This window comes from Bradyrhizobium sp. JR4.3 (assembly GCF_040547695.1).
Classification (GTDB): domain Bacteria; phylum Pseudomonadota; class Alphaproteobacteria; order Rhizobiales; family Xanthobacteraceae; genus Bradyrhizobium; species Bradyrhizobium canariense.
Map to the genome: position 1 here is coordinate 1 of NZ_JBEPQF010000021.1, position 56674 is coordinate 56674.

Here is a 56674-nt window from a genome sequence, read left to right on the forward strand (position 1 = left end):
GTTCGCGCGCCATCCGAGGCCGCACAAAAAAATACCCCATATCGAGCCTCACTCCCGCTCGGCCAATTAAGCAAAGCCCTCGCAAGCGGGAGAGGTTGCACCGAACCTGCCGCGTGAGTGATTGATTCTCGCTCGAGCGTGCCTGGCTGCGCCACCTCGCCGCACCCGCCGGGTTCCCCAAAAATCGAGCCAGGACAGCCATTTACCGCAGTCCTGTTTTGACTTTTGGATGGGTTGACCCGCCCCCCTCATCCGGCCAACTTCCCGGCCGGTTTGGGGAGTAGAAAGATCATGAAACGAACGATTTTCGGCGTGGCCGCGGCTGTTGCTCTGGCGGCGTCGGCGCCTTGCGCGCAGGCGCAATCCTTCATCAACGTGCTGACCGGCGGCACCTCCGGCGTCTACTATCCGCTCGGGGTCGCGATCGGAAAGATCTACGGTGACAAGATTCCGAACGTGAAGACGCAGGTGCAGGCCACCAAGGCGTCAGTCGAGAATCTGATCCTGCTCCAGCAGGGCCGCGGCGAGCTGGCGTTCACGCTGGGCGACTCGCTGAAAGCGGCCTGGGACGGCGAGGAGGAGGCGGGCTTCAAGTCCAAGCTCGACAAGCTCAGGACCATCGGCGCGATCTATCCGAACTACATCCAGATCGTCGCGACCGCCGAGAGCGGCATCAAGACGCTGGCGGACCTCAAAGGCAAGAGCCTGTCGGTCGGTGCGCCGAAATCGGGCACGGAGCTGAATTCGCGCGCGATCCTGGCAGCGGCGGGTATGAGCTACAAGGATCTCGGCAAGGTCGAGTATCTGCCGTTTGCCGAATCCGTCGATCTCATGAAGAACCGACAGCTCGGCGCGACCCTGCAATCGGCCGGGCTCGGCGTGGCCTCGTTGAAGGATCTGTCGACCTCGAGCCCGATCACGGTGGTGTCGGTACCGAAGGAGACCGTCGACAAGATCGGCCTGCCCTTCATCGCGGCGACCATTCCCGCCAACACCTACACCGGGCAGGACAAGGACGTGCCGACCGCGGCCGTGGTCAACTATCTCGTCACCAGCTCGGCCGTGTCGGACGATCTTGCCTACCAGATGACAAAACTGGTCTACGAGTCGCTGCCCGAGCTCGCCAACGCGCATGCGGCCGGCAAGGAGATCAAGCTCGAGACGGCCGCCAGCGGCAGCCCGGTTCCGCTGCACCCCGGCGCGATCCGCTATTACAAGGAAAAGGGGCTGATCAAGTAAGGTCGGCCGTCACTATCGGACGTCATGGCCGGGCTTGTCCCGGCCATCCACGTTCTAAGGCCAGGCGAGAAAGATCGTGGATGCCCGGGACAAGCCCGGGCATGACGGTCTGAATACGCGTCGCCAATGCTATAAGCGCTGGACGGTTGGGGACATATCGATGTTGCAGGCAGAGGGCAGCGAAGCGCCCATCAAGGTCGAGTTCGACAATTTCGAACACGGTTTTCCGGAAGGCTTTGGCCCGGGCTGGTGGGGCACGCTCGCGTACTGGATCGGCATCGCCTTCGCGACCTTCCAGCTTTATGTCGCGGCCTTCAACTATCTGCCGAGCCAGGTGGTGCGCGGCGTCCATGTCGGATTCCTCATCCTCCTCACCTTCGGTCTGATCGGCAATTTCACCGCCAAAAGCGATTTCGGCCGCGCGATCGGCTGGCTGATCGGCAGCGCGGGCTTTCTGTGCGGGCTCTATCAATGGATCTTCTATGCGGATCTGATCGCACGTGACGGCGATCCGACGCGCCTCGATCTTGTGGTCGGCACGCTGCTCGCCGTCCTGATCTTCGAGGGCACGCGGCGGCTGATGGGCGCGGCGCTCCCGCTGATGTGCGGCGCCTGTCTCGTCTACTGGTTCTTCGGCCAGTATCTGCCGTCACCGCTGAACCATCGCGGCTATGATTTCGACCAGATCGTCACTCATCTCTCCTTCGGCACCGAGGGCTTTTACGGCGTGCCGATCTACGTCTCGGCGACCTACATTTTCCTGTTCATCCTGTTCGGCTCGTTCCTGGAGCGCGCCGGCATGATCCAGCTCTTCACCGACGTTTCTCTTGGGTTGTTCGGCAGGACCCGCGGCGGCCCGGCCAAGGTCGCGGTGTTCGCCTCGGGCATGATGGGCACGATCTCGGGCTCGGGCGTCGCCAACGTCGTCACTGTTGGCCAGTTCACGATTCCGCTGATGATCAGGTTCGGCTATCGCCGCGCGTTCGCGGCCGGCGTCGAGGCGACGGCCTCGATGGGCGGGCAGATCATGCCGCCGGTGATGGGCGCGGTTGCCTTCATCATGGCGGAGACGCTCGGCGTCCAATATTCGGAGATCGTGAAAGCGGCGGCGATTCCCGCGATGCTCTATTTCGCCTCCGCCTTCTGGATGGTGCATCTGGAGGCCGGCAAGCACGGGCTCACCGGGATGAAGAAGTCGGAGACCCCGAGCGCCTGGAAGGCGCTGGTGACGCGCTGGTACCTCGTGCTGCCGCTCGCAGCGCTCGTCTACATGCTGTTCGAAGGCTTTACGCCACTCTATGCCGGCAGCATGGGCCTCGCGCTCACAGTGGGGCTGATCCTCGGCACCGCCATCACGACGGGCGCACCTTCGATGGCTATCCGCTATATCTTCTGGATCGGGCTTGCGCTCGTGGTCGCGGCGCTCTCGCGCGACGGCCTTCAGATCGTGCCGGTCGCAGGCGTCGTCGTCGCGTTGATCGTGATCACTGCGTTCGTGCGCGGCGGATTTTCCGCCCTGCGCGCCTGCCGCGATGCGCTGGCTGAAAGCGCGAAATCCGCCATCACCGTCGGCATGGCTTGCGCCATTGTCGGCGTCATCATCGGCATGATGTCGCAGACCGGCGTCGGCACCATCTTCGGCGGTTGGGTGATCGGCCTCGGCGAGAAGAGCCTGTTCCTGGCGCTGATCATGACCATGCTGCTGTCGATCCTGCTCGGCACCGGGATCCCGACCATCCCGACCTACATCATCACGGCGGCGCTCGCGGCGCCCGCGCTGGCGAAACTCGGCGTACCGCTGATCGCGAGCCACATGTTCGCGTTCTATTACGGCATCATGGCCGACCTCTCGCCGCCGGTGGCGCTGGCTGCGTTAGCCGCGGCACCGATCGCGAAGGAGAATCCTGACAAGATCGGCTGGGAGGCGATGCGTATCGCGCTGGCCGGCTACGTCATCCCCTTCATCTTCGTCTATTCGCCGGCGCTGATGCTGCAGGCCGGCGATCCCATGGCAGCCAAGCTCGGCTTCTACGGCGCGGTGGCGTTGGCGACCTTGAAGGCCCTGGTGGCGATCGCCCTGTTCGGCATGGTCGCCATCGGCTTCCTGTTCACGCGCCTGACGTTCCTTGAACGTTTGGTCGCGCTCGGTGCCGCGATCTGCCTGCTCGGCGATTTCCCCTTCAGCGACACCGCCGGCTTCCTGCTCGCCGCGGCAATCGTGCTGTGGCAGTGGCGGCGGCGTCCGCCGGCGCCGGTCGAGGCGGTGTGAGCCTCTGCTTCGTCACAGCCTCAGGCGTGAAGGCGCTGGCGCTGTCCGCGTTCACGCTGGTGTGGACGCATTCCATCGCGAAGGTCGACTGGCAGGAAGACTGGCGCGTCACCCCCGCCGGGCTCGAACTGACGCAGGCACGCGTGAAGGGCACCGGCCCCGGCATGGAGCCGCCGCCCGAGGCGCGCCTCGTCGACGGCTGGTTTCAGTGGAGGCCTGCGCGTGCGCCGATGCCGGAGGTGGTGCTCGGCAATTCGGGCGCGGCTGGCGAATGGCGGCTATGCCATGACGGCAAGTGCCGGACGTTGTCCGAGATTGTCGGTCATCCCATTGGTGCTAACGTCACCACGATGAAGATTTGCGACGATCCGTAGCCCGGATGAGCGAAGCGACATCCGGGAGCGGCGGCCCCGGATATCGCTACGCTCATCCGGGCTACAAGAACAACAATAAGGGAGACACGCGATGGATCGGCTCAAGGGCAAGGTTGCGATGGTGGTGGGCGCCGGCTCGATCGGACCCGGTTGGGGCAACGGCAAGGCCACCGCGGTCACCTTTGCGCGCGAGGGCGCGCAGGTGTTTTGCGTCGATCGCAACGGCGCGGCCGCCGAGGAGACCGTGAAGATCATCACGGACGAAGGCGGCCAGGCGATCGCGTTCACGGCCGAGGTCTCGCGTGCGCACGAGGTCGAGGCGATGGTCGCAGCGTGCCTGCAGGCCTACGGCCGCATCGACGTGCTCGACAACAATGTCGGCATCGCCGAGATGGGCAGCGTGGTCGAAGTGACCGAGGAGAGCTGGGACCGGGTCTTCAGCGTCAACCTCAAGAGTGCCTATTTCGCCATGAAGCACGTCATCCCGGTCATGGTGAAACAGGGCGGCGGCTCCATCATCAACATCTCCTCGATCGCCTCGATCCGCCACATGGGTATCTCCTACGTCACTTACGGCACTTCAAAAGCGGCGATGAACCAGATGACGCGCACCACCGCGATCGAGTTTGCGCGCCACCATGTCCGCGTCAACGCGATCCTGCCCGGCCTGATGAAGACGCCGATGGTGGAACATTCCGCAGGTCTTGCGAACAGCTATGCCAAGGGCGACGTCGAGGCGATGTGGCGCGCGCGCGATGCGCAAGTGCCGATGGGCCACATGGGCGACGCCTTCGACGTCGCCAACGCCGCGCTGTTCCTGGCCTCGGACGAAGCGAAATATGTGACGGGGATCGAGCTCGTGGTGGACGGCGGCATCACGTGCAAGGCGGGGGCGTAGCTCCTTGCTCGTCGCCCTGGCGAAAGCCAGGGCCCATTACCACAAGGCTCGGTTTGGGCGAAGACTGCCGACTCCAGCTTTCTTCAACAATTCGCATTCGGGGTAATGGGTCCTGGCTTTCGCCAGGACGACATTACTGCGCCAGTGCCAGAATCCCGCCGGCGAATGAATGCCATGCCGCCGTTTCGCTGATCGGCCAGTTCAGTACCTTCACCGCCAGCATCGCGAGCGTGCCGGTGATGTAGACCGGGTGCACGCGGCCTTCGGTGCGCCAGTCGCGTACCATGGCGACGACGAGCAGCAGCGAAGCGACCATCGCGGGTGCGATGGTGACGGGCACCGGCGGCGGCCCGGGCGGTCCCGGAGGCGCGAGGAAAGTGAGAAACCAGCGCGCGATCGCGGCATCGAGGATGGAGATCGCGGCGAGCAGCATCAGGCGTTTGTGAATCTCCGGCTTTCGCGTGTTCATGATCGCGAGCACGAACACCATTGCAAAGAACGCAATCCCGCTCATCGGTACGATCGAGAAGGCGATGCCGGCCTCTTTCTGTCCGAGCGCCGCGGAATGCTGCATCACATGGACGGAGGCGAGGAAGCCGAAGGTCGTCATCGCGGTCGCGAGCGAAACGCCGGCGATGCCGAGCGCACGGTGATTGACCACGCGGCCTGAGGCGGCGAGCCAGGTCTGGATCACGAAATAGAGAGACCAGGTGAAGAACAAGAGACCATGGAAATGAATGACGGGGCTTGCGGACAAGGTCCGTTGCGCGAGCGGCACAAAATAGGTCGGTGCGAAGCCGAGAAAGGCGGTGGCCGCGCAGGCCAGCGCCATGTGGAGATAGAAATATCGTGCGGGCGACGCATCTCGCGCGCGCACACGACGGTCGTCGATCAGGGTCGTCATGAGGGATGAGTCTGGAGAGGCGGCGTTTGGTTCAAAGCAAACCGTCCCTGCACCGTCGTCCCGAGGCGCGCACAGCGCGAGCCCGGGACCCATAATCACAGGGCGCGGTTTGGTGCGAAGCTGGTAACTCCGAATCTTCGCAAAACACTTGCTGCGGCGTATGGGTCCCGGATCTGCGCTTCGCTTGTCCGGGACGACAGCGGTGTTTGCGGATCTAACCCCCCGCGCTCAATTCCGCGCGATCGAGTTCCTCCTCGATTCTGTGAAACGCGTCGTCGCCGATCACCTCGGTGGCGCGGAGTTCGAAGATCGACTTTCGCGCGGCCGCGATGCCACGGCGGCGCAGCGGATCGGCCGGCAATTCGCCGTTGGTGATGCCGCCATGGGGATCGTCGTCGGCCTGCATCAGGATGGCGCGATATTCGAGCCGCAGGATTTCCGCTTCCTCCGACGGATCGTCCTCGATCGCGTCGAGCGCCGCGCGATAGGCGACGGCCCGGGCGCGCGCGACCTCGATGCCGACGGGATCGTCGTCCTTGAGGCCGAACGCCAGGATCAGCGGCCGCAATGTCAGGCCCTGGACGACCAGCGTGCCGAGTACGACCGCAAACGCCGAGAAGACGATGAAGTCACGATGCGGGAAGTTTTCCGGCAAGGCAAAGGCGGTGGCGAGCGTAACCAGGCCGCGCATGCCGCACCAGGAGATGATGAGGCCGCCCTTGGCCGAGGCGACCTGCTTTGGATCCTTGGGGTGATAGATGCCGTGCGCCACCAGCGTGCGCAGCGTCGTGCGATAGAACGTGATCCAGGCCAGCCGCACCAGGACCACGGTGAGCAGGATCCAGGCGGCCGCCACGCTATATTCCCAGCGCACGTCCGCATCGAGGCGCGTCCAGATCGGCCGCATCTGCATGCCGATCAGCATGAAGGCGAGCACGTTGAGCACGAACACCATGGTTTCCCACACCGCATAGGAAGGTACTCGCAGCCGCGCCGGCATGCGTGTCCCAGCCGTGCGGGCGATGGTGATGCCGTAGACTACTATGGTGAGGATGCCAGAGAGACCGAGATGCTCGGCGGCAATCCAGACCATGAAGGTCGTGGCGAATTGGATTATGATCGAGCTGGGGGCCTCCTTCACGCGTTCCATGAACAGCGGAATGATGCGGCCTGCGACCAGGCCCGCGACGACGCTGCCGACCAGGGCCAGCGCCATGGTCGGCGCGACCTGGCTCCATGCCAGATGCTCGGTTGCGATCGCTCCGACCGCGATGCGATAGATCAAGAGCGCGGTCGCGTCGTTGAGCAGGCTCTCGCCTTCCAGGACCTTGACCATGCGGTGAGGCAGCTTCACCTGGCTCAGGATCGCGACCGCAGCGGCCGCGTCCGGCGGGGCCACGATGGCGCCGAGCGCAACCGCGGCGGCCCAGGGCATGTCAGGCATCAGCCGGTGGGCGACGTAGGCCACAGCGGCCGTGGTCAGGCCGACGGCGGCGACGACCAGAGTGGAGACCGGAACCCAATTGTTGCGGAGATCGCGCAGCGAGGTGTCGAAGGCGGCATCGAGCAGGACCGGTGCGACAAAAAGAGCCAACGCCAGGTCGGGCTCCAGCGTCCAGGACGGGCTCGACGGCACAAACGCGATCAGCGCGCCCCCGATCGCGAGAAAGGTCGGATAGGGGACCTTGATCCGCCGCGCCAGCGCCGATAATCCAACGGCGCCGAGCAGAAGCACGATGATCCATTCGAATGTCGACACGTTGATCCCCGAAACCGATTTGAGCGGCGCCACAAGCTAGCACCAATCCGGCCGTATGATGGATAGTGCGGCCCCCAGGCAAGACCTCAACCCGGACCTTAACCCAAGATTTTCCGACTGTGACGAGCATGCGTTTTCTCATTCAATGGTCCGGCGCCGGGGTGCTCTTCGCGCTCTCGTTCGTCGTGGCTCATGCCGCGACCGGCGGCGAACCGGCCGCGGTCCCGCAGGTCGACATCGCGCCGTGCCTCGCGGCTGCCGCGGCCGACGACATCGACAAGGCCGCCACGGCCTGCGCCGCCGTGATCGACAACGAGAAGACGGCGAAAGGCGATCTGATCAAGGCGCTGATCGCGCGCGGCGGGCTTTATGCGCGGCACGACCAAGTCGACCGCGCGATCGCCGACGACAGCCGCGCTCTGGAGCTCGATTCCGGTCTCGCCGATATCTTCAACGCGCGGGGCGAGCTCTGGCTGAGGAAGGGCGACAAGCCCAAGGCGGTGCAGGATTTCGGCGCGGCATTGAAGATCGATCCGAACCACGAGCAGGCCAAGGCCAATCACAAGGCGATGGCGCGCGAGATCGAGCGGATCGGCGCGCAGATGGCGGTCGCGGGCAAGCCCAGCTTCATTTGCAAGGGTGCGCGCCGCCCCGTCGAGAAGGCGATCTGCGTCAACCGCGAGCTCGCTGATCTCGACCGTGAGGTCTTTGCCGCCAACGCGCGCGTGTTGCGTGAAGCCCGCAATGCAGGCGAAGCGAAGGCGCTTCAGCGCGAGCAGGACGATTTCATCGCCCGCCGCAACGCGGGGTTCGGCCGGCCGGGGTACGATTTGAAGAAGGCGATGCAGGAGCGGCTGCAGCGGCTGAACGGGGTGGACGGGTATTGAGGCTGCTCATCTCGCCCGTAAGAGCGGGTCGAAAAAGGGAAGGATCGGTGCGCCGCTGGCACGCCTCGATTTGAACCGATTCTTTGGCCGCCGCGACAATGGTGAAAGCCTGATGTCCCGGAGCTCTATGCCATGTGCGGCACGCATCCTTCCGCGCAAATGCTCTCGTTTGCAAAAATCTCGTTTCGCTCGCTCCTGCTCAGCGCGGCAATGAGCGTCGTCCTCGTCGCTCCTGCCTTGGCCGGCGTCGATTGCGTGATGGAGAGCAAAGCCGCTCCGGCTGAGCTGATCCCGGCCTGCAGCGCCACCATTGACCAGGCCTCAATTCCATCCTCCGATCGCGCCGCGGCGTTGCTGGTGCGCGCCGACGCCAATGCGCGGACCTCGGGCGGCCTCACGCAGGCGCTGCGGGACATCGACCGCGCCATTGCGCTCGATGGCAAGAACGCAAAAGCCTGGCGCCTGCGCGGCGATCTCCTCCGCGAGGCCGGCGGCGATCTCAACCGCGCCGCGGCGGACCTCAGCAAGGCCATCGAACTCAATCCGCAGGATTCGGAATCTTACGAGCTGCGCGGCGTGGTCTACACCAACCAGCGCCGGCTCGACCGCGCGCTTGCCGATTACGACCAGGCGATCAAGCTGAAGCCTGACAATGCACAGGCCTGGTCAGACCGCGGCGTGACCTATTATCTCGGCGGCGACAACGAGAACGCGATCCGCGATCTCAGCGAGGCGTTGCGGCTCGATCCGAATCGGCCGCGCAGCTACACCAATCGTGGCGCCGCCTACAAGAAGCTCGGCCAGCTCGAGAGGTCGGTTGCCGACGACGGCGAGGCGATCAGGCTCGATCCGAAGGTGCCCGAATATTACGACAATCGCGGGCTGTCCCTGGCCGCGATGGGCGAGTACGACAAGGCGATTGCCGATTACGATCAGGCGCTGCGGCTGGCACCGCGCCCGAACTTCTTCGCTAACCGCGGCGACTCCTACCACCTCAAGGGCGAGCTTGGCGCGGCGCTGAGCGATTACGAGGCCGCGCTGAAACTCGAGCCGAATTTCGCGCAGACCTACAATAACCGCGCCGTGCTCTACAAGAAGATGGGCGAGCGCAAGAAGGCGCTGGCCGACTACGAGACCGCGCTGCGGCTCGATCCCGGCAACGACAACGCTGCCGCCGGCCGCCGCGCCATGATCGCGGAGATCGTGAAATTCGGCGGCGAGCCGCTGCGGCCGCTCGCGGCGAATTCCGGCAAGGGCCCGTCGTTCGATTGTGCCACTGCGAAGCGCGAGGTCGAGAAGGTGATCTGTGCCGATCCGCAGCTGGGTGTGCTCGATCGCCAGATCGCCGAGACTTATGAGCGCGTGCTGAAATCGGCCGGGTCCCGCTCGGCCGGCGACCTCCGTCGCACCCAGCGCGACTTCCTCGCCACCCGCAATACGAGCTTCGGCCGCGCCGGCTATGATCTGAGGAAGGTCATGCAGGATCGCCTGCAGCGGCTGAACGCGATGGATAGCTGAGCACTGTTCTTTTCAGCTTGAACCGCGGCCCATTCCCGGGAAAATAGCCCTCAAACATGGCCGGTACTTGATCCCTGTCATGGCGGGACGTTTGTCCTGCCACAAGGTCAAGGCCAGGCGAATAAAAGGGAACGGGAGCGCGGGAATGAACGTCCGAGGAAACGTCCAAGGAAACATCGACGGAAAGAGCCTCTATCACGAGGTTTATGCGCGCTCGCTGGCCGACCCTGAGGGCTTTTGGGCCGAGGCGGCCAAGGAGATCGACTGGATCGAGCCACCAAAAAAGATCTTCGATCCCTCGCCGGGCGTCTACGGCCGCTGGTTCAGCGGTGGCATTGTGAACACCTGCTACAACGCGCTCGACCGCCACGTCGAACGCGGCCGCGCCGACCAGATCGCGCTAATCCATGATTCGCCGCTGGCAAATAGCGTCACCAGATTCACCTACGCCGAACTGCTGGCCGAAGTGCAGGCGCTCGCCGCCATCATGCAGGACTTTGGTGTCGCCAAGGGCGATCGCGTCGTCCTCTATATGCCGATGGTCCCGGAGGCCGTCGTTGCGATGCTCGCCTGCGCGCGCATTGGCGCGGTGCACTCCGTGGTGTTCGGCGGCTTTGCCGCGAAAGAGCTCGCCACCCGCATCGACGATGCGCAGCCAAAGTTGATCCTGTCGGCGAGCTGCGGCATCGAGCCCGGCCGCATCGTGCAGTACAAGCCGCTGCTCGACGAGGCGATCAGGCTTGCGGGCGCAAAGCCGAAGGCCTGCATCGTGCTGCAACGTCCGCAGCTCGTCTGCGCCCTCACGCCCGGCCGTGACTATGACTGGGCGGGCCTGCGCCGCAAGGCGATGAACGACGGCAAGCAGGCGCCTTGCGTGCCCGTCGCCGCCACCGATCCGCTCTACATCCTCTATACGTCAGGCACGACCGGCATTCCCAAGGGCGTCGTGCGGGACAATGGCGGCCATCTCGTCGCAGTGAAATGGTCCATGTTCAACCTCTATGGCGTCAAGCCGGGCGAGGTCTGGTGGTGCGGCTCCGACATCGGCTGGGTGGTCGGCCACAGTTACATCGTCTACGGCCCGCTGCTGCACGGCGCGACCTCGATCATGTATGAGGGGAAGCCGGTCGGCACGCCCGATGCCGGCGCGTTCTGGCGCGTGATCAGCGAGCACAAAGCTGTCGCCTTCTTCACTGCGCCGACCGCGTTCCGCGCGCTCCGGAAAGAAGATCCGGAAGGAAAATTCATCCGGCAGTACGACCTCTCGACGTTCCGCACGCTGTTCCTGGCCGGCGAGCGCGCCGATCCGCCGACGGTGGAATGGGCGGAGCAGCAGTTGAAAGTGCCTGTCATCGACCATTGGTGGCAGACCGAGACCGGCTGGTGCATCGCCGGCAATCCGGTTGGCTTAGGCCAGCTGCCGGTGAAGCACGGATCGCCGACGGTGCCGATGCCGGGCTATCAGGTCGACGTGGTCGACGAAGCGGCAAAGCCGGTCGGTCCGAACACCATGGGCTCGATCGTCATCAAGCTTCCGATGCCGCCGGGCTGCCTGCCGACACTGTGGAATCAGGACGAACGGTTTAAGGAAGCCTACCTCACCGAATTCCCCGGCTACTACAAAACATCGGATGCCGGCTACAAGGACGAGGACGGCTATGTCTTCGTCATGGGCCGCACCGACGACATCATCAACGTCGCCGGCCATCGGCTCTCCACCGGCGGCATGGAGGAGATCCTGGCTTCGCATCCCGATGTCGCCGAATGCGCCGTGCTCGGCGTCAAGGACGCGATCAAAGGTGAGGTACCCTGCGGCTTCCTGGTGCTCAAGGCGGGTGTGAAGCGGGCTCCCGCCGAGATCGAGAAGGAGATCATCGCGCTGGTGCGCGACAAGCTCGGTCCCGTTGCCGCGTTCAAGCTCGCCATCACCGTCGGGCGCCTGCCCAAGACGCGCTCCGGAAAGATCTTGCGCGGCACCATCAAGAAGATCGCAGATGGTGAAGCCTGGACCATGCCGGCGACGATTGAGGACCCCAAGGTGCTCGACGAGATCGGCGATGCGCTGAAGGGGCGGGTGTGAGGTTTGCAATGGGGCTTGAATAGGCCGCATTTTTCCGCTCAATCCTCATCCTGAGGAGCGCGCCTGGCGCGCGTCTCGAAGGATGAAAGGCCCCGCTGCTCCAGCTTGGCCTGCATGGTTCGAGACGCCCGCTGCGCGGGCTCCTCACCATGAGGATGAAGGGCCTGCCATGAATTCGAAGCCGTTTCTAGCGATTGCATTTGCGGGCCTCATTCTCTCCGCCTGCTCCGCGCGCTACCAGACGCCGGTGGCGATGGGCGGCGATGATGACGACGCGGTCTGCCAGAGCCGCGGCTATGCGGCCGGCTCGCCTGAATACGTGGCCTGCCGCAAGGACCGCGACGTCCAGCGCAGCGCCGCGACCACCCGCGCCGACCGCCGCCAGCGCGACCTCGGCGAATACATGCTGAACCATCCGGACCGGCCATGATGTAAGCCGTGGCATTATCCTGCCGCGACAGATCTGCAACGCCGCAGCCAAATCGCAATCGCACTTGTCCTGATTTGATCGGCATCAAATCCTTCACCACTGCCTTTCTGCTCTGACGCTGATGTCGCGCAACGAAGCGCGCAAATGGCTGAAGGGGAATGCAATGGACGGAATAATAAGAAACGTGGCGCGGCTCGCGGCGCTAGGTGCGGCGCTGGCGGGGGCTTTTGCCTCGGCACAGGCCGCCGATTTGCCGATCTACAAAAAAGCGCCGCCGCCGGTAGAAGCCTTCAATCCCTGGATGGTACGCTTGCGGGTGCTAGGCGTGTTGCCGGATGCGGGCGGCTCGACCGTCAATGTCGCCGGCGTTCCGTCACTGTCGTCGCCGAATTCGGGCCTCTCGATCAGCGACCAGGTCGTGCCTGAGCTCGACATCAGCTATTTCTTCACCAGGAACATCGCGGCCGAGCTGATCCTGGGCGTAACCCGGCATTCGATCAGCGGCACCGGCTCGCTCGCAAATCTGCCGATCGGCAAGACTACGCTGCTGCCGCCGACGCTGACCCTGCAATATCACTTCGACAATTTCGGCGCATTCAAGCCGTATATCGGTGTCGGCGTGAACTACACAATGTTCTTCAGCAACTCCGCCGCCAATACGCCGGCCGCCATCGCAGGTCCGCCCGCGATCGTCGCCACCACCACGAGCCTGCATGTCAGCAACGCCTTCGGTGGCGCGGTGCAGTTCGGCTTCGATTACATGCTCGATCGGCACTGGGGCCTCAACGTCGACGTCAAGAAGCTCTGGTTGCGGCCGGACTATTCGGCGACGGTCAGTGGTCTGCCGGTTACCGGCACTGCGCATATCGACCCGTGGCTGGTCGGCGGTGGTGTGACGTATAAGTTCTGAAGTTGTTGTTGCCTTAGGGAGGCACACTGTCGCCCTAACGTCGTCCTGGCGAATGCCAGGACCCATACCGCGGAATCTATCGATTGGAGCGCGGTAGGAGAACCGAGCGACGAGTCTTCACCAAATTCCTCCTTGGGGTAATGGGTCCTGGCTTTCGCCAGGACGACGCCGGAGGGTATGCGTTGTCAGTCGTTTTGCAGATGCAAAATAAAAACGCGGCAGGTTTCCCTGCCGCGTTTTTATTGCGTTCACGAATGAGGAGCGGAAGGATTACTCCTCCTCCTGGTCCTGCTTCTTGCCGCCGAGTGTCTTCAGCTTGGCGAACACGGCATCGACGTTGAGATCGTCGCTGGACCTCTCCGCGGGTTCGTACTCGTCCTTCTTGGTGGTTTCGGAAGCCGGCAGCAGGGTGGCGCCGCCATAGGCCGCGTCGATCGGCTTTTCCTTGGCCGCGCGCGCGACCTCGAAATCGAGCTCGATCTGCGAGCAGAGGCCGAGAGTGACGGGATCAATCGGCGTCAGCTGGGACGTGTTCCAGTGGGTGCGATCGCGGACACTGGCGATCGTGCTCTTGGTCGTGCCGACCAGGCGCATGATCTGGGCGTCCTTGAGCTCGGGATGGTTGCGCAGCAGCCAGAGGATGGCGCTCGGGCGTTCGTGGCGGCGCGAGACCGGGGTGTAGCGCGGGCCCTTGCGCTTGGGTTGCGGCGGCAGCACCACCTTACTCTCCTGGAGTCGGAGCCGGTAGTCCGGGTTGTTCTCGCCCTTCTCGATCTCCTCGCGGGTCAGCTGGCCGTTGGAGAGGGGATCCATGCCCTTGATGCCTTGGGCGGCGTCGCCATCGGCGATCGCGCGCACCTCGAGGGGGTGCATTTTGGTGAAATCGGCGACCTGATCGAAGGTCAGCGCGGTGTTGTCGAGCAGCCAGACGGCGGTCGCCTTGGGCATCAGAGGTGCGTTGCTCATGGCAAATCTCCTTTGTGCTTCGCCCACCCCTTTGGAGGCGAAACCGGTGGTCATCAGCGATGACTGGGAATTCGCGCTATATAAGCCCGGAGGGGGTAGCCACGCAATGGTTCTGCTATAGATAGTGCCTTGACAGCGCCCGAAAGGGGGCCCAATTCCCTCTGAAGTCCCTGTAAGACCGTACCCAAGCCCTATTCATTCATCGACCGCTTCCCGCCCATTTGGCGAGGTGATTCGGTCCCGAGATCGCTCAATGTCAGCCAAACCAGACCTCAAGATCGTGCTTTGTTCTCCCCGTGGCTTCTGCGCCGGGGTGGTCCGGGCGATCGACACCGTGGAACGGGCGCTCGATAAATACGGCGCCCCCGTCTATGTTCGCCATGAGATTGTGCATAACAAATACGTCGTCGATGGGTTGAAGAAGAAGGGCGCGATCTTCGTCGAGGAACTCGCCGAGATCCCGGAAAACACCACCGCGCCGGTGGTGTTCTCGGCCCATGGCGTGCCGAAATCGGTTCCGGCCGACGCCACGTCCCGCAATTTGTTCTCGCTGGATGCGACCTGCCCCCTGGTCACCAAGGTCCACCGCGAGGCCGCGATCCATTTCAAGCGCGGCCGCGAGATCTTCCTGATCGGCCATTCCCATCATCCGGAGGTGGTGGGCACGCTCGGCCAGCTCCCGACCGGCGCCGTGACCCTGATCGAGACCGCCGAGGACGCCAAGACCATCGCCCCGAAGGACCCGAACAACCTCGCCTTCGTGACCCAGACCACGCTGTCGATCGACGACACCGCGGAGATCGTGGCGCTTCTGAAGGAGCGCTTCCCGAACATCAACGGGCCGCACAAGGAAGACATCTGCTACGCCACCACGAACCGCCAGCTTGCGGTGAAGAAGGTGGCGCCGGTGGTTGACGCCCTGATCGTGGTCGGTGCGCCGAACTCGTCGAACTCGCAGCGCCTGCGCGAAGTCGCCGAACGCGAGGGTTGCCCGATCGCCGTGCTGGCGCAGCGCGCCACCGAAATCGACTGGAAGCGGTTCGAGAACATCACCAGCCTCGGCATCACCGCTGGCGCCTCGGCACCGGAAGTGATCGTCGAGGAGATCATGGACGCGTTCGCCGAGCGCTTCACGCTGCATGTGGAGACGGTCTCGGCCGCGGAAGAGAACGAGTTCTTCCCGCTGCCGCGTCAGGTGCGCCCCGAAGCCGCCGCCGAGTAGACCTTCATGGCGGTCTACACCGACGTTGCCGCCGACGAGCTTGCGGACTTCCTCAACCAATACGATCTCGGCGAGTTGCTCTCGTACAAGGGCATCGCCGAGGGCGTCGAAAATTCCAACTTCCTGCTGCATACGACCAAGGGATCGTTCATCCTCACGCTCTATGAGAAGCGCGTGGCGAAGAACGATCTGCCGTTCTTCCTCGCGCTGATGACGCATCTGGCCGAGCACGGCGTCAACTGCCCGCTGCCGGTGAAGGGAACGGACGGCGAGGCGTTGCGCGAGCTGTCGGGCCGGCCGGCCGCGATCATCACCTTTCTCGAGGGCGTCTGGCCGCGCAAGCCGAACGCGGCCCATTGCGCCGGCGTCGGCGAGGGGCTCGCCAGGATGCATCTGGCGAGCGCGAATTTCGCGATCAGGCGTGCGAACGCGCTGTCGGTCCCGGGCTGGCGGCCGCTGTTCGATGCCGCGTCACAGCGGGCCGACGAGGTGCAGCCCGGCCTGCGCGCGTTCCTGAGCCACGAGCTCGACTACCTCGAGAGCGGGATCTGGCCGACGCAGCTGCCTGAAGGCGTGATCCACGCCGACCTCTTCAACGACAACGTCTTCTTCCTCGGCGACAAGCTCTCCGGAATCATCGACTTCACTTTCGCCTGCAATGATATGCTGGCTTATGACGTCGCGATCTGTCTCAACGCCTGGTGCTTCGAGCCGGATCATTCCTTCAACGTCACCAAGGCGCGGGCCTTCCTCAACGCCTATGGCCGTGTGCGAAAGCTGTCCGAGGCGGAAGAGGCAGCGCTGCCGCTGCTCGCGCGCGGCGCCGCGATGCGGTTCCTGCTGACGCGGCTGGTCGACTGGCTCAACGTTCCGCCCGGCGCGCTGGTTCGGCCGAAGGATCCGCTGGAATATGTCCGCAAGCTGCGCTTCCACCAGAGCGTTTCCAGCGTGCGCGACTACGGGCTGATGCCGTCGGGGCTGGTGGCGTGAGCGAGCTTCCGATTGTCACGATCTACACCGACGGCGCCTGCTCGGGAAATCCGGGGCCCGGCGGCTGGGGCGCGATCCTGAAGTTCGGCGACAAGGAAAAAGAACTGAACGGTGGTGAGCGCCACACCACCAACAACCAGATGGAATTGATGGCGGCGATCTCCGCGTTGGAAGCGCTGAAGAAGCCGTGCACGGTCGATCTCTATACCGACAGCCAATATGTCCGTCAGGGCATCACCGGCTGGATTCACGGCTGGAAGCGCAACGGCTGGCGCACCGCCGACAAGAAGCCGGTGAAGAATGTCGAGCTATGGCAGCGCCTCGATGCTGCGCTGAAGGCTCATGACGTGCGCTGGCACTGGGTCAAAGGTCACGCAGGGCATCCCGAGAACGAACGCGCCGATCAGCTCGCGCGGGACGGCATCGTGAAGGCGCGGTTGCAGGCGCGGGTGGCGGAGTAGCGCGGATCCGCGCTCCTTCCTCATGTTCCGCCGTCATCGCCCGGCTTGACCGGGCGATCCAGTACGCCGCGGCCTCTCGATTCAACAACAACTGTCTCTGGAATACTGGATGCACCGCTTTCGCGGGGCATGACAGTGTCGTTTGTGGCTGAAAGCGGTGGCCGCTTATGTGGCTGAAAGCGGTGGCCGCTTACAGCTGCCCGAGCAGCGTATCGCCGCCGGACACCTCGACCTTGCCGGGCATCGCCTCGAGGTTCAGCTTCTTGACCACGCCGTCTTCGACCAACATCGAATAGCGCTTGGAGCGGATGCCGAGACCGTTGCCGGAGGCGTCGAGCTCCATGCCGATCGCCTTGGCGAAGTCGGCATTGCCGTCGGCGAGGAAGATGGCCTCGTCGCGCTGGTCGGTGTCGCGCTTCCACGCGTTCATGACGAAGGCGTCGTTGACGGAGACGATGGCGATGGTGTCGACGCCCTTGTCCTTCATGGCGTAGGCGTTGAGGAAGATGCTCGGCAGATGCATCTTGTGGCAGGTGCCGGTATAGGCGCCGGGCACCGCGAACAGCGCCACTTTCTTGCCCTTGAAGATGTCGTCGGTGGTCTTCACCTGCGGGCCTTCGGCCGTCATCACGCGGAATTTCGCCTCGGGCAGCTTGTCGCCAGTCTGGATCGCCATCGTCAGTCTCCCTGAAAATCGGTCCCGCTTTTTAGACCGTGCGGCGGCGCTGCACAATGTTGCCGGTAGGGCAGGCGGTGAGGGCGGGACCCTTCACCATTATGTCATCAGCCGGCGAACCCGCCGCCGTCGAGGAAGGCCTGCTCGTCCGGGGTGGTGTCGCGGCCGAGCAGGCGGTTGCGGTGGGGGAAGCGGCCAAACCGCCGGATGATGTCGGCGTGCTCACGCGCGTATTTCAGGTTTTCGGCATTCTCGGTGTTTTGAAACAGCGCGACGCAGTGCAATTGGTCGGGCAGGTGCTCGGAATGCATGAAGGGCAAATAGAGGAATTCGAGCAGGACCGGATCGATCCTTTGATCTGCACCCCGCGCAATGGCGCGGCGGGCGACGTCGCGCGCGAGCGCGTCGCTGGCAAAGGCCTGCGCCTTGCCCCGGAACATGTTGCGCGGAAACTGGTCGAGCACGATGACGAGCGCGAGTGCGCCCTCGTCGGTCTCCTCCCACGACGAGAGCTCGCCGGCGACCGCCTTCTGCCACAGCGCGAGAAAGCGGCGCCTGACCTCCGCGTCGAATGCGTCGTCGCGCTCGTACCAGGCATCGCGGCCGGCCTCGCGCCAGAAGGCGAGGATGCCGGCCGGACTGATGATGCTGTCGTCGGTCATGAACGAAAGAGGCGCTTACGCCGCCTCCGCCTTCTTCTCGTCGCGCAGCTGCCGGCGCAGGATCTTGCCGACATTGGTCTTCGGCAGGTCGGTGCGGAATTCGATGTGCTTGGGCACCTTGTAGCCCGTCAACTGCTCCTGGCAGAATTTGACCAAGGCCTCCGCCGTGAGGTTCGGGTCCTTCTTGACCACGAACGCCTTCACCGCCTCTCCCGACTTGGAATCGGGAATGCCGATGACGGCGCATTCGAGCACCCCCGGGTTGCTCGCGATCACTTCCTCGATCTCGTTCGGATAGACGTTGAAGCCGGAGACCAGGATCATGTCCTTCTTGCGGTCGACGATCTTGGTGTAACCTTTCTCGTCCATGATGCCGATGTCGCCGGTGCGGAAATAGCCGTCTGCGGTCATCACCTTGGCGGTCTCCTCCGGCCTGTTCCAATAGCCCGACATCACCTGCGGACCCTTGGCGCAGATCTCGCCGGGCTGGCCGAGCGGCATCTCGTTGCCGTCGTCGTCGCGGATCGAGATCCAGGTCGAGGGCACGGGGATGCCGATGGTGCCGTTGAACTCGGGATCGGTCGTGGTGTTGCAGGTCAGCGTCGGAGACGTCTCCGACAGGCCGTAGCCTTCGGCGATGGAGCAGCCCGTGATCGCCTTCCACTGCTCGGCGACGGGGCGCTGCACCGCCATGCCGCCACCATTCGAGATCTTCAGCTTGGAGAAATCGAGCTTCTTGAAGTCGGGATGATGCATCAGGCCGTTGTAGAGCGTGTTCACGGCCGGGAAGTTGTTGACCTGGTACTTCGCCAATTCCTTGATGAAGCCCGGGATGTCCCGCGGGTTGGGGATCAGGAGATTGCAGCCGCCGGCGCGCACCGCGAGCAGGTAGCAGGCCGTCAGCGCGAAGATGTGATAGAGCGGCAGCGCGCAGACGACCATGAGTTGATCGACATGCGGCGGCGCGGCCATCGCCGGCTGCAGCCAGGCGTCGTTCTGCAGGACGTTGGCGACGATGTTACGATGAAGCAAGGTGGCACCCTTGGACACGCCGGTGGTGCCGCCGGTATATTGCAGGAAGGCGACGTCGCCGGGCGACAGCTTCGGCTTGTTGAATGCCAGAGAGCGGCCGGCGGAGATCGCGTCGTTGAAGGACACCGCGCCTGGCAGCGACCAGGCCGGCACCATCTTCTTGACGCGGCGGACGACCAGATTGACGATCACGCCCTTGAAGCCGAGCAGGTCGCCCATGCTGCCGACGATGACGTGCTTGACTTGCGTCTTCGCGATCACCTGCTCGACGGTGTGGGCGAAATTCTCCAGCACGATGATGGCTTCGGCGCCGGAATCCTTGAGCTGGTGCTCGAGCTCGCGCGGCGTGTAGAGCGGATTGACATTGACTACCGCGAAACCGGCGCGCAGCACGGCTGCGGTCGCGACGGGATATTGCAGCACGTTCGGCATCATGATCGCGACGCGGGCACCGCGTTGCAGGCCTCGCCCTTGCAGGTAGGACGCCATCGCCAGCGACATCTGGTCGAGGTCGCGATAGCTGATCGACTTGTCCATGCAGATGAACGCCTTGCGGTCGGCGAACTTGGCGAAGCTCTCCTCCAGGAGGTCGACCAGCGATGAATATTGCGTCGGCTCGATATCGGCGGGGACGCCGGGCGGATATTGCTTAAGCCAGATGCGCTCCATGGAAACTCCCCTCATTGACCAGAGCCCGTTGTGTCTCGGGCTTGCCTCATTGCCGTCAGTATCGAGCCTGCCGGAACGGGTGGCAAGCGGTCGAGGCTTAGGATAAACGCCAGGGAGTGGCTACCGGAATCCTCGCAAACGGCGCTGCCGCAAGTGCGAAGTGCGGCGCGGTCTCGTCTCGCGTCGGCCGTTAACTGTTGTTGGCCGGCTTGGCGGGCTTGGTCGCGGCCTTGGGCTTGGCGGGCTTGGTTGCCTCGCCGCTCACCGCAGGCTTTGCCACCGCATCGGGCTTGGCTGCGGCATGCTTGGTGCCGGCCGGCTTGACTGCGGACTTGCCGTCGGCCGGCTTGGCGGCCGCCACCGGCTTGGCATCGGGCTTCGCCGCCGCCGTCTTGGCATCCTTCGGCTTGTCTGCTGGCTTGTCTGCCGCGTCGGGCTTTTTGGCGACGCGCGACTTCTTGCCACGCGGCTTTGGCGTGGCCTGCTGGTCGGCATCGGCCGCGACCGCCGCGATCAGGGCGGTCCCGGTGCGGGTCGGACCGGTATACACCAGCACGGGCTCGGCCGCCGCCGGGGCCGAGGCCATCAGCTCGGAGGCCTTCATCAGGGGCGGCTGAAGCCCGGCCGTGAAGAAGGTGACCTGGGCTTCGCCGCCCGTGGCCGAGGCGGACCCGGACGTGCCGCCATTGGTCGCGATCAGCGCGTCGTCATCGTCGCTGGCCGGCCGCTTGCGATGGCCGCCGCACATGTCGTCACGCAGGTTCGGCGGCGAGGCGTCGACCGGCACCAGCTTGTCGACCGTGCCGAGCGAGGGCCGGAGCCAGGTGAGATTGTCTTGCGAGAAGCCGCGCTCCAGCAGCTGCGCTGCTTTCACCGCGCGCGCGGTCCCGGAGTTGGCGCCCAGCACGACGGCGATCAGCCGGCGGCCGTTGCGGGTGGCCGATGCGACGAGGTTGTAGCCGGAGGCGCAGATGAAGCCGGTCTTGAAACCGTCGGCGCCGGGATAGCGGCCGATCAGCTTGTTGAAATTGCCGGTGACACGCTTGCCGAAGCGGATAGCCGGAATGTGCACGAAATACTCGTACTCGGGCAGGTCGCGCAGGAACGAGCGCGCGAGAATGCCGAGATCCCGCGCGGAGGTGATCTGTCCGTCGGCGGGCAGGCCGTTCGGATTGACGTAGCTTGTCTGCGTCATGCCGAGCTTCTGCGCGGTGTCGTTCATCAGCGCCGAGAAGCCGTCGATCGAACCGCCGACGCCTTCGGCGAGCACGACGGCCATGTCATTCGCCGATTTCACCATCATCATCTTGAGTGCGTTGTCGACGGTAAGCTGCGTTCCCGGTCGAAACCCCATCTTCGAGGGCGACTGCGAGGCTGCCGTCGGCGACACCGTGAGCAGTGTGTCGAGTGTGAGCTTGCCGTCCTTGACCGCCTTCAGCGTCACATAGGCGGTCATGATCTTGGTGACGGAAGCCGGATACCAGGGAATGGTCGCGTTTTCCGCCTGCAGCACCTTGCCGCTATCGGCCTCGATCAGGAGCAGCGCTTCGGCGCTCGCCGCGCGCGGCACGAGCAATGCGCCGCATGCGAGTGCCGCGGCGAGCAGGTTGAACAAGGATTGACGAAGCAGCGGGCGAAGAGCGTGCACTATCCGATTCCGGTCCTTGGAGACCCGCCGGTTCCGGTCGGCTCTCGTGATCTGATGTTCGGTTCTGAAATCCAGCGCCGCCGCTTGCGGCGCCGCAAACCTATACCGGCTGGTGCGTCGGGAATAGGGGCATCAGCGGGGTATTCCGCAATGAAATGGGCCGAATTTCGACGATACGATGGGGACTTGCCAAGGCTTGCTAAGGCGATTTGGCGGCAGTCGCAGCAGCCTCAGCCGCTGTCACGCTGGCCCGTGCGTTCTCCTGAACCATGAACTGGGCCCTGGCGAGGTCGGCGAAATGGCCGCCTTTGGCCACGAGTTCATCAAAAGTTCCGCTTTCGATCACACGCCCGTTCTCGAATACCAGGATGCGCGTGGCATTGCGGATGGTGGAGAGACGGTGGGCGATCACGAAGGTGGTGCGGCCCTTCATCACTTCGTCGAGAGCGGTATTTACCTTCGCCTCGGTGACGGCGTCGAGTGCGCTGGTCGCCTCGTCCAGGATCAGGATCGGCGGATCCTTCAGCAGTGCACGGGCGATCGACAGCCGCTGGCGCTCGCCGCCGGACAGCATGCGGCCGCGCTCGCCGGCATTGGTCTCGAAGCCGCCGCTGCGCTCGATGAATTCGAGCGCCTGCGCACGCTCCGCCGCCTTGCGCATCTCGGCCTCGGTAGCATCAGGCTTGCCGACGCGCAAATTCTCCGCGATCGAGCGGTTGAACAGCAGCGCCTCCTGAAAGACCACGCCGATGTTCCGCCGCAGCGATGTCAGCGTCACCCCGCGCACGTCCATGCCGTCGATCCTGATGAAGCCGGACTGCGGATCGAAGGCGCGATGCAACAGCGCAATCGCGGTGGATTTTCCGGCGCCGGTCGCGCCGACCAGCGCGATGGTCTGGCCGGGAAGCGCGGTGAAGGAGAGATCCTCGACCGCCGGCCGCTTGCCGTCATAGGAGAAGGTGACGTCGTTGAATTCGACGAGGCCGGAGAGCCGACCCGCATCGATCGCGTCGTGCCGGTCGTGCACCGCAGGCACCGCATCGAGCACGTTGAAGAACTCGCGCAGGCGCGGGGCTTCCATGAACACGTTGTTGATGAAGCTCACGACCTGCTCCAGCTTCTGGATCAGAAGCGTCGCGAAGCTCACGAACATCACGATCTCGCCGACCGAGGTCAGCCCCTGGTCGTGCAGCGCGATGCCGAAAGCGAAGATCGCGAGCACCGTGATCGTGGTGGAGGCGCGCGTGATGACGGTGACGAGCGCCCACCACGACAGCACCGGCATCTGGGCTGCAAGCAATTGGTCGGCAACGGAGCGCAAACCCTGTACCTCGGATTCGACGCGGACGAAGCTCTGCACCAGCGCGACATTGCCGAGCGCATCCGAAGCGCGTGCGGAGAGCTCGCTGTATTGCTCTTCGACGTCCATCTGCATGCCGAATGTCTTGCGCACCACGAAGGTGGTCAGCGCGGTGAAGACGATGCAGAGCACGAACAGCAGGATTGCAAGCCGCCAGTTGAGGTAGAGCGACAGCGGCAGCAGCACCACGACTGAGAGGATCGCAGCAAAATGCTCGCGGAAGAAGCCCAGCCACAGCCGCCACAGCGCATCGGTGCCGTTGAGCATGACCTTCATCAGCCGGCCCGAATGGGTGCCGGAGTGGAAGGTCAGCGGCAGTTGCAGGATGTGCTCGAAATAATCCGTCAGGACCGCTTGCCGCTGCCGGTGGGAGAGCCGGTCGGCCTGCAACGCCACGAGCGCGCTGCAGGCGATGGTGAACAGCCCGAACGCGACCCATGCAACCAGGAACGGCCAGGCCGAGTTGGAGCCTGCGACCGTTTTGCCGGAGAGCACGTCGACGATCCGGCCGAACAGCACCGGCTCGGCGAATTGCGAGCCCGCAAGCAGGAGATTGACGATCGCGAGCATCCAGCCCAGCCGTGCCTCCTTGCCGAGCAGCTCGAGAACGCGGGTGTAGAGGCGGAGAATGGGCATGGGCGAGGAGCTCGGGCGGCTGGAACGGAGTGAGCCGATACTCTAATCAGGGATCGGCTGCGAGATATAGCGGAAGCTGTCGGTTTTGCTCAGTTGATCAACCGCCCTGCGAGCGGCGGCAGGAAGCCGCCGTCGAAGATGTCGCCCGCCGCCGGCCGTTTGCGGAATTTGAAATCCTGCCCGATCTGGTCGATCGCGCGATCCATGCGCGCCGGGTCGATGTCGCCGAGGCCGTTGCGACGGACCTCGTCGGTCAGGATGTTGTCGACGAGGACGGTGCGCAGGCGCTCCAGCTCAAGATCGCGGTCGCCGTCCTCAATGCGGCTCGCGGCTTCGTCCGCCGCGCGCGCCGGGTCCTTGACGGTCGCGTTGATGCCGGCGATCAATGCGCGAACGAATCCCTTCACGCTGTCCGGCCTGGACGCGGCGAAAGCCGGGTTGACCACGACGGCAAAGCCATAGGCCTCGCAACCATAATCGGCATAGCGAAGCGCGACGAGATCGCCGCCTGGCACGCCGCGGTCGCGCAGGTTCACTGCCGAGAGATAGCTGAAGCCGGCGACGGCATCGACCTGTCCCGCGGAGAGGATCGGCTCGCGCACCGCGGCGCTGATCTTGTGGAATTTTACGTGAGCCGTGTCGATGCCGTTCTGCTGCGCCAGCGCCGGCCACAGCCGCATCGACAGATCGCTATCCGCGACGCCGACGGTCTTGCCGTCCAGGTCGGGCAGGAGGTGGATGCCGCGGCTCCTGCGGGCGACGATCGCGTAGGGTGCGCGGTTGAACAGCACGAACACCGCCTTGACCGGTGTCGCATCCTTGTCGCGGAAGCGGATCAGCTCGTTGATGTCGACGAGCCCGAGCTCGCTGTCGCCCTTGGCGACGCGCGCAAGCGCCTCCGGCGATCCAGCCGCGCTGCTGAAGGAGACGTTGAGACGTTCGGCGCTAAAGCTGCCGTCTTTTGCGGCAAGAAAAAGCGGCGCCATGCTCGCATCGATCGGGCGGTCGAAGGTGAAATGGATCGCAATGGAGGGCACGACGGTCTCGGCCGCGGTAGCATCGCGCGCAGTCAGCGCCGCAAGCAAGATTGCAAGGGCCGGCAGGTAGCGAATGGCAATGGTCCTGAATCCGAACATCAGTTGCGCCGGTCCTGCATTGTGGTTCGTGACGCTCGCAGCGCCGGCGGGCGTCGCAGTCTGTTTGCGTCAACATGAACGGCGGATGAGCGGCGGTTGCGTCACGATCACGCAACCCCGTTCAGCTTGTGTTGGGGTTGGGGAACCCAACATGGGATGCGGGTGTTTGAGAGACACGAGCCTGTCATCAGGCACCATTCGAGGTCCCAAGGAGGGTCCAGGACATGTTTGACAGATTTTCAGGATTTGCCGGCCGTAAGGCCGTTCTCGCTACCGCCGCGGTGCTGGCGCTGACCGCAATGACCCCGACCGCTTCATACGCGGGCGGCCGCCATTGGCATGGTGGCGGCGGCGCGGCCTTTGCCGGCGCGGCCATTGCCGGTGCTATCGGCACCGGCCTCGCAATCGCCGCGACCCGCAATGCCTACGCCTATGACGACGGCCCTTATTATGGCGGTCCCGCCTATTACAGCGGCCCTGCCTATTACGGTGATGGCCCGTATTACGGACCCGGCCCGAACTACCAGTATCAGCGCTACGGCGGCACCGCTCCGTCGGAGCTTTGCGGCCAAGGCTACCACACCAACTGCTACTAGGTTTGGCCGCAAAAGGTTGACCACAAACGGGCCGTCGTGCTTGCCGCGGCGGCCCATTTTGGGCTTTTACTATCGCGCGTTAACGCGCTCGCCATGGGTTTAGAGTAGTTTCGAGTACCATGAGTGATTCGCTTGAGCGGCTATATCTGGCTGTGCTCGCGGCCAGGGACCTTGATCCGGCAACATCGCGCACCGCGCGGCTGTTTCAGCGCGGCCCGTCAAAAATGGCGAAGAAGCTGGCTGAAGAGGCTATCGAGGTCGTCATCGACGCGGTCAACGGCGATAGCGAAGCCGTGATCCGGGAAAGCGCCGATCTACTCTACAATCTGACCGTGCTCTGGGCCTCGGCCGGCGTGCGCCCCGAGGACGTCTGGCGCGAGATGACGCGGCGTGAAGACATGCTCGGCATCGCCGAGAAGCTGCCGAAGTCGGCGATGAAGCTGCCCAAAGTTGCGTCACCGCGGGTCGCCGCCAGGCGGCCTATCGTCGCGCTCGAAGGCCGCGCCGCGCGCAAGCGCCACTAATATTGGCACAAATCGGTCTCATCCCGGCCATGGACAAATCCGTCCCATGGTGCTTCATCGCGGCGCCATGCTGAAACGTATCTACGACTGGTGCATCGACGCCGCTCACAAGCCTTACGCGCTCTGGATCATGGGCGCCGTGGCTTTCGCTGAAAGCTCCTTCTTTCCCGTCCCGCCGGACGTGATGCTGATCCCGATGTCACTGGCGCGCCCGCAGCGCGCCTGGGTCTATGCGGCGATCTGCACTGCGACGTCGGTGGTGGGTGGTCTGCTGGGCTACGCCATCGGTGCGCTGCTCTTCGACTCGGTCGGCCATTGGCTGATCGAGGTCTATGGCCTCGGCGGTAAGGTCGACGCCTTCCGCGCCTCCTATGCCGAATGGGGCGCCGTGATCATCCTGCTCAAGGGCCTGACGCCGATCCCCTACAAGCTCGTGACCATCACGTCCGGCTTTGCCGGCTACAATATCGGGCTCTTCATCCTGTGCTCGATCGTGGCGCGTGGCGGGCGCTTCTTTATCGTGGCGATCCTGCTCAACCGCTACGGCGACTGGATCCGGGTCAAGATCGAGAAGCATCTCGGATTGGTGGTGGCAATCGGCGCTGCGGTGCTCGTGCTCGGCTTTGTCGTCGCAATCAAGTTGATCTAACTCCAAGGCGCTTTGCCGCCGCGCCTCGTTCGGCTACGGTTGCCGTCATGATGCTTCGATCCGGCAATCCGGTCCTGCGGCTGGGCACGCTGACATTTGCGGTGCTTTCGCTCCTGCTCGTTGCCGGCGGCACCGGATGGCCGCAATCCGCGCCGCCGGCGCTCGGCTTGCAGGAGCAAGGACCGCAGGCCGCACCGGCGCCCTCGACAGCTCCTTCGTCGCCGCCGGCGCATGAGGAAAATCCCGGGCTGATCAACGAAATGGGCAAGCTGTTCGACAAGCTGCCGTCGATCCTGCCGCCGATCAAAAGTCCGAGCGAGACCATGAACGATTTGTCGCGCCTGGCGAAGCCGTCGACCATGGTGTCGGGGCGCGTGGCCTGTCCGGCCTCGTCGAACGGCGCGCCCGACTGCAAGCTCGCCGCCGACAAACTCTGCCAGAGCAAGGGCTACACGGAAGGCAAGAGCCTGAATGCCGATTCCGCGGAAAAGTGCTCGGCCAAGGTTCTGATCCCGGGCAGGCAACGCAAACCGGATGACTGCCGCACCGACACCTTCGTCACCAGCGCGCTGTGCCAGAACTAAGGACGTCGCGCGAGCAAGCAAGGAGCGCCCATGAGTCGCACGGAGCAGGACTTCCTCGGACAGCGTGAGATCGCCGACGACATCTATTACGGCGTCCAGACCATCCGCGGGAAGGAGAACTTCCACATCACCGGCATTCCGATGAACCAGGAGCCTTACTTCGTAAAGGCGCTTGGTTACGTCAAGAAGGCCGCCGCCATGGCCAACCGCGATCTCGGCGCGGTGGACACCAAAGTCGCGGAAGCCATCATCGTGGGCTGCGATCGCGTCATCGCCGGCGATATGATGGACCAGTTCGTCACCGACTTCATCCAGGGCGGGGCCGGCACCTCCACCAACATGAACGCCAACGAGGTGATCGCCAATCTCGCGCTGGAATCGCTCGGCTTTGCGAAGGGTGACTACCAGCACGTCAGCCCCAACGATCACGTCAACTACGGCCAGTCGACCAACGACACCTATCCGACCGCCTTTCGGCTGGCGCTGATCCTGCGGCTCGAGAGCTACATGACGGCGCTGCGTCAGCTCCAGGAGGCGTTCTTCGCCAAGGGCAGGGAGTTCGAGCGCGTGCTGAAGATGGGCCGCACCCATTTGCAGGACGCGGTGCCGATGTCACTCGGCGCCGAATTCCGCGGTTGGGGCACCACCATGGGCGAGGAGGTCGATCGAATCTCCGAGGCCCGCGCGCTGCTGCGCGAGATCAATCTCGGCGCCACTGCGATCGGCACCTCCGTCACCGCGGCGCACGGTTATCCCAAGCTCGCGGTCCGGCATCTGAGCGCGCTCACCGGCGTCGACTTCATCCTCGCCGGTGATCTCGTCGAGGCGACGTCGGATACCGGCGCCTATGTGCAGCTCTCCGGCGTTCTCAAGCGCACCGCGAGCAAGCTAACGAAGATCTGCAACGACATCCGCCTGCTCGCCTCGGGCCCGCGTGCCGGCTTCAACGAGATCAACCTGCCGCAGCTTCAGCCGGGCTCCTCGATCATGCCCGGCAAGGTCAATCCTGTGATCCCCGAGGTTGTCAACCAGACCAGCTTCCTCGTGATCGGGCTCGACACCACGGTGACGCTCGCGGCGTCCGCCGGTCAGCTCCAGCTCAATGTGATGGAGCCGGTGATCTCGTTCGCGCTGTTCTTCTCGATCCGCACCATGGAGCGCGCGGTCAACAGCCTGCGCGAGAATTGCGTCGTCGGCATCACTGCCAACGAGGAGCACACCCGCAACATGGTGCTGAATTCGCTCGGTATCGTCACGGTGCTGAAGCCGCTGCTCGGCTACAAGCAATGCGCCGAGATCGCGCGCGAGGGCTACAAGAGCGGCAAGTCGCTGCACCAGATCGTCGTGGTCGAACGCAAGCTGCTGACCCAGGAGAAATGGGACGAGATGTTCTCGTTCGAGCGGCTGATCAATCCGGATTTGCTTGCATAGGCGCCGCTCTCTCCTCCCGTCATTCCGGGCGCGCGAAGCGCGAGCCCGGAATCCATTTCGCCATTCGTGCCGAGGCCCGATGGATTCCGGGCTCGACGCTACGCGTCGCTCCGGAATGACGGAAGCAGGAATTCCGCTGCTTGGAATTGCGGTAACGGCGTCCTCCACGGCGCCAAAACGCAATACTTGACAGTGGAAAGATTGCCTTGTTGGTATGGCTCCCAACTTCGATGTGACCGCCAACAGAGGATCGTCTCGCAATGTCCATGCCTGCCTTGTTTAGGGGACGCCTGTCGATCCCCGTGATCGGCTCGCCGCTCTTCATCATCTCGGTGCCCGATCTCGTGATCGCGCAGTGCAAGGCGGGCGTGGTCGGCTCGTTTCCCTCGCTGAACGCGCGTCCGCCGGAGCTGCTTGACGAGTGGCTGGCGCGGATCACTGAAGAGCTCGCGGCCTATGACCGCGCGCATCCGGACAAGCCGTCGGCGCCGTTCGCGGTCAACCAAATCGTGCACAAGTCGAACAACCGGCTCGATCACGACATGCAGCTTTGCGCCAAGTACAAGGTGCCGATGATCATCTCGTCGCTCGGCGCGCGCGAGGAGCTGAACCAGGCCGTGCACGGCTGGGGCGGCATCGTTTTCCACGATGTGATCAACCAGAAGTTTGCGCACAAGGCGATCGAGAAGGGCGCCGACGGCCTGATCCTGGTCGCGGCGGGCGCCGGCGGCCATGCCGGCACGATCTCGCCGTTGGCATTCGTCGCCGAGACACGAAAATGGTTCGACGGCCCGATCGCGCTGTCGGGCGCGATCGGCAACGGCAAGGCGATCCGCGCCGCGCGCATTCTCGGAGCCGACTTTGCCTATATCGGCTCGGCCTTCATCGCCACCAAGGAAGCCAATGCGGTCGAGAAGTACAAGGAGATGATCGCGGGCGCGACGGCCGACGACATCGTCTATTCCAACCTGTTCACCGGCGTGCACGGCAACTATCTGAAGCCGTCGATTCTCGCCGCCGGCATGGATCCGGAGAACCTGCCGACGTCCGATCCCTCGAAGATGAACTTCGGCACCGACGCCTCCGGCGAGCGCGCCAAGCCGAAGGCCTGGAAGGAGATCTGGGGCTCCGGCCAGGGCATCGGCAGCGTCGACGGCATTCTTCCCGCCGCCGAGCTGATCGCGCGCTTCAAGAAGGAGTACGACGAAGCGATCGATCCGCCGTTGTGATCGATCTCGTGTCCCGGACGCGCTGCAGCGTGCAACGCTGCTGCGCAGAGCCGGGACCCATCGCCCAACATGGACCCCGGATCTGCAGCGCACCGCTGCGCGCTGCGCCGCGTCCGGGGAACGCCAGCAAGATCGAGTGAAGAATGACGGCCATCTACCGCGTCGACGGCAACAGCGTCATCACCAGCCCGGATGCCGCCGGCCCGTGGGACCGGCGTATGCAGCACGGTTCGGCGCCGGCCTCGCTGGTGACGTGGGCGGCTGAGCGTATTCCGACGCCTGTCGCGATGGACATCGCGCGCGTCACCATCGACCTGATGCGCCCGGTTCCGGTGGCGCCGCTCACGATCGCGACCGAGGTCTTGCGCGAGGGCCGCAAGATCCAGCTCTGCGGGATCAAGCTGCTCGCCGACGGCGTACAGGTGGTCGGCGCCACCGTGCTCAAGATCAAGCGCCAGGCGCTGACGCTGCCCGATGACATCAAGGCACTGCCGGTTACGCTGCCGTCGCCGGAGGATTCGCTGCTCGAGGACGGTCATGCCGCCACCAGCCCGTTCGTGCGATCGGTGTCGATGCGCGCCGCGCGCGGCCGCTTCGGGCAAGCCGGCGCCGGCGCGATCTGGTTTCGCGTCGACCATCCCCTGATCGCAGGCGAACCGCTCTCGCAGGCGATGCGCGCCGTGGTCGCGGCCGATTTTTCCAACGGCACCGCCTCGTCGCTCGATTTCCGCGCCTGGACCTACATCAACGCTGACCTCACCGTGAGCTTTGCGCGCCAACCGGTCGGCGAATGGATCCTGCTCGACGGCGATTCCTGGATCGGTCCAGATGGCGCCGGGCTCGCGATGTCGCGGCTGGCGGACCGGACGGGGTATTTTGGCCGCGCCGTGCAGAGCCTGGTGATCGAGAAGCGGTGAGGGGCTGCGTGAGACTGCGCCGCGGCCGGGGCAGGAGCTACCCCACCATCCGGTCCCGCCCGCTCCAGAATTCCGCGCGCAGCACCTTCTTGTCGACCTTGCCGACGCCGGTCATCGGCAATTGCCTGACGAACTGGATCTGCTTGGGCGCGTGAGCCGAGCCCTTCCGCGTTCTCACCATGTTGATCAGCTCGTCGGCGTCAGGCGTAGCGCCCTCGCGCGGCACGACGATGGCAGTGACGGCTTCGCCCCATTTCTCGTCAGGGATGCCGACGACCGCGACCATGGCCACGTCGGCGTGCTGTGACAGCACGTCCTCGATTTCCCGCGGAAAGATGTTGAAGCCGCCGGAGACGATCATGTCCTTCTTGCGGTCGAGGATGAACATGTAGCCGCGTTCGTCCCTGCGCGCGATGTCGCCGGTATGGACCCATCCGTTCCGAAGCGTCTCGGCGGTGATGTCGGGCCGCTTCCAGTACTCCGCCATCGCGTGCGGGGCGCGCACGCAGATCTCACCGACTTCGCCCGTCTTCACTTCTTGATCGTTGTCGTCGAGGATCCGGACCTCGCAGGCCGCGATCGGGAAGCCGCAGGACAGGAACAGTTCGGGCGTCCTGGGATCGTGATCCGCCTTGCGCAGCACCGAGATTGGATAGCATTCGGTCTGGCCGTAAAGCTGCGAGAACACCGGCCCGATCCGCTCGATGCCCTCGATCAAGCGGCTCGGCGACATCGCGGAGGCGCCGTAGAGCACCAGTTCGAGCGAGGAGAGCTTGGTCCTGCTCAATGCGGGATGATCGAGCAGCACATAGATCATGGTCGGCACGAACAGCGTGAAGTTGATGCGCTCGCGCGCGATCGTCGCCAGCACCGCCTCGGGATCAAAACCCTTCAGCATGTGCACGGTGCCGCCACGCATCAGGGTCGGCAGCACCTTCGTGCCGGCGACATGGCTGATCGGTGCCACCGCGAGGTAGCGCGCGCCATCGGGGATCTCGAAGTCGGCGAGGATCGCGGCCGCGGCCCCGGCATTTTCGCGATGGTAGCGCAACGCGCCCTTGGATTTTCCGGTCGTGCCACCGGTGTAATTCAGCGTGGAGAGATCGTCGGGTCCGGCGAGGCAATGCGCGCTGGCATGGCCTTCGATCTCGATCGCCTGCAAGAGGTCGACGCCATAGTCGGCCGGTCCCATGGTGAAGACCGCCTTGAGCCAGGGCGCCTGCGCGGCGAGTTCGCCGCCGCGTTCGCGGAAGGCGGCCGCATCGACCACCAGCACCTCGGCCCCGGAATCCTCGAGTTGAAACAGCTGGTCTCCCCGCGATCCCAAAGGATGCAGCCCGGTGACGCAGAGCCGCGACAATTGCGCGGCGACGCCGGCGCACCAGGTGTCGGCGCGGTTCGCGGTGAGGCAGGCGACGCGCGCGCTGGGCTGCAATCCAAGCCGCATGAACACGGCCTGGATGCGCCCGATCAGGTCGATGGTGCCCTGATAGCTCAGCGATCCGCCGGGCCAGGCGAAAGCAGTTCGGCCAGGATAGCGCGACAGTGCCCGCAGCGCCTGCGCGCAAGTCGGCGACGATGCGTGGAGCGGATCGGACATATGTTTCCTCGCTGCTTTGTCATCGGCTTCTGGCGTGCCAATGTTTATCGCGACGCTAGCACAGGGAATGCGGGATGGAACGACTAAGCCCGCGCGAGGGAGGCATGCGTGACGTCAGATCGGCTGCAACATTTCCACGGTCGTCTCGCCCTGCCGCTGATTGCCGCGCCGATGTTTCTCGTGTCGGGCGTCGAGCTCATGGTAGCGGCCTGCCGCAACGGCGTGATCGGCAGCTTCCCCAGCGCGAATTGCCGTAGCACCGAACAACTCGATGAATGGCTCACCGACATCGAAACGCGGCTGCTGCGGCACGAAGATCAAACCGGCCGCAAGGCCGCGCCGCTTTGCCCAAACCTGATCGTGCACCGCTCCAATGCACGGCTGCAGCAGGATCTCGCCGTGTTGCTGCACCACAGGCCGGAGATCGTCATCACCTCGGTCGGCTCCCCCACGCCGGTGCTGAAGCCGCTGCACGACGCCGGCGCATTGGTGCTTGCGGATGTTGCCTCGATCCGCCACGCCGAACGCGCGGCGGAAGCAGGTGCCGACGGGCTCGTGCTGCTCACTGCGGGCGCGGGCGGCCAGACCGGCTGGCTCAACCCGTTCGCCTTCGTCCGCGCGGTGCGCGCGTTCTACGATGGCATCATCGTGCTCGCGGGGGGCATCAGCGACGGCCAGGCATTGCGCGCGGCCGAAGTGCTCGGCTGCGATCTCGGCTACATGGGTACAAAGTTCATCGCGACCCACGAGAGCATGGCGGATGATCGTTACAAGCGGCTTCTGGTCGAGAGCAGCGCGGACGACATTCTGCTGACCACCGCGTTCACGGGACTTCAAACCAGCATGCTGAAGCCGTCGATCGTCGCCGCGGGTCTCGATCCCGACGATCTGCCGGCGCGCGGCGCGATCGACATCGGCAAGGACATCGACGTTACCGCACGAGAGAACCGGCCAAAGCGCTGGCGCGATATCTGGAGCGGTGGGCACTCGACATCCGGCGTGACCGATGTGCTCGCGGTTGACGATCTCGTCGCATCAACGCTCGCGGAATACCGTGAGGCGGTGGAGCGGTAGACCCGGGCCCCTTTTCCGCAAGAACCGGGAGAGGGAAGGAGATACCGTCGCATCGGTCACAGTTAATCCCGCATGGCTCCGCAGCCCCACACTTAACGGCAGATTAACCATCGATCGCCCAGAATCCCCCTCAGGCGCCAATCAGGACCGAGAGGGACAGGCGATGGACTTCGACTTTCTCAACGCCAAGACGGCGGCTTCGCTGGACGAAATTCGCATTCGCGTAGCCCATGCGCTGGCCCGCCATCCGCTGTGCCGCAACGTGCGCTTCGACATCGTCAGCGTCCCCCGCACCCGCCGGGGCGGCAATTGGACGGTGGCGCTGCAGTCGGTCGAGCCGCGTGGAGTTTGGGAGGCCTCGGAGATCGTGGCCGACATCCAGGACGCTTACGATCTGGCGCTAGCTGCCTGATTCTGTTGATCTTTCTAGGTGATGTCGCCGCAGTCCGCGCGATTGCCGCCGCGATGGCACGGTTAAGCCTTAATTTTCGCCCAGTTTCCGGGCAGTGATCACGTGGACTTGAAGCCGGTTGCGGAGAGACGTTTGTCGAAAGCCATCACCATCGTCGTGCTGACCTGCTTCCTCGTCCTCGGCGCCGCCACCACCGCCATTCTCGGCCGCGACAGCGTGCCCAGCGTCAGCGCCGAAATGATCACGCAGGCGCCGGCACCCAAGCCGCTTGCAACCAATCGGGCGGCCAAGGCTGACCGTTTGGTTCCGACGCTGGCGCTGGCCTCGGCCGCCATCGACCCGGTCCAGGTTCCGGCCGACAAGCTCTCGCAAATGCCCGTGCTGACCGAACCGCTGCGCCAGGCGTTTGCCGCCGCCACGCCATCCGATTTCCCGATGCCCAAGGCGAGCGTGAACGAGGCTCCGGCCGCTGCAGAGATTCCTGCCGTCGAAGTCCCGGCCAAGCCGAAGGTCGTTGCCAAGCCGCAGCCGCAGAAATCCTATTCGCTCCTGTCCGACGTGCAGATCGCGGGCATCAGGGACCGTCTGAAGTTGTCGTCGTCGCAGGAATATTACTGGCCCTCGGTCGAAACCGCGCTGCGCAACGTCGTCCGCAAGATCTCGGCAAACAAGCTGTCCAATCCGAACGTGCAGGGCGTGCCGATCGATCCCAATTGCGACGAGGTCCAGCAGTTGAAGTCGGCCGCGATGCCGCTCCTGTTCCAGCTGCGTGACGACCAGAAAGAGGAAGTGCGCAAACTCGCCCGCATCATCGGGCTCGAGAAGGTCGCGCAGCAGATCTGACGCGCAAGTTCCTTCCGGAACTGCGCCTGTATCGGGAACATCAGGCAATCGAGAAGCGTTGCCCGCTCCAAAGAGGGAGTGGACCAATGCGCGCCTCGACAGCCTATTTCGTCGGTGCAGGAACCATCGTCGCAGCCATCGCCATTGGTCTCGGCGGCGGCATTGTCGCCGGCAATATCATGAATCCGGTCTCGCCCAAGCAGGGGCCTGATACCAGCAAGATCGCGCAGCGCGCTGACGCCAAGCCCGCCACGACGGACGCGCCATCCGAGCGCCTGCAATATCTCACCGGCTCGCAAGCATTCGGCGCCATGGTCGCCGCGCCAGCGCAGGCCGAAGCCAAATCCGACGCCAGATCCGACGCGAAGGCCGAGTCCAAGCCTGAGGCAAAGTCCGAAGCGGTGAAGCCCGACACGCAGACCACTCAAGCCAACGCTGAACAGCCAGCGCAACAGCCTTCGCAAGCGGCCGCGGTGGAGCCCCCGAAACCGCCACCGGCGTCGCCTCCGCAAGTCGCAAAGCCTGCCGAGCGACAGGCATCGACAGAGCCGTCATCCGACAACGCCTATGCCAAAGCCAGGGATTCTGACGTCAAGCGCGCCACGTCTGAACGGCGCCGGACGGAGCGCCGTGAGCGCTGGGCCGAGCGCCGTCATTACGATTTCCGCGAGCCGCGTGGTATGCGCGACCGCACCGATTGGGACGACGTCGCGCGCAACATCCGCGAAGATGCCGATGCACGCGACGTCCCGAGCCGGCCGCACGGCGGTTTTCCGCAGATCAGGCTATTCGGAGACGACGATTAGCGTCCATCCTCTATGACCGGCGCATCGACGTCTATGGCCTGACGGCATTGGCGCCGGCGAGGTTTGTGCTGTGGATGGCGAGCACTTACCCGCCGTGTGACTCCACGACCTTGCGGCAGCCGTCGGAAAGCTTCGACTTGTTCTCGCGCAGGCAGGCATTCATCTGCGGCGGCTTGCCGATGTGTTCGGCGCAGAATTTGCTCGCGTCGCTTCGGCAGGTCATCTGCTCCTGCGGCGTCGGACCCGATTGTGCAGCGGCGGTCTGGGCGGTAGCGGCGAGCAGCAGCACGGCAAGAACCGAAATCTTCATAAAACACCTCCTTGGGAATGTCATTGGTCCCGCCTGGGATCAAGCGGGCCGAACCATCTCGCGAGCCCCGGGCGCAGGTCCATGCCATGTTCATGGCATCGGCCAGCCCGTCCCGCCGCCGTACCCCCATTTTCATGGCATGTATCAGCGCGCCGTCTTTTGTCATTCAGGCTGCACGTCGGCTGCGAGACCCGGTGATTGCATCGGGACGCCGAACGGGAAGCAGGAGAGCAAGATGTCGAAAAGAGCGGGAGCGCTGAGCGCCGGGCTGACGATTTTGGCGCTGGCAGGTGCGGCGATGGTTTCGTTGGGCACGAGCCCGGCGCAGGCGGTGGTCTATTGCAAGACGGTCGGCATACCCAAGGGTTGCGTGGTGCGGCCGACAGCGGCAGTGGTGGTTGCGCCGGCCGCCGCGGTCGCGGTCGCGACACCCGGGGTCGGTGCGCCCGGCGTCGGCGTGCGTGCGGGCACGCCGATGAATCGCGGTGGTCCGGTCAATCGCGTCGGCGTGCGCTGAGAAAGACAAAAGAGTTCGGGCGAAGGAGCATTGCGGACGAACCCCCCGTCCTCCGCAGGCAAATCATCCGGCCCGTCCCTCTCTCCGCGCGTCCCACACGTTCGGAGAGGGGGCTTTTCAGCCGACGGCGGCACCGCTGTCGGGGAAAATCTGCGGCAATTGCAGCCGCACGCGCGTGCCTGAGGAATCCGAACCGAGATCGAGCATCGCCCCGCAGCGCGCGGCACGGCTCCTCATGTTGCGAAGGCCCCGCGCGGTCTGGCTCGCGTCGGTGGCTCCGCCGCTGCCGACCGGCGCAGAACCGTTCGCAAAGCCCTTGCCGTCATCCGCGACCTTGATCACACCGTACGGTCCCTGACCTTCGTCGACCGTCTCGATGGTGACCGCGATGCGGCGGGCCTCTGCGTGCTTGACCGCATTGGTCACGGCCTCGTCGAGGATGCGCACGATCTGGATGACATGCCATGGCCTGAGCTCGGGATGCAGCGGTAGCCCCTGCGGCGTGGCCACGTGCCAGTCGAGTGCGATGTCGTGCGGTCGCAATTGCGCGGTCGCGCGCTCGCGCCAGGAGCCGAGTGCGAGCATCAGGTCGCCGCCGATGTCGTCCATGGAATCGATGACGAGGCGGAGGTCCTTCAGCGCCGCACGGGCGGCGTCGGTGATGGTCGCGCCCTCGTGCCCGCGCTCGGACAGTGCCACGATGCTGATGAGCTGGCCGCCGAGGCCGTCATGCAGGTCGCGCATCAGCCGCGTGCGCTCATTGGCGAGCGCGGCGGCCCGTGCACGCTCCTCCTCGCGGGCAAAGCTCGCCTTCAGCCGCTCCTCAGCCTCGCGTACGCGCGTCACGAGCTGGTCGGCAAAGCTGTCGACCTGGTTCAGCGCGCGCGCGAACCGCCAGGTCAAGCCGGCGCCGATCGCGACCAGCATCGCCGAATAGGACAGGCGCGAGAGGAAGATGCGCTCGTTGGTCACGATCTCGAACACCGACAGCATGTCGTGGACCCAGCAGATCAGCACGATGGTCACCGCGCAGCCGAGCGTGAAGCTTGCCGCGTCCTGCCGCCGCACCACCGCGGCAGCGGTGACGCAGGCCATCAGGAGCAGGCAGAGACCGACGGTGGGAATGCCAAGCAGGAGAAACAGAATGCGCGGCAGCGGCGGGCCGGCGATCAGTCCGACACCGAACACGACGAGCCCCGGTGCGAACAGCAGCATGCCGTAACGCGGCCAGCGCCAGCCGAAGAACAGCACGCCGAAGACGACGACCAGGGCGCTCTCGATCGGTGCGGACGCGAGCAACACCGCGGCGAGCCGGGACGTGTTGACGGGGGGCACCGGTGGCGGCGCGAAGGCCTGCACCACGCCGAGTACCATCGCCACGGCGAGGACGCCGTAAACCGGCTCGCGGCGGCGCATCAGCCACATGATCGCCAGGATGACGGCGAGGATCGACTGCCAGGCGGAGAACACCACGGGCAACGTGACGAACATCAGCGTGCGTGTCTCGTAGGCCGGCCGCAAGGCCGCATCCGGGCCGACATAGACGGTGTCGAGAAAGCCCTTGAGCGGTCCCCAAACCAACAGCCGCACCGTGATCTCGTTCGCGCCCTCGCGCAGCAGCGAGGACGGGATTGACGCGATCTGGGGAGTGTTGCGGTCGGGCCGGTTGGCGTTGGCATCGCGTCGGGAATCCAGGATGACGACGCCGTTGATTGCGACTTCCACCGCGTTGCTGAAGCGCGGCAGGAATACCGACCATCCCGACGCCACGTCGCCGCGGCGGAACGTGAAGGTGCCGGTGTAGAGCGGCGGGTCGGCCAGGGAATAGCGTGACGACGTGAAATGCGGCAGCGTCACCGGACGTGCCACGCCGTCCTCGCGCAGCGAGAATTCGCTCAGGGCAAAGTCGTCGGGGTCGCTGGGCTGGAGCAGCCGCAGCCCGAGGACGGTCGCGACAACTATGAGCGCCTGGAGCAGCAGATAGGGTACGAGGCGCGAGACCAGCAGCCGGCGCCGCGCGGGTTTGACCGGTGCCTTGGCCGCGATCTCGCTCACAGCTTGATCAGGCCCTGCTGCACCGCTTCGAACACCGCTTCGCTGCGGGTGTGCACTTCTAGCTTGCGATAGATGTTCTTGATGTGGCCGGGCACGGTCTGCCGGGACAGGCCGAGATGGCTCGCGATCTCGGCGTAGCTGAAACCTTTGGCGATGCCCCAGAGGATGTCGATCTCGCGCGGGGTGAGCCTTGCGGTGTTGAGCGCGGGACCAGGCGGAGGCTCGGCCGCATTCTGCGCGGAACCTTGCGTTCTGCGCACGATGAAGCGGGCGATCGAGGCCGAGATCGGCGAATGGCCGGCGACCAGATCGCGCACGGTGGTGGCGATATCAGTGGGGAACGCATCCTTCAGGAGATAGCCGGTGGCGCCGACCGTGATCGCGGAGATCACACTCTCTTCGTCGCCGAGCGCCGAGATCACCATGATCTCGGTGTCGGGAAAGCGTTGCCTTGTCTCGCGGATCAGCTCGACGCCGTGGCCGTCGGGTAGCCGCAGATCGGTGAGCAGCACGCGCGGTGCCCGCTCGCCGAGCCCGGCGCGGGCCTCTGCGAGCGTGCCGGCGCTGCGCACCTCGTAGCCGGCCTTGACCAGCGCGTCGTGGAGCCGCCAGCAGGTCGGCGCGTCGTCCTCGACGAGGAGGATGGTGATGGCCTCACCCGTCTCGCCCTGTTCGGTCATGATCATCGCCCTGCACCGCGTGTCCCCCGCGGCGCACGGCCAAGTTTAGCCGCGGTGCCGGCGCCGCGACACCCATAATCATGGGGGCGCATTGTCACTCTTCCGCACCCTCGCGGACGCCGCCTACCGCTTTGCTGCGGCCGATAGCGTCGGCGGCGCGGGCAGACGCTGCACCCTGACCCGCGCCGTGCCGGCGTTGCTCGCCCTGGGTTGAGAGCTGGTGAGATCCTCGCGTTCGCCCAGGATGGCCCCCCTCTACGAAGTCTCTCCCCGCGGCGGCGGATATCGCCGGGCCAGCGCCGACAACGGCAAGTGTCGCTCGCCCTCCGGCAGCTCCAGATAGGCGAGCACGAGCGGCCGTTTCCAGTCACCGACGCCGAAATCCATCGTCATCCATTTCTGCGGTTCGGGGCCCTCGAGGCCGCGCACCCAGACGAAATAGCGGGGGAGATCGTCGGCTTCCGTTTCGGTCGCGCGTCTCCTAGCCATCAAAGCTGCTCGCTGTATCGCTACCTGCTGCCACACGATATAGGGACCGGCCCGGCGAAGTCGAACCGCCGAGCGTGGGCGTGCCGGAAGCACGCGGTCCTCTGGCGAAGTGTCCCAAGGATGCGGACGCGAGCCGTACGGCCGGCCGCTCTCGTCACTGCCAGAGTTCGCAGGCCGCAACCCGGTTGATGTCCGCGAGCCGGCGGCTGGTGTCGCCCTCGAGGTCGAGGCTTGCGACCAGCGTCAGCAGGCGATGATAGGCGTCGTCAGCGACCTCGACGGGCAGCGGAGCCTCATCGAACGTCTCGACATAGCTGCCGACGAGGCCGCTCAACAGACGGCACAGGCCGCGCTGTTCGGGGTCGTCGCGGCCGAGCGTCTCGAGCTTTTGCTGAAAGATCCGGAACGTCCGCAGGCCGTGGTGCTGTTGCAAAAGCCAAGTGTGCAGGTCGTTCATCTGAGCTCCTTCGAGTTGCGGAAGAAGCTACCGGTTTATACAGGCGGGATGTGACGATTGCTAGGGAGGGGGAGGGACTGGACGCGTTGACCCAGTCCGCTAGCCTCCGCGAGGAAGCTCCGATTTGATCTTTCGATACCGTCCTTCTAGCCTCACGGTAACGTCTCCCTCGCACGGGTGGTGCGAACGCAAGGGTTTGTTCAGTGAGGATTCTGATCGTCGAGGACGATGCCGCCATGGCGCGGGGCCTTGCCGAGCGGCTCAAGCTGTCCGGGTTCGCCGTCGATATCGAGTCTGACGGGGCTTCGGCGGCGCAGACCGCCTTGCTGGAACCCTACAGCCTCATCATCTTGGACATCAACCTGCCGAACGTGTCAGGTTTCGGCGTCCTGCACAAGATACGGCAAGCCGGGTCGACCGTTCCGGTCATGATTCTGACTGCCCGTTACGCGACCGGCGATAAGGTCAGCGGCCTCGATCTCGGCGCCGACGATTATCTCTCCAAGCCATTTGATATCGCCGAATTTGATGCCCGCGTTCGTGCGCTCGTGAGAAGGGGACAGGGGCTTCCCAATCCAACCTTGATCTGTGGCCCGCTCGCGTTCGACCGCGCCGCGGGCACGATTACACTGAGCGGCCGGCCGCTTGAATTGCGACGGCGCGAGTTTGCCGTGCTGGAGGTGCTGATGACCCGCGCCGGCAAAGTCGTCTCCAAGGAGCGCCTGATCGCGGAGGTGTTTGGCTTCGACGAGGCGGTAGCGCCGAACGCGGCGGAACTCTATGTTGGTCGCGTTCGCCAGAAACTCGGTCCCGACGGGCCGCGGATCCGCACCGTCCGCGGGCTAGGGTATCTGCTGGAGGTATAGTGATCGCCACCTGGCGGCCGTCGTTGAGGCGAACACTCCTCACCAATCTGGTGGCGCCCGCCATTGTATTGGCGATGGTGCTTGGAATCGGCGGTATGTTGCTGATTCAGCGGGTTGTCCAGACAGTCCATGACCGGTTGCTCGATGGGTCGATTCTCGCCATCGCCGAACGTGTCGGCGTGGAAGATGGCGAACTGACCGTCGACTTGCCGCAGGTTGCGCTCGGCATGCTGGAGAGCCAGTCGCACGATAGCATCTATTACAGCGTGACTTATCTTGGCGAATTGATCACCGGTTACAAGGATCTTCCGCTCGCAGGGTTCGATCGATTGAAGGCTGGCGAAACCGGACATCGCGATGGCGCGTATCGCGGCAAAACGGTTCGTATCGGCGCGCAGGCGCGGCAGGTCTACGGCAGGCCAGGGCTGGTCCTCGTCGCAGTGGCCGAAACGGTGCAGGCGCGCCGCGTCGTCGAACGTGAAATGCTGATCGGACTGGCGATGCTCGAGGCCGGCTTGATTAGCCTCATCGGTTGCCTCGGCTGGTACGCGGTCGATCGAGGCCTGAGGCCGCTTGGCGAACTCAAACAAGAAATCGACGCGCGCGGCATCCAGGGCGGTCCAAATCTCAGTCCGCTTGACCTTTCCCGGGTGCCGCAGGAAGCTTTAGCACCGGCGCTCGCGGTAAATTCCCTGCTACAGCGGCTGGATCTGGCCATTGGACTGGTGCGCCGATTCACCGCCGATGCCTCGCATCAGATGCGAACGCCGTTGGCGATATTGCGAACGCATCTCGATCTGGTGCGACGCCTGGGGTCGGAGACGCCGGCGGGCCAATCTGCCCTCGACGAGGTCGATAACGCCATCAACCGCCTTGAACGGCTGCTCGAGCAGCTCGTGACACTGGCTCGGGTCGACGAGCAGAACATTGCGCAACCGGCCGCGGAGAACGTTGACCTGAACGAGGTCGCCTTCAATGTCCTGTCGGAGCGTGCCCCACAGGCGTTCGCGCGCGACATCGACGTCCAGTTCGATCGATTTGACGGTCCCGCGGTCATCGCCGGCAATACCGTCCTGATTGGCGAATTGCTGGCAAACCTGATCGACAATGCCATCCGCTACAACCGACCCGGCGGGTTGGTCCTGGTTCGCGCGGTTGTTGACGCCACGACCGCGCGGATTGAAGTCGAGGATACCGGTCCGGGAATTCCGGAGGCCCATCTGGCCCGTGTCTTCGAACGCTTTTATCGGATTCCGACGGCGAACGGCCCTGAGGGTAGCGGCCTTGGACTGGCCATCGTGAAAGCGTTGTCGGACCGTCTCGGGGCTCAAATCGTGCTTGCACCTGGCCCGGAAGGCCGGGGCCTGCGGGTTTCCGTGAGCTTTCCTCTTGCCAAGCGTGATGGTGAAAGCTCAAGTTGAGGCCTGATTGTGCGCCGCTGTAGAAGTGGCTGCAGTCCTGAACAAACTAAAGTCCGCAAAGCGGCTCATGGACGAGGAAGCGTCACGATGGAGGCTGCCAAAGCCTTGGCCTTGTGCGTTGGAATCCTGCTGGCGTGGCCTGCCATGTCGGAGCAGGCGCAGCTCGGCCCTCTCAAAAGACAAGCATCCGCTACCGCCGGAGCTCGAGAGCAACTCAACATCGTATCGACGACCCAGGACGCGGACGTCGCCGACTTGCTTGCCGATTTCCGGGCAGGTCATCCGGACATCGAGATCGTCCATACAAAGATCAACTCGAACGAAATCTACAATCAAGTCGTGGATCCCTCGACCTCCAGCGCAGCACCCGGAGACATTGTCTGGAGCTCCGCGATGGATCTGCAGATCAAGCTCGTCAATGACGGCTATGCCCAACCCTATGTCTCGAAGGAAATTGCGCATATCCCGGATTGGGCAATCTGGAAAGACGAAGCCTATGCCATCACGGCGGAGCCGATTGTCATTGTTTATAACAAGAACCTCGTCGCGGAGGGCGATGTTCCCCGAACCCGCGCGGATCTGAAGAGCCTTCTGAGCCGGAAGCCCGATACCTATCGGGGCAAGATCGCAACCTATGACCCGGAGCAGAGTGGGACCGGTTTCCTGTTCATCACGCGCGATGCCGGAATCACCAGGACAACGTGGGATTTGGTCCGTGCCTTTGGCGGCGCCGGTATCAAGCTTTACTCGACCACCGGAACGGTGCTTGATCGAATTTCATCCGGCGAACATCTGATCGCCTACAATATGATAGGTTCTTACGCGATCGAACGGGCCAAGGAAGATGCCTCTATCGGAATCGTGTTTCCTGCCGACTACATCACCTTGATGTCGCGAATAGCCTTCATACCTGTCACTGCGCCGCACCCGGAATCCGCGAAACTGTTTCTTGATTACTTGCTTTCGGAGCGCGGCCAGAAATTTCTCCTGGCCCGGTCGGTTGGTCCTGTGCGCCTCGGTCTCGGCGCACAAGGCGTGATACCTGCGGATCGCAGCGGCGCGGTCAAGCCGATCCATATTGGTGCAGAATTGCTCACCTATCTCGATCAGTCGAAACGAGCGAGCTTTCTCAAAGAGTGGCGCCGCGCATTGCAGGATCGATAGAGATCCAGGGATTTGGATTTCAAACGGAATAACATCCGAGAGAAATCCCCATATCTGCCGGCTCGCCAAGCGCGCCGTCTTCACCTCCGGCTTCGACCAAATTTCCTGCAGGGTGCATCAGCGACAGGTTGATGACAGGCAGCTGATATACGGTGAGGCAGCCTAGCTTGAACGATAGCGCCTCGCGTATCGGTCAATCCGGCCGCGATCAAGTTTGCAACACCTGCCTGACAGGTGAACAAGACAAAGAATCACAAACGATAAAAAGGGAGGACGGCATGACGGCTAACACCGGACAGTCGAAGCTTGGCATGGTGCTCCGCGTCACCAGTGGCAACTTTCTTGAGATGTTCGATTTCTTTCTGTCGGGCGTCTACGCGTCGTACATCGCCAAAGCATTCTTCCCGCTCGAAAATGAATACGCGTCACTGCTGCTGACCTTTGTCGCGTTTGGCGCAGGCTTTCTGATGCGTCCGCTCGGCGCCATCATCCTCGGCGCCTACGTGGATCGGATCGGGCGGCGCCAAGGCCTGATCGTTACATTATCCATCATGGCTGCCGGAACGGTGCTCATCGCGTTCGTGCCAAGTTACGCAACGATTGGCATCTTGGCCCCGATCCTCGTCTTGATTGGGCGCCTGCTGCAGGGCTTCTCGGCTGGCGTCGAGCTTGGTGGTGTTTCCGTCTATCTCTCGGAAATGGCCACACCGGGAAAGAAGGGTTTTTACGCCAGCTGGCAATCGGCTAGTCAACAGGTCGCGATCATCGTCTCGGCCTCGCTGGGGTTTGCTCTGAATGCATGGCTTGCACCGGCGCAACTTAACGATTGGGGCTGGCGCATTCCGTTCTTCATCGGCTGCCTGATCGTTCCTTTCGTGTTCTTCATTCGACGCTCGCTGCAGGAAACCGATGAATTCCTGGCGCGGAAGCATCATCCGACACCCCGCGAGATCTATCGCTCCATCCTCGCAAACTGGAGCGTTGTTCTTGCCGGGATGATGATGGTGATCATGACCACGGTGTCGTTCTACCTCATTACCGTCTACACGCCGACATTCGGCAAATCGGTCCTCAAACTCACCGCGGCCGACGGCCTGATCGTGACGATTTGCGTGGGAATATCGAATTTCATCTGGCTTCCCATCATGGGCTCGTTGTCCGATCGGATTGGTCGTCGGCCGATCCTCATCGCCTTTTCGACTTTGGCATTTCTGACTGCATATCCCGCGCTTTCCTGGTTGGCCGCAGGCCCGACGTTCCCGAAGATGCTGACGGTCCTGCTTTGGTTGTCGTTCATCTACGCCAGCTACAACGGCGCGATGATCGTCGCATTGACCGAAGTCATGCCGGTAGGCGTACGAACGTCGGGATTCTCCCTCGCATATAGTCTGGCAACGACGTTCGGAGGGTTTACGGCAGCGATCTGCACCTGGCTGATCGCTGCCACTGGTGACAATGCATCGCCGGGATATTGGATGAGCGCGGCAGCGCTCTGTGGTCTGGCCGGGACGTACCTCGTTTACAGGCCGCAGGAACGACGCGCGCTATCCGGCGCTAGTTCGGTTGAGACGGCGATAGGGACGTGACCACCAAAGTGCTCGATGATTTCGACCGTCAACGAGCAAGCACAGTCCCCGAATAATAGCATCGAAGGAAATTGCCGATGAGCGTGACGATCGTCGTGCGCAGGCTAGTTGCGCTGAGCTTGCTGATTGTTTTGACGGCCGCGGCGGGAATCGCCGGGGCGTCCGAGGTCAGGGTCATGATCTCGGGAGGCTTGGCGACGCCTTACAAGGAGCTCGTACCGCAATTTGAACGCGCGACGGGAAACACGGTCGTCACGGCCTATGGCCCTTCGATGGGTACGACGGAGAACGCTATCCCAGTGCGACTGGCACGTGGGGAGGCAGCGGACGTGCTCATCATGGTCGGCGACGCGCTGGGCGAGATGATCAAGCAGGGCAGGGCGGTCAGAACCAGCCGCGTCGACCTGGTGCGCTCGCCGATCGGGATCGCGGTACGCGCCGGGACGCCAAAGCCTGATATCAGTACGTCCGACGCATTGAAACAGGCACTGTTGAACGCGAAGTCGGTTGCATACTCCGATAGCGCCAGCGGCGTCTATGTCGGCAACGAGCTGTTCAAGCGTCTCGGAATTGCCGCCGAGATGAAGGACAAAGCCAAAATGATTCCGGCCGAGCCGGTCGCGAGTGTTGTTGCACGCGGTGACGCCGAACTCGGCTTTCAACAGATCAGTGAACTTCTGCCGATCGCTGGAGCCGACCTTGTGGGGCCGCTCCCGCCAGACGTGCAGAAAATCACGATCTTTTCTGCAGGCATAACCTCCAGTGCCAGTCAGCCGGAAGCCGGACGGGCTCTCATTGCCTTCCTCGCTTCAGCTGCAGCTGCTCCGGCCCTGAAAAAAGCGGGTCTCGATCCCTTCGCGGCATCGGAAAAATAGACCGGCTTCAGATCTGCGGGAGGCGAGAGGACGCCATGACTTCAACTGCTGCGCAGCCATCGCACATGGAAAAGGAAACAATGCGGAAGGTGACGTTCCGCATCATTCCCTTCTTGATGGTCTGTTACTTCATCGCGTTCGTCGACCGCGTCAACGCCGGTTTCGCCGCGCTGCAAATGAACCAGGATATCGGCCTCTCGTCGGCCGCGTTCGGCCTTGGAGGCGGGCTGTTCTACATCACCTATGTCCTTTGCGAGGTGCCGAGCAATCTGGCGATGGAGAAGGTGGGAGCCCGGCTCTGGATCGCGCGGATCATGATCACATGGGGCATCGTCGCCGCATGCATGGCGCTGGTGGTGGGGCCCAACTCGTTTTATCTCGTGCGAATGTTGCTGGGCGCTGCCGAGGCAGGGTTCTTTCCCGGCGTCATTCTCTATTTGACCTATTGGTTCCCCGCCGAATACCGCGGCCGGATCGTCGCGATCTTCATGGTTGCGATTCCGATCTCGAGTTTCCTCGGCTCGCCGATTTCCGCCTCGTTGCTGCAGCTTGAGGGATATCTCGGCTATCACGGCTGGCAGTGGATGTTCGTGCTGGAGGCGGTACCTGCGGTATTTCTGGGCATCGCCTCGTTCTTCGTGCTTCCCAACGGTCCTGCCAATGCGCGATGGCTCACCGATGCGCAGCGCAACTGGCTGACCAATAGATTGGCCGCCGACACCTCTTCGCCGAAAAAGGCCGCGGCGCATTTGTCGCTTTGGCAGGTCGTGTCCAACAAATATGTTCTCGCCGCCTCGCTGATCTATGCCGGCGCGTCCGGCTCGAGCCAGGTTCTTTCGCTGTGGCAGCCCCAGATCATCAAGTCGTTCGGCTTGAGCAACATGGAGACCGGATTGGTCAATTCCATCCCGTTCGGAATTGCGTCGGTGCTGATGGTCCTCTGGGGCCGGAATTCGGACCGCACGCGCGAGCGAACCTGGCACACCGCGATTCCGCTGCTGCTATTGGCGATCAGCCTTTCGGTCGCTCCATTCGCCAGCGCGCTCCTTCCGGTCGTACTCTTGCTGTGCGTCTCCGTCACGGCCACCTACGTGGTCAAGGGGCCGTTCTGGGCGCTCGCGACGGAATGGATGTCGGCTGGCGTTGCCGCCGCCGCAATCGCGCAGGTCAACGCGATCGGGAATATCGGCGGATTCTTGGGGAGCTATCTGCTCGGCGTCATCAAGGATGCCACTGGAAGCTACTCACTGGGGCTGTTGCCGCTTGCCGCTCTGTCCGGCGCGGGGTGCATCATGGTGCTGGCGCTCGGCCGAAATCCGCAACACGACGCCGTGACCGTGCAGGAGCCGGTCCATTGAACGCCGGGCCAACGTTTCGAAGGACGCCGGCTGAAAACGCCGTTTCATTCATGGGGATTTGCGATGACCACAGCTAAATCACTGCAGAAGCGGCCCGCCACACTCATTCCAGGCGATGGTATCGGCCCCGAGATCGTGAAATCGGCCGTAGACATTCTCGAAGCGCTCGGCTCTCCGTTCGAATGGGATATCCAACAGGGTGGCTTGGCCGCGATCGAGGAAAGCCGTGATCCGCTGCCGCAGGCGACGCTGGACAGCATCCGGCGCACGCGGCTCGCCCTGAAGGGCCCGCTAACGACGCCGGTGGGGGGAGGATTCCGCTCGATCAATGTTCGTCTGCGCGAGGAGTTCGGCCTTTACGCCAATTTGCGGCCGGTTCGAAGCATGGTTCCCGGAGGACGATTCGACGAAATCGATATCGTGCTGGTGCGAGAGAACCTCGGCGGCCTCTATGTCGCTTTCGAACACTACATCCCGATCGGGGACGATCCGCACGCGGTCGCCATTTCGACCGGGGTCAACACCCGCGAAGGATCGCGCAAGATCATCGAATTCGCATTCGACTACGCGCTCAAGAACGGTCGCAAGAAGGTGACCGTCGTGCACAAGGCCAACGTGCTGAAGGCGCTGACCGGCATCTTTCTCGAGGTCGGTCACGAGGTTGCAAAGAAATACGAAGGCAAGGTCAAAATGGATGATCGCATCGTCGATGCGACCGCCATGCAGCTCGTCATGAATCCGTGGCAGTTCGACGTCATCGTCACCACCAATTTGTTCGGAGACATCCTGTCCGATCAGCTCGCCGGGCTAGTCGGCGGCCTTGGCATGGCACCTGGCGCCAACATCGGCCCAGATGCCGCGATATTTGAAGCCGTGCACGGTTCGGCGCCCGATATCGCCGGCAAGGGCATCGCTAATCCACTCGCTTTGCTGTTGGCCGTCGGGCTGATGCTGGAGCACGCTGACCAGCCCGATCTTGCGAACCGCCTCAGAACAGCGATTGATCAGGTTTTACGGAAGGACGGAGTTCGCACTCCGGATCTTGGGGGTAAAGCATCCACCACCGATTTCACCCAAAGCATCATTCGTCGGTTGGGATAACGGCAACTGACGAGAGCCGTCCTCGCTTGAGCACGATTGGTGCCACCTCGTTACCGCAAGATCAGGAGAACAAGATGCCGAAGGGTTCAGATCTATTGGTTGCCGCACTCGAGAATGAGGGCGTCGACCGAATTTTCGGCGTTCCCGGTGAAGAGAACCTCGACGTCGTGGAAAGCCTGCGCAACTCGTCGATCAAGCTGATCCTGACACGCCACGAGCAGGGCGCGGCCTTCATGGCCGCGACATATGGACGGCTGACCGGCAAGCCCGGCGTTTGCATCACCACGCTGGGCCCTGGCGCATTGAACCTGACGACTGGCGCCGCCTACGCGCTGCTCGGCGCCATGCCCATGATCATGCTCACGGGCCAGAAGGGCATCATGAGCAGCCGGCAGGCCAAATTCCAGATCGTCGACGTGGTTAGCGCTTTCAAGCCGTTGACCAAGCTGTCGCTCCAGATCGTCAGCACAAGCGGCATTCCGACAATTGTCCGCGATGCCTTCCGGATCGCCATGGAAGAGCGTCCGGGTCCGGTTCTGCTGGAACTGCCCGAGGACATCGCGGGCGAGGAAGCCGAGGACGTCGCGATGGTGGCGCCGCATCCGATTGAGATCCCGGTCGCCCATCGTGCCTCGCTGGACCGCGCCGCCGACATGATCCTCAAGGCCAAGCGGCCCTTGATCATGCTCGGCGCCGCCGCGTCCCGGCCGCGCAGCACGGCTGGCATCGGCGGCTTCGTCCGCCGCACAAAAATTCCGTTCTTCACCACACAAATGGGCAAAGGAACGGTACCCGGCGGCAGCAATCTCTACATGGGAACGGCGGCGCTCAGCGAGCGCGATTACGTGCACGAGGCGGTCGACCGGGCCGACCTGATTATTGCCATCGGTCACGACACCATCGAGAAGCCGCCATTCATCATGGGCCCGAAAGGTCCTCAAGTCATCCACGTCAGCTACACGCCAGCCAACGTGGAGCGGGTCTACTTTCCGCAGTGCGAGGTGGTCGGCGATGTCGGGCCGAGCCTGGAGTTGCTGGCCGACCGTCTCGAGGGGCGACTGCATCATGCCGGCGCGCTGTTAAGCCTTCGCGAAAGTATTTTGGCCCGGATCGGCGATCGCGCCACCGAGGAGCGCTGGCCGCCGACGCCGCAACGCATCGTGCACGATGTGCGAAAGGTCATTCCCGAAGACGGCGTCGTCGCGCTTGATAACGGGATGTACAAGATCTGGTTTGCCCGCAACTACCGCACCTATGTGGCGAACACGCTGCTGTTGGACAATGCGCTGGCGACAATGGGCGCCGGGCTGCCATCTGCCATGATGGCGGCGATGCTGCATCCGGAACGTCGCGTGCTCGCGGTCTGCGGCGACGGCGGTTTCATGATGAATTCGCAGGAGATGGAAACCGCGGTTCGCCTTAAATTGAATCTCGTCGTGCTGATCCTGGAAGATTCGGCTTATGGCATGATCCGCTGGAAGCAGGCGGTCGATAGTTTCCCGGACTTTGGCCTCACGTTCGGCAATCCGGACTTCGTCAAATATGCCGAGAGCTACGGCGCGAAAGGCTCGCGGGTCGAAAGCACGGATTCACTGATTCCGACACTCGAAAACGCGTTCAAGAGCGGCGGTGTGCACCTCGTCGTGGTGCCTATCGACTACAGCGAAAATACCCGCGTGCTGGTGGATGAACTTCGCGAGAAGCTGAAACAGGTCGTTGAGCCGACGGTGTGAGCCGTCGGCAAGGGTCATTGATTGGCTGAGCTGAAATTGGCGTGATCGCAAACGCCGGCAATGGAGAGTGCAATGAGTGAGCAGATCAACGAGCAGGCCGAGAAGATGCGGGAAATGGCGCAGACCACGCTCGATAAGGCGAAAGAGGCTGTGTCGAAATACATAACCGAATCCCAGAAATTGAGAGAGAAGGCCGATTCCAGCGTTCGCTCAACCTATTCGGCTGCGAAGGAGATGAACGAAAGGGCCGTCGCGTTCGCCGAGGAAAATGTGGCTTCGGGTTTCGAGCTTGCGCAACGGCTGTTGCATGCCAAGGACCCGCAGGAAATGAGTGCGGTTTATCAAAGCCATCTCAAGGAGCAGATGGACAAAATGAACGCGCAGTTTCGCGAGCTTGCAAGTGCGATGAGCCCGCCGTCGACCGTTGACCTGAATAAGGAGGACCGCTCGCCTCAAAGCGACGATCGTATCGCTTGATAACAGGATGGTGCCTGCACGCGGTCGGAGTGCGGACGGTGCATCATTCGCTCAAGACAATCGCATCATGATGCGTCGGGAAGGGCTGCAAAGTGGGCGTAGACAAGTCGGATACCGCGCCGACCGCCATCCGTTCGTTGATGGGTGCGGGCGAAGGGCCGGTTAAACAGACCAGCCGTGCATCGCTGCGGTTGCTCGGCTCGGTCGGCGAACCGATCAATCCGGAGGCCTGGGATTGGTATCACCGCGTCGTCGGCGATGGACGTTGTCCGATCGTCGATACCTGGTGGCAGACCAAGACCGCTGGCATCCTGATCTCGCCGCTTTCCGGCGCGACCGCTTTGAAGCCAGGTTCGGCAACCCTGCCGTTCTTCGGGGTGATGCCGGAAGTTGTAGACGCAAATGGCGCCGTGCTGACCGGCGCGTGCGAAGGCAATCTCGTCATTGCCGATTCCTGGCCGGGCCAGATGCGCACGGTCTACGGCGATCACGAGCGCTTCATGCAAACCTATTTTGCGACCTATCCGGGCAAGTATTTCACGGGCGATGGCTGCCGGCGCGACGCCGACGGCTACTACTGGATCACCGGCCGCGTCGACGACGTGATCAACGTCTCCGGCCACCGCATGGGGACCGCCGAAGTCGAAAGCGCGCTGGTGGCACATCAGAAGGTTTCCGAAGCCGCTGTCGTCGGCTTTCCGCACGACATCAAGGGGCAGGGCATCTACGCTTACGTCACCTTGATGTCCGATGCGGAGCCATCCGGGGAATTGCGCAAGGAGCTGGTGGCCTGGGTCCGCAAGGAGATCGGACCAATCGCCGCACCCGATGTCATTCAGTTTGCGCCGGGCCTGCCCAAGACCCGCTCTGGAAAGATCATGCGTCGGATTTTGCGCAAGATCGCCGAGAACGAAGTTGGCGCGCTCGGCGACACCTCGACCCTAGCCGATCCCGCCGTGGTCGATGATCTCATCAAGAACCGCCATAGCCAAAAGACGGGGCCGAAATGAATATCGAGGCGATCTCGATCGGCGACAATCCTCCTGAAGACGTCAATGTCATCATCGAGGTCCCAATCGGCGGTGAACCGATCAAATACGAAATGAACAAGGCTGCGGGCGCGCTGTTCGTCGATCGCTTCCTGTATACGCCAATGCGCTATCCCGGAAATTATGGCTTCGTGCCGCACACGCTTTCGGATGATGGGGATCCGATCGACGTGCTCGTGGCCAATTCGCGGCCGATCGCTCCTGGTGCCGTGATCAATGTCCGGCCGATCGGCGTACTCAAAATGGACGACGAGGGCGGCGGCGACGAGAAGATCATCGCCGTGCCGATGCCAAAACTGACAATGCGCTACGCCCACGTCAACGGGATCGCCGACATGCCGCAGATCGCGATCGAGCAGATCCAGCACTTCTTTGAACACTACAAGGATCTGGAGCCGGGGAAGTGGGTCAAGGTGATCGGCTGGGGGGACAGTGCCGAAGCGCGTCGACTGATCGTCGAGGCAATCGCCCGGGCAAAGAGCTAAAACCGAGATATGGGCAAGGATATGAGACTGGTTCTGTTGGGGCCGCCAGGCGCAGGCAAGGGCACGCAGGCGACGAGGATCGTGACTCGATTTGCGATTCCGCAATTGTCGACCGGTGACATGCTGCGCCAGGCGGTCGCGGAAGGCACGGCTGCGGGATTGCGCGTCAAGCACATCATGGATCGCGGTGAACTTGTGCCCGACGATGTCGTGGTGTCCGTGATCGCCAACCGTATCGATCATTCCGACGCGGCAAACGGCTTTATCCTTGACGGCTTCCCGCGCACGGTCGCCCAGGCCGAAGCGCTCGATCGGGAACTGGCCAGTCGGGACATTAAGCTCGATGCGGTACTCGAGCTCAAGGTCGATGAAGATGCACTGCTCGACCGCATCAAGGGGCGCGCCGACGAGGCGGCAAGCCGAGGCGCGCCGGTGCGCCGCGACGATAATCCGGAGGTCTTCAAGACCCGGCTCGACGTTTATCGCGAGCAAACCGCGCCGGTCACGGAATACTACCGGTCGCAGGGACTGCTCAACATCGTCGACGGCTTGCAGCCGATTGACGCCGTGACCGAACAGCTCGCCGCGGCGCTTGCGGCAGTAACGTCCGATCAGATCAGGAGTGATGTCAGATGAAAGCCTTTACGTTCCAGGCACCGCCCAACATCCTGTTCGAGGCAGGCGCATCGAAGAAGTTGGCGGAGTTGGTCGCGGGATACGCGGCAAAACGTGTCCTGCTGGTGACCGACAAGGGTGTACGCAATGCCGGCCTGACGAAAAACGCCGAGGCTGGCCTGGTTGCCGGCGGCTGCGAACTGACAATATTCGAAGATGTGGAGGCGGATCCGCCGTCGCATATCATCAAGCGGGCGGTCGCACTTTGCCGTGACAAGGACATCGAGCTGGTTGCCTCGATTGGCGGCGGCAGCGCGCTCGATACCGCGAAGCTGGTGGCCTATCTGGCCAAGACGCCTGATCGCCTCGAAGATATCTACGGCGTCGGCCTTGCCAAGGGCGAACGCCTTCCGCTGCTGCTGGTGCCGACAACGGCCGGAACGGGCTCGGAGGTGACCCCGATCGCGATCGTCACCACGCCGACGACCGAGAAAAAGGGCGTCGTTGCGCCCCGCCTGCTTCCGGACTGGGCGATCCTTGATCCGGAGCTGACGCTCGGCCTGCCCGCGCATGTCACCGCGGCGACCGGCATCGACGCCATGGTCCATGCGATCGAAGCCTATACCAGCAAGCACCGGAAGAATCCGATGTCGGACCAGTTGGCGCGGCAGGCTCTCGCCCTGCTGTCGGCGAATGTCCGGACGGTCTGTGCGGACGGATCCAATCTCGAAGCGCGGTCGCAAATGCTGCTGGGTTCGATGCTGGCCGGCATGGCGTTCGCCAATTCCCCGGTGGCCGCCGTGCACGCGCTGGCCTATCCGATCGGCGCGCTGTTCCACGTGCCGCATGGCCTGTCGAATGCCCTGGTGCTGACCCAGGTGCTGCGCTTCAATTTGCCGGAGGCCGAAGGGCTATACGCCGAACTGGCGCCGATCGTCGATCCCAAGTCGGAAGGAATGAGTGTCAGCCAGCGGGCACGGCTGTTCGTCGATGCGATCGCGGCGATCTGCCGGGATTGCAACGTGCCGGCCTCGCTGGCCGATGTCGGCATCGCGAGGGGCGACCTGAAGAAGCTCGCCGAGGACGCGATGAAGCAGACGCGGCTTCTGGTCAACAATCCCAGGGAATTGAGCTTCGACGATGCGCTTGCGATCTACACCGAGGCGTTCGGCAACCGCGCGGCAGCCTGAACGGGCACAAAGAGTGAGCAGCATGAGCGAGAACGACAAATCGGCTTCCGTTGATTCCGATCCCGGCCTGGAATGGGCGAAGCTTTGGCAGACGATGGCCGAATCCTCGAGCCGCATGGTCGAGGCGTGGTCAGGGTCGATGGCACCGTTCATGCTGGCGCGTCTGTCGGAGAAACCGGGTGGTTTTGGCGACGGCAACGAATTGTCGGCAGCGATCGAGCGAATGGCGCAGGGGCCGCGGCTTGCCGACGTCTGGGACATCGACCGGAAAATGGCGTTGGCCTTTGGCGCCTGGATCGAGATGCGTCAGCGGCTTGCGAGCTACAATGCGGTCGCTGCCGCGCCGTGGCCTGAAGCGTCGAAGCGGTTTTACGAGACGATGTCCGCAACGGCTAGCGGTGGCTCCCCGCATCCGGCGTGGCGCGAGGCGTTCGCCAAATGGAGCGAAATCTCCAACGAGGAACTGATCCGTAACCAGCGCACCGACGGGTTTTTGCAAGCTCAGAAAGAGCTACTCCAGGCGGGGCTCAAATTGCGGAGTCGGCAGGATGACGTAGCTGAAGCGGCGTCAGCCATGTTGGGCCTGCCGACTCGCAAGGATTTCGACGACGTGACGCGGCAATTGACCGAACTCCGCCGAGAAGTCCGTACGCTCGCCCGCCAGATCCGCGACCAGAAGAGCGAAGGCGCACGATGAGCGATCAAGAGGATCAGACCTTGCGCGTCGCCCGCGACATGGCGGCCAATGCCGAGAAAATGTTCAAGGCGGCACAGCTGATCGCCAATACGCGGGATGAAGACGTCGCCATCGGCACGACGCCGAAGCATCTCGTCATGCGCCGCGACAAGGTCGAGCTGTTCCATTACGAGCCGATGGCGGAAGCGACCGCGAAGACGCCCGTCCTTTTGGCCTACGGCCTGATCGGGCGGTATACCATGGCCGATTTACAGCCCGACCGTTCGCTGGTGCGCAGCCTGCTCTCAAAAGGGCTCGATCTCTGGCTGATCGACTGGGGCCAGCCGGGCCGAACCGAGCGATGGCTGAAAATTGATGATTACGTCGATGACTACATCGATGCCGCAGTCGACCGCATCGCGCAGGAAACCGGCCATGACAAGATCACGCTGCTCGGCATCTGCGAAGGCGGCGTCTTTACGACGTGCTACGCCGCTCTGCATCCGGAGAAGGTAAAAAATCTCGTCATCACCATCACCCCGATCGACTTCCATGCCGATGTCAAGGACAAGGCCGCGCACCACGGCTTCCTCAACCTCTGGACCCGCAGCCTCGATCCTGATGACATCGACAAGCTGGTCGATACCTACGGCGTGCTGCCGGGCGAGTTCATGAGCTCGGTGTTCTCGATGATGACGCCGATGCGGTCACTGACGAAATACAATGTCGATCTCATCGACGTCGTCGATGACGAGGCGAAGTTCATGAATTTCCTCCGTATGGAAAAGTGGCTCGCGGACCGTCCGCATCATCCTGGCGAAGCGGCGAAGCAGTGGCTGAAGGATCTCTACCAGGAGAACCGCCTGGTCGATGGCAGCTTTGAACTGTCCGGCTGTCGGGTCGATCTGATGTCGATCACGGCTCCGGTGTTGAATGTTTTCGCGCTGGACGATCATATCATTCCGCCGGACTGCTCGCGTGCGCTCGGCGCGAAGATCGGCAGCACGGATTATACCGAAATTCCGCTGCCCGGCGGACATGTCGGCCTGTTCGTCTCCAGCAAATCGCAGGGCAAGCTGAGCCAGAGCATTGCCGACTGGCTGGTCGCCCGCGACGCCAATCCCGGAAGTGAAGCCTGATGCGCAACAAGATCGTCGACGCCGCCGAGGCGGTGGCCATCATCCGTTCCGGTGACACCGTCGCCTCGTCCGGCTTCGTCGGCGTGGGAACGCCCGACGAGATCATCAAGGCGCTGGAGCGGCGCTTCGTGCAGACCGGAGAGCCGCGGGACCTTTCGTTGGTGTTCGCGGCGGCGCCGGGGGACGGCGCCGATCGCGGCCTCAACCGCCTGGCGCATCCCGGCCTGATCAAACGCTTGGTCGGCGGACATTTCGGCCTGGTTCCGAAGCTGGCACGGATGGCGGTCGACAATCACGTCGAGGCCTATAACTTGCCGCTAGGATGCGTATCGCATCTGTTTCGCGAAATTGCGGGGCGCAAGGCCGGGCTTCTCTCCAAGGTCGGGCTCGGCACCTTCGTCGATCCAGCCAATGGCGGCGGAAAGCTGAATGCGCGCACCACCGAAGAGCTGGTGCGGTTGATCGAAATCGACGGCGAACAATGGCTCTTCTACAAGGCATTTCCGATCAACGTTGCGATCATCAGAGGTACCACCGCCGACCACAACGGCAACATCTCGATGGAAAAAGAGGCCTTGACCCTCGACAATCTGGCGCTGGCAACGGCCGCCAAGAACTGCAAGGGGTTCGTCATCGCGCAGGTGGAGCGCATCGCCGCCTCCGGCTCGCTCAATCCGCGTCACGTCAAGATTCCGAGCGTCTTGATCGACTGCGTCGTCGTTGCGCAGCCCGAAAACCATGTCCAGACTTATGCCACTGGCTACAACGGAGCATTCTCGGGCGAATTGCGCGCGCCGGCCGATCGCAATGTTCCGATGGCGCTGGATAACCGCAAGATCATTGCGCGCCGCTGCGCCCTGGAATTGCCGATGGGCGGCGTGGTCAATCTCGGCATCGGCATGCCCGAGGGCGTTGCGTCGGTTGCCGCCGAAGAGAAGCTGTTCGACTTTGTGACGCTGACTGCCGAGCCCGGCATCATCGGCGGTATTCCGCAAGGCGGCCTCGATTTCGGTGCTTCGATCAATGCAGAATCGATCATC

The 56674-nt window shown here is 63.5% G+C and carries 54 protein-coding genes and 1 pseudogene (1 of these 55 cut by a window edge); 40 read left to right on the forward strand and 15 right to left on the reverse strand.

What is annotated here, in order from left to right; genetic code table 11:
* Window positions 1-291 precede the first annotated feature (291 nt).
* The 4 genes from ABIB91_RS27710 to ABIB91_RS27725 all read left to right on the forward strand — a co-directional run bounded on the left by ABIB91_RS27710 (window position 292) and on the right by ABIB91_RS27725 (window position 4780).
* Entirely contained in the window at window positions 292-1239 is a 948-nt protein-coding gene (locus tag ABIB91_RS27710; protein WP_007597521.1) for a TAXI family TRAP transporter solute-binding subunit, read from the forward strand.
* Window positions 1240-1399: 160 nt separating this feature from the next.
* Window positions 1400-3508 carry a TRAP transporter permease gene (locus ABIB91_RS27715; RefSeq protein ID WP_354169263.1) on the forward strand — a complete coding sequence of 703 codons (2109 nt, stop codon included), beginning with the start codon at window positions 1400-1402 and terminating at the stop codon, window positions 3506-3508.
* Window positions 3469-3882 carry a DUF1850 domain-containing protein gene (locus tag ABIB91_RS27720; protein WP_473366877.1) on the forward strand — a complete coding sequence of 138 codons (414 nt, stop codon included), beginning with the start codon at window positions 3469-3471 and terminating at the stop codon, window positions 3880-3882. The genes ABIB91_RS27715 and ABIB91_RS27720 overlap by 40 nt, the downstream gene beginning before the upstream one ends.
* A 91-nt stretch (window positions 3883-3973) precedes the next feature.
* Entirely contained in the window at window positions 3974-4780 is an 807-nt protein-coding gene (locus tag ABIB91_RS27725) for an SDR family NAD(P)-dependent oxidoreductase (protein ID WP_354169259.1), read from the forward strand.
* A gap of 133 nt (window positions 4781-4913) precedes the next feature.
* Here ABIB91_RS27725 and ABIB91_RS27730 read toward each other — a convergent pair whose 3' ends face one another.
* Window positions 4914-5684, reverse strand: coding sequence for a hypothetical protein (locus tag ABIB91_RS27730; protein WP_354169257.1), 771 nt, complete (start codon window positions 5682-5684; stop codon window positions 4914-4916).
* A 214-nt stretch (window positions 5685-5898) separates the two neighbouring features.
* Entirely contained in the window at window positions 5899-7476 is a 1578-nt protein-coding gene (locus ABIB91_RS27735) for a cation:proton antiporter (protein WP_354169255.1), read from the reverse strand.
* Window positions 7477-7571: 95 nt separating this feature from the next.
* Here ABIB91_RS27735 and ABIB91_RS27740 point away from each other — a divergent pair, with 95 nt between their 5' ends.
* The 5 genes from ABIB91_RS27740 to ABIB91_RS27760 all read left to right on the forward strand — a co-directional run bounded on the left by ABIB91_RS27740 (window position 7572) and on the right by ABIB91_RS27760 (window position 13268).
* Window positions 7572-8330 (forward strand): tetratricopeptide repeat protein, encoded by a 759-nt coding sequence (locus tag ABIB91_RS27740; protein ID WP_007597512.1) that lies wholly within the window; start codon window positions 7572-7574, stop codon window positions 8328-8330.
* A 132-nt stretch (window positions 8331-8462) separates the two neighbouring features.
* On the forward strand, window positions 8463-9848 hold the full coding sequence (locus ABIB91_RS27745; protein WP_354169253.1) for a tetratricopeptide repeat protein: 1386 nt from the start codon (window positions 8463-8465) through the stop codon (window positions 9846-9848).
* A 145-nt stretch (window positions 9849-9993) separates the two neighbouring features.
* Complete coding sequence (locus ABIB91_RS27750; RefSeq protein WP_007597510.1) at window positions 9994-11928, forward strand: propionyl-CoA synthetase; 1935 nt, start codon at window positions 9994-9996, stop codon at window positions 11926-11928.
* Window positions 11929-12097: 169 nt separating this feature from the next.
* On the forward strand, window positions 12098-12358 hold the full coding sequence (locus ABIB91_RS27755) for a hypothetical protein (RefSeq protein ID WP_007597509.1): 261 nt from the start codon (window positions 12098-12100) through the stop codon (window positions 12356-12358).
* 163 nt (window positions 12359-12521) lie between these two features.
* Window positions 12522-13268, forward strand: a complete 747-nt coding sequence (locus ABIB91_RS27760) for an OmpW/AlkL family protein (RefSeq protein WP_354169250.1) — start codon at window positions 12522-12524, stop codon at window positions 13266-13268.
* A 270-nt stretch (window positions 13269-13538) separates the two neighbouring features.
* On the opposite strand, the gene ABIB91_RS27765 is transcribed toward ABIB91_RS27760, so the two are convergent.
* Complete coding sequence (locus ABIB91_RS27765; protein ID WP_007597507.1) at window positions 13539-14234, reverse strand: DUF1013 domain-containing protein; 696 nt, start codon at window positions 14232-14234, stop codon at window positions 13539-13541.
* A gap of 253 nt (window positions 14235-14487) precedes the next feature.
* Between ABIB91_RS27765 and ispH the strand changes: the two genes are divergently transcribed.
* Genes ispH through rnhA form a run of 3 tightly spaced genes read left to right on the forward strand, consistent with a single transcriptional unit; the run spans window position 14488 to window position 16907 of the window.
* Window positions 14488-15456 carry a 4-hydroxy-3-methylbut-2-enyl diphosphate reductase gene (ispH, locus tag ABIB91_RS27770; RefSeq protein ID WP_007597506.1) on the forward strand — a complete coding sequence of 323 codons (969 nt, stop codon included), beginning with the start codon at window positions 14488-14490 and terminating at the stop codon, window positions 15454-15456.
* A 6-nt stretch (window positions 15457-15462) separates the two neighbouring features.
* On the forward strand, window positions 15463-16446 hold the full coding sequence (locus tag ABIB91_RS27775) for a homoserine kinase (protein WP_007597504.1): 984 nt from the start codon (window positions 15463-15465) through the stop codon (window positions 16444-16446).
* On the forward strand, window positions 16443-16907 hold the full coding sequence (gene rnhA / locus ABIB91_RS27780; protein ID WP_007597503.1) for a ribonuclease HI: 465 nt from the start codon (window positions 16443-16445) through the stop codon (window positions 16905-16907). The genes ABIB91_RS27775 and rnhA overlap by 4 nt, the downstream gene beginning before the upstream one ends.
* Window positions 16908-17097: 190 nt before the next feature.
* Here the strand turns inward: rnhA and ABIB91_RS27785 are convergent, their stop codons facing one another.
* The 6 genes from ABIB91_RS27785 to ABIB91_RS27810 all read right to left on the reverse strand — a co-directional run bounded on the left by ABIB91_RS27785 (window position 17098) and on the right by ABIB91_RS27810 (window position 24726).
* On the reverse strand, window positions 17098-17583 hold the full coding sequence (locus ABIB91_RS27785; protein WP_007597501.1) for a peroxiredoxin: 486 nt from the start codon (window positions 17581-17583) through the stop codon (window positions 17098-17100).
* 107 nt (window positions 17584-17690) lie between these two features.
* Window positions 17691-18245 carry a DUF924 family protein gene (locus ABIB91_RS27790; RefSeq protein WP_354169247.1) on the reverse strand — a complete coding sequence of 185 codons (555 nt, stop codon included), beginning with the start codon at window positions 18243-18245 and terminating at the stop codon, window positions 17691-17693.
* A 15-nt stretch (window positions 18246-18260) separates the two neighbouring features.
* Window positions 18261-19946 carry a long-chain fatty acid--CoA ligase gene (locus ABIB91_RS27795; protein ID WP_219680612.1) on the reverse strand — a complete coding sequence of 562 codons (1686 nt, stop codon included), beginning with the start codon at window positions 19944-19946 and terminating at the stop codon, window positions 18261-18263.
* A 190-nt stretch (window positions 19947-20136) separates the two neighbouring features.
* Window positions 20137-21594, reverse strand: a complete 1458-nt coding sequence (locus ABIB91_RS27800; protein ID WP_354126867.1) for a D-alanyl-D-alanine carboxypeptidase family protein — start codon at window positions 21592-21594, stop codon at window positions 20137-20139.
* 199 nt (window positions 21595-21793) lie between these two features.
* Complete coding sequence (locus ABIB91_RS27805) at window positions 21794-23590, reverse strand: glucan ABC transporter ATP-binding protein/ permease (RefSeq protein ID WP_354169244.1); 1797 nt, start codon at window positions 23588-23590, stop codon at window positions 21794-21796.
* Between the two features lie 89 nt (window positions 23591-23679).
* Window positions 23680-24726 carry an ABC transporter substrate-binding protein gene (locus ABIB91_RS27810; RefSeq protein WP_354169242.1) on the reverse strand — a complete coding sequence of 349 codons (1047 nt, stop codon included), beginning with the start codon at window positions 24724-24726 and terminating at the stop codon, window positions 23680-23682.
* Window positions 24727-24950: 224 nt separating this feature from the next.
* On the opposite strand from ABIB91_RS27810, the gene ABIB91_RS27815 reads away from it, so the two are divergent.
* The 7 genes from ABIB91_RS27815 to ABIB91_RS27845 all read left to right on the forward strand — a co-directional run bounded on the left by ABIB91_RS27815 (window position 24951) and on the right by ABIB91_RS27845 (window position 30656).
* Complete coding sequence (locus ABIB91_RS27815) at window positions 24951-25322, forward strand: hypothetical protein (RefSeq protein ID WP_354169240.1); 372 nt, start codon at window positions 24951-24953, stop codon at window positions 25320-25322.
* A gap of 119 nt (window positions 25323-25441) precedes the next feature.
* Window positions 25442-25846 carry a phosphoribosyl-ATP diphosphatase gene (gene hisE / locus ABIB91_RS27820; protein WP_354169238.1) on the forward strand — a complete coding sequence of 135 codons (405 nt, stop codon included), beginning with the start codon at window positions 25442-25444 and terminating at the stop codon, window positions 25844-25846.
* Window positions 25847-25892: 46 nt separating this feature from the next.
* Window positions 25893-26495: a YqaA family protein gene (locus ABIB91_RS27825; protein ID WP_007597485.1), complete on the forward strand. Its 603-nt coding sequence runs from the start codon at window positions 25893-25895 to the stop codon at window positions 26493-26495.
* A 47-nt stretch (window positions 26496-26542) separates the two neighbouring features.
* On the forward strand, window positions 26543-27079 hold the full coding sequence (locus tag ABIB91_RS27830) for a hypothetical protein (protein WP_007597483.1): 537 nt from the start codon (window positions 26543-26545) through the stop codon (window positions 27077-27079).
* A gap of 30 nt (window positions 27080-27109) precedes the next feature.
* Window positions 27110-28510, forward strand: a complete 1401-nt coding sequence (locus ABIB91_RS27835) for an aspartate ammonia-lyase (RefSeq protein WP_007597482.1) — start codon at window positions 27110-27112, stop codon at window positions 28508-28510.
* Between the two features lie 260 nt (window positions 28511-28770).
* The gene (locus ABIB91_RS27840; protein ID WP_007597481.1) at window positions 28771-29739 is read left to right on the forward strand and encodes an NAD(P)H-dependent flavin oxidoreductase; all 969 of its coding nucleotides are present in this window, start codon (window positions 28771-28773) and stop codon (window positions 29737-29739) included.
* Window positions 29740-29882: 143 nt separating this feature from the next.
* Window positions 29883-30656 (forward strand): thioesterase family protein, encoded by a 774-nt coding sequence (locus tag ABIB91_RS27845; protein ID WP_354169235.1) that lies wholly within the window; start codon window positions 29883-29885, stop codon window positions 30654-30656.
* A 37-nt stretch (window positions 30657-30693) separates the two neighbouring features.
* On the opposite strand, the gene ABIB91_RS27850 is transcribed toward ABIB91_RS27845, so the two are convergent.
* Complete coding sequence (locus ABIB91_RS27850; protein ID WP_354169233.1) at window positions 30694-32256, reverse strand: AMP-binding protein; 1563 nt, start codon at window positions 32254-32256, stop codon at window positions 30694-30696.
* Window positions 32257-32364: 108 nt separating this feature from the next.
* Between ABIB91_RS27850 and ABIB91_RS27855 the strand changes: the two genes are divergently transcribed.
* The 4 genes from ABIB91_RS27855 (at window position 32365) to ABIB91_RS27870 (ending at window position 35391) form a co-directional block, all read left to right on the forward strand.
* The gene (locus tag ABIB91_RS27855) at window positions 32365-33330 is read left to right on the forward strand and encodes an NAD(P)H-dependent flavin oxidoreductase (protein WP_354169231.1); all 966 of its coding nucleotides are present in this window, start codon (window positions 32365-32367) and stop codon (window positions 33328-33330) included.
* A 163-nt stretch (window positions 33331-33493) separates the two neighbouring features.
* Window positions 33494-33742, forward strand: coding sequence for a hypothetical protein (locus ABIB91_RS27860; protein WP_007615367.1), 249 nt, complete (start codon window positions 33494-33496; stop codon window positions 33740-33742).
* 132 nt (window positions 33743-33874) lie between these two features.
* A complete protein-coding gene (locus ABIB91_RS27865; RefSeq protein ID WP_219680587.1) occupies window positions 33875-34585 on the forward strand; it encodes a hypothetical protein in 711 nt (236 codons plus the stop codon).
* Between the two features lie 86 nt (window positions 34586-34671).
* Window positions 34672-35391, forward strand: a complete 720-nt coding sequence (locus ABIB91_RS27870) for a hypothetical protein (RefSeq protein WP_354169229.1) — start codon at window positions 34672-34674, stop codon at window positions 35389-35391.
* A gap of 85 nt (window positions 35392-35476) precedes the next feature.
* Here ABIB91_RS27870 and ABIB91_RS27875 read toward each other — a convergent pair whose 3' ends face one another.
* The gene (locus ABIB91_RS27875; protein ID WP_007597470.1) at window positions 35477-35701 is read right to left on the reverse strand and encodes a cysteine rich repeat-containing protein; all 225 of its coding nucleotides are present in this window, start codon (window positions 35699-35701) and stop codon (window positions 35477-35479) included.
* 235 nt (window positions 35702-35936) lie between these two features.
* On the opposite strand from ABIB91_RS27875, the gene ABIB91_RS27880 reads away from it, so the two are divergent.
* The gene (locus ABIB91_RS27880) at window positions 35937-36218 is read left to right on the forward strand and encodes a hypothetical protein (protein ID WP_007597469.1); all 282 of its coding nucleotides are present in this window, start codon (window positions 35937-35939) and stop codon (window positions 36216-36218) included.
* Window positions 36219-36335: 117 nt separating this feature from the next.
* Here the strand turns inward: ABIB91_RS27880 and ABIB91_RS27885 are convergent, their stop codons facing one another.
* The 4 genes from ABIB91_RS27885 to ABIB91_RS27900 all read right to left on the reverse strand — a co-directional run bounded on the left by ABIB91_RS27885 (window position 36336) and on the right by ABIB91_RS27900 (window position 39899).
* Window positions 36336-38273, reverse strand: a complete 1938-nt coding sequence (locus ABIB91_RS27885) for an ATP-binding protein (protein WP_354169224.1) — start codon at window positions 38271-38273, stop codon at window positions 36336-36338.
* Window positions 38270-38953, reverse strand: coding sequence for a response regulator (locus tag ABIB91_RS27890; RefSeq protein WP_219680579.1), 684 nt, complete (start codon window positions 38951-38953; stop codon window positions 38270-38272). The genes ABIB91_RS27885 and ABIB91_RS27890 overlap by 4 nt, the downstream gene beginning before the upstream one ends.
* A 255-nt stretch (window positions 38954-39208) precedes the next feature.
* Window positions 39209-39442, reverse strand: coding sequence for a hypothetical protein (locus tag ABIB91_RS27895; protein ID WP_354169221.1), 234 nt, complete (start codon window positions 39440-39442; stop codon window positions 39209-39211).
* 154 nt (window positions 39443-39596) lie between these two features.
* Window positions 39597-39899 carry a hypothetical protein gene (locus ABIB91_RS27900; RefSeq protein WP_354169218.1) on the reverse strand — a complete coding sequence of 101 codons (303 nt, stop codon included), beginning with the start codon at window positions 39897-39899 and terminating at the stop codon, window positions 39597-39599.
* A gap of 203 nt (window positions 39900-40102) precedes the next feature.
* On the opposite strand from ABIB91_RS27900, the gene ABIB91_RS27905 reads away from it, so the two are divergent.
* From ABIB91_RS27905 to ABIB91_RS27980, 16 genes and pseudogenes are all read left to right on the forward strand, one after another.
* Window positions 40103-40765, forward strand: coding sequence for a response regulator transcription factor (locus tag ABIB91_RS27905; RefSeq protein ID WP_007597464.1), 663 nt, complete (start codon window positions 40103-40105; stop codon window positions 40763-40765).
* Entirely contained in the window at window positions 40765-42186 is a 1422-nt protein-coding gene (locus tag ABIB91_RS27910; protein ID WP_354169214.1) for a sensor histidine kinase, read from the forward strand. Before ABIB91_RS27905 ends, ABIB91_RS27910 begins: the two co-directional genes overlap by 1 nt.
* An 87-nt stretch (window positions 42187-42273) precedes the next feature.
* A complete protein-coding gene (locus ABIB91_RS27915; protein ID WP_354169211.1) occupies window positions 42274-43350 on the forward strand; it encodes an ABC transporter substrate-binding protein in 1077 nt (358 codons plus the stop codon).
* A 278-nt stretch (window positions 43351-43628) separates the two neighbouring features.
* Window positions 43629-44936, forward strand: coding sequence for an MFS transporter (locus ABIB91_RS27920; protein ID WP_354169265.1), 1308 nt, complete (start codon window positions 43629-43631; stop codon window positions 44934-44936).
* A 77-nt stretch (window positions 44937-45013) separates the two neighbouring features.
* Window positions 45014-45811, forward strand: coding sequence for a substrate-binding domain-containing protein (locus ABIB91_RS27925; protein WP_354169208.1), 798 nt, complete (start codon window positions 45014-45016; stop codon window positions 45809-45811).
* A gap of 80 nt (window positions 45812-45891) precedes the next feature.
* Complete coding sequence (locus ABIB91_RS27930; protein ID WP_354169205.1) at window positions 45892-47169, forward strand: MFS transporter; 1278 nt, start codon at window positions 45892-45894, stop codon at window positions 47167-47169.
* Between the two features lie 63 nt (window positions 47170-47232).
* Window positions 47233-48270, forward strand: a complete 1038-nt coding sequence (locus tag ABIB91_RS27935) for an isocitrate/isopropylmalate dehydrogenase family protein (protein WP_354169202.1) — start codon at window positions 47233-47235, stop codon at window positions 48268-48270.
* A 74-nt stretch (window positions 48271-48344) separates the two neighbouring features.
* A complete protein-coding gene (locus ABIB91_RS27940) occupies window positions 48345-50003 on the forward strand; it encodes an acetolactate synthase large subunit (protein WP_354169199.1) in 1659 nt (552 codons plus the stop codon).
* A gap of 72 nt (window positions 50004-50075) precedes the next feature.
* The gene (locus ABIB91_RS27945; RefSeq protein WP_354169196.1) at window positions 50076-50480 is read left to right on the forward strand and encodes a phasin family protein; all 405 of its coding nucleotides are present in this window, start codon (window positions 50076-50078) and stop codon (window positions 50478-50480) included.
* 113 nt (window positions 50481-50593) lie between these two features.
* A pseudogene (locus ABIB91_RS27950) lies at window positions 50594-51490 on the forward strand (AMP-binding enzyme); the annotation flags it as partial.
* The gene (ppa, locus tag ABIB91_RS27955) at window positions 51487-52014 is read left to right on the forward strand and encodes an inorganic diphosphatase (RefSeq protein WP_354169193.1); all 528 of its coding nucleotides are present in this window, start codon (window positions 51487-51489) and stop codon (window positions 52012-52014) included. The pseudogene ABIB91_RS27950 and the gene ppa, both read left to right, overlap by 4 nt.
* A 21-nt stretch (window positions 52015-52035) precedes the next feature.
* Window positions 52036-52650, forward strand: coding sequence for an adenylate kinase (locus ABIB91_RS27960; protein ID WP_035995301.1), 615 nt, complete (start codon window positions 52036-52038; stop codon window positions 52648-52650).
* Window positions 52647-53819 (forward strand): iron-containing alcohol dehydrogenase, encoded by a 1173-nt coding sequence (locus ABIB91_RS27965; protein ID WP_354169188.1) that lies wholly within the window; start codon window positions 52647-52649, stop codon window positions 53817-53819. The genes ABIB91_RS27960 and ABIB91_RS27965 overlap by 4 nt, the downstream gene beginning before the upstream one ends.
* Before the next feature lie 22 nt (window positions 53820-53841).
* Window positions 53842-54516: a poly(R)-hydroxyalkanoic acid synthase subunit PhaE gene (locus tag ABIB91_RS27970; RefSeq protein WP_354169185.1), complete on the forward strand. Its 675-nt coding sequence runs from the start codon at window positions 53842-53844 to the stop codon at window positions 54514-54516.
* Window positions 54513-55634 (forward strand): class III poly(R)-hydroxyalkanoic acid synthase subunit PhaC, encoded by a 1122-nt coding sequence (gene phaC, locus ABIB91_RS27975; protein WP_354169182.1) that lies wholly within the window; start codon window positions 54513-54515, stop codon window positions 55632-55634. The genes ABIB91_RS27970 and phaC overlap by 4 nt, the downstream gene beginning before the upstream one ends.
* Window positions 55634-56674 carry the 5' portion of an acyl CoA:acetate/3-ketoacid CoA transferase gene (locus ABIB91_RS27980; protein ID WP_219680556.1) on the forward strand. It continues 882 nt past the right edge of the window, so only the first 1041 of its 1923 coding nucleotides appear in the window; the start codon lies at window positions 55634-55636; its stop codon lies beyond the right edge, outside the window. Before phaC ends, ABIB91_RS27980 begins: the two co-directional genes overlap by 1 nt.

Excerpts from the sequence above, each read along its gene's own strand:
- ABIB91_RS27710 (WP_007597521.1), top strand. The coding sequence starts at position 292 with ATGAAACGAACGATTTTCGGCGTGGCCGCGGCTGTTGCTCTGGCGGCG.
- ABIB91_RS27715 (WP_354169263.1), top strand. The coding sequence starts at position 1,400 with ATGTTGCAGGCAGAGGGCAGCGAAGCGCCCATCAAGGTCGAGTTCGAC.
- ABIB91_RS27725 (WP_354169259.1), top strand. The coding sequence starts at position 3,974 with ATGGATCGGCTCAAGGGCAAGGTTGCGATGGTGGTGGGCGCCGGCTCG.
- ABIB91_RS27730 (WP_354169257.1), bottom strand. The coding sequence starts at position 5,684 with ATGACGACCCTGATCGACGACCGTCGTGTGCGCGCGCGAGATGCGTCG.
- ABIB91_RS27740 (WP_007597512.1), top strand. The coding sequence starts at position 7,572 with ATGCGTTTTCTCATTCAATGGTCCGGCGCCGGGGTGCTCTTCGCGCTC.
- ABIB91_RS27745 (WP_354169253.1), top strand. The coding sequence starts at position 8,463 with ATGTGCGGCACGCATCCTTCCGCGCAAATGCTCTCGTTTGCAAAAATC.
- ABIB91_RS27750 (WP_007597510.1), top strand. The coding sequence starts at position 9,994 with ATGAACGTCCGAGGAAACGTCCAAGGAAACATCGACGGAAAGAGCCTC.
- ABIB91_RS27755 (WP_007597509.1), top strand. The coding sequence starts at position 12,098 with ATGAATTCGAAGCCGTTTCTAGCGATTGCATTTGCGGGCCTCATTCTC.
- ABIB91_RS27760 (WP_354169250.1), top strand. The coding sequence starts at position 12,522 with ATGGACGGAATAATAAGAAACGTGGCGCGGCTCGCGGCGCTAGGTGCG.
- ABIB91_RS27765 (WP_007597507.1), bottom strand. The coding sequence starts at position 14,234 with ATGAGCAACGCACCTCTGATGCCCAAGGCGACCGCCGTCTGGCTGCTC.
- ispH (WP_007597506.1), top strand. The coding sequence starts at position 14,488 with ATGTCAGCCAAACCAGACCTCAAGATCGTGCTTTGTTCTCCCCGTGGC.
- ABIB91_RS27775 (WP_007597504.1), top strand. The coding sequence starts at position 15,463 with ATGGCGGTCTACACCGACGTTGCCGCCGACGAGCTTGCGGACTTCCTC.
- ABIB91_RS27785 (WP_007597501.1), bottom strand. The coding sequence starts at position 17,583 with ATGGCGATCCAGACTGGCGACAAGCTGCCCGAGGCGAAATTCCGCGTG.
- ABIB91_RS27790 (WP_354169247.1), bottom strand. The coding sequence starts at position 18,245 with ATGACCGACGACAGCATCATCAGTCCGGCCGGCATCCTCGCCTTCTGG.
- ABIB91_RS27795 (WP_219680612.1), bottom strand. The coding sequence starts at position 19,946 with ATGGAGCGCATCTGGCTTAAGCAATATCCGCCCGGCGTCCCCGCCGAT.
- ABIB91_RS27805 (WP_354169244.1), bottom strand. The coding sequence starts at position 23,590 with ATGCCCATTCTCCGCCTCTACACCCGCGTTCTCGAGCTGCTCGGCAAG.
- ABIB91_RS27810 (WP_354169242.1), bottom strand. The coding sequence starts at position 24,726 with ATGTTCGGATTCAGGACCATTGCCATTCGCTACCTGCCGGCCCTTGCA.
- ABIB91_RS27815 (WP_354169240.1), top strand. The coding sequence starts at position 24,951 with ATGTTTGACAGATTTTCAGGATTTGCCGGCCGTAAGGCCGTTCTCGCT.
- hisE (WP_354169238.1), top strand. The coding sequence starts at position 25,442 with ATGAGTGATTCGCTTGAGCGGCTATATCTGGCTGTGCTCGCGGCCAGG.
- ABIB91_RS27825 (WP_007597485.1), top strand. The coding sequence starts at position 25,893 with ATGGTGCTTCATCGCGGCGCCATGCTGAAACGTATCTACGACTGGTGC.
- ABIB91_RS27830 (WP_007597483.1), top strand. The coding sequence starts at position 26,543 with ATGATGCTTCGATCCGGCAATCCGGTCCTGCGGCTGGGCACGCTGACA.
- ABIB91_RS27835 (WP_007597482.1), top strand. The coding sequence starts at position 27,110 with ATGAGTCGCACGGAGCAGGACTTCCTCGGACAGCGTGAGATCGCCGAC.
- ABIB91_RS27840 (WP_007597481.1), top strand. The coding sequence starts at position 28,771 with ATGTCCATGCCTGCCTTGTTTAGGGGACGCCTGTCGATCCCCGTGATC.
- ABIB91_RS27845 (WP_354169235.1), top strand. The coding sequence starts at position 29,883 with ATGACGGCCATCTACCGCGTCGACGGCAACAGCGTCATCACCAGCCCG.
- ABIB91_RS27850 (WP_354169233.1), bottom strand. The coding sequence starts at position 32,256 with ATGTCCGATCCGCTCCACGCATCGTCGCCGACTTGCGCGCAGGCGCTG.
- ABIB91_RS27860 (WP_007615367.1), top strand. The coding sequence starts at position 33,494 with ATGGACTTCGACTTTCTCAACGCCAAGACGGCGGCTTCGCTGGACGAA.
- ABIB91_RS27870 (WP_354169229.1), top strand. The coding sequence starts at position 34,672 with ATGCGCGCCTCGACAGCCTATTTCGTCGGTGCAGGAACCATCGTCGCA.
- ABIB91_RS27875 (WP_007597470.1), bottom strand. The coding sequence starts at position 35,701 with ATGAAGATTTCGGTTCTTGCCGTGCTGCTGCTCGCCGCTACCGCCCAG.
- ABIB91_RS27880 (WP_007597469.1), top strand. The coding sequence starts at position 35,937 with ATGTCGAAAAGAGCGGGAGCGCTGAGCGCCGGGCTGACGATTTTGGCG.
- ABIB91_RS27890 (WP_219680579.1), bottom strand. The coding sequence starts at position 38,953 with ATGACCGAACAGGGCGAGACGGGTGAGGCCATCACCATCCTCCTCGTC.
- ABIB91_RS27895 (WP_354169221.1), bottom strand. The coding sequence starts at position 39,442 with ATGGCTAGGAGACGCGCGACCGAAACGGAAGCCGACGATCTCCCCCGC.
- ABIB91_RS27900 (WP_354169218.1), bottom strand. The coding sequence starts at position 39,899 with ATGAACGACCTGCACACTTGGCTTTTGCAACAGCACCACGGCCTGCGG.
- ABIB91_RS27915 (WP_354169211.1), top strand. The coding sequence starts at position 42,274 with ATGGAGGCTGCCAAAGCCTTGGCCTTGTGCGTTGGAATCCTGCTGGCG.
- ABIB91_RS27920 (WP_354169265.1), top strand. The coding sequence starts at position 43,629 with ATGACGGCTAACACCGGACAGTCGAAGCTTGGCATGGTGCTCCGCGTC.
- ABIB91_RS27925 (WP_354169208.1), top strand. The coding sequence starts at position 45,014 with ATGAGCGTGACGATCGTCGTGCGCAGGCTAGTTGCGCTGAGCTTGCTG.
- ABIB91_RS27930 (WP_354169205.1), top strand. The coding sequence starts at position 45,892 with ATGCGGAAGGTGACGTTCCGCATCATTCCCTTCTTGATGGTCTGTTAC.
- ABIB91_RS27935 (WP_354169202.1), top strand. The coding sequence starts at position 47,233 with ATGACCACAGCTAAATCACTGCAGAAGCGGCCCGCCACACTCATTCCA.
- ABIB91_RS27940 (WP_354169199.1), top strand. The coding sequence starts at position 48,345 with ATGCCGAAGGGTTCAGATCTATTGGTTGCCGCACTCGAGAATGAGGGC.
- ABIB91_RS27945 (WP_354169196.1), top strand. The coding sequence starts at position 50,076 with ATGAGTGAGCAGATCAACGAGCAGGCCGAGAAGATGCGGGAAATGGCG.
- ppa (WP_354169193.1), top strand. The coding sequence starts at position 51,487 with ATGAATATCGAGGCGATCTCGATCGGCGACAATCCTCCTGAAGACGTC.
- ABIB91_RS27960 (WP_035995301.1), top strand. The coding sequence starts at position 52,036 with ATGAGACTGGTTCTGTTGGGGCCGCCAGGCGCAGGCAAGGGCACGCAG.
- ABIB91_RS27965 (WP_354169188.1), top strand. The coding sequence starts at position 52,647 with ATGAAAGCCTTTACGTTCCAGGCACCGCCCAACATCCTGTTCGAGGCA.
- ABIB91_RS27970 (WP_354169185.1), top strand. The coding sequence starts at position 53,842 with ATGAGCGAGAACGACAAATCGGCTTCCGTTGATTCCGATCCCGGCCTG.
- phaC (WP_354169182.1), top strand. The coding sequence starts at position 54,513 with ATGAGCGATCAAGAGGATCAGACCTTGCGCGTCGCCCGCGACATGGCG.